General features: G+C 72.1%; 45 protein-coding genes (2 of these 45 running past the window's edge). 26 read left to right on the top strand and 19 right to left on the bottom strand.

Features of this window, described 5'->3' with window-relative positions:
- Positions 1-117: the end of an MDR family MFS transporter gene (locus AC5R91_RS18680; RefSeq protein WP_495392638.1), read on the top strand. It extends 1,674 nt beyond the left edge of the window; the window shows 117 of its 1,791 coding nt (coding positions 1,675-1,791); its start codon lies off the left edge, out of view; its stop codon occupies positions 115-117.
- Between the two features lie 24 nt (positions 118-141).
- On the opposite strand, the gene AC5R91_RS18675 is transcribed toward AC5R91_RS18680, so the two are convergent.
- The 3 genes from AC5R91_RS18675 to AC5R91_RS18665 form a co-directional block, all read right to left on the bottom strand.
- Entirely contained in the window at positions 142-1,281 is a 1,140-nt protein-coding gene (locus AC5R91_RS18675; protein ID WP_495392637.1) for a lysylphosphatidylglycerol synthase transmembrane domain-containing protein, read from the bottom strand.
- A complete protein-coding gene (locus AC5R91_RS18670) occupies positions 1,281-2,744 on the bottom strand; it encodes a glycosyltransferase family 4 protein (protein ID WP_495392636.1) in 1,464 nt (487 codons plus the stop codon). The genes AC5R91_RS18675 and AC5R91_RS18670 overlap by 1 nt, the downstream gene beginning before the upstream one ends.
- Positions 2,745-2,957: 213 nt before the next feature.
- Entirely contained in the window at positions 2,958-3,773 is an 816-nt protein-coding gene (locus AC5R91_RS18665) for a mycofactocin-coupled SDR family oxidoreductase (protein WP_495392635.1), read from the bottom strand.
- A 235-nt stretch (positions 3,774-4,008) separates the two neighbouring features.
- Between AC5R91_RS18665 and AC5R91_RS18660 the strand changes: the two genes are divergently transcribed.
- Positions 4,009-4,644 carry a TetR/AcrR family transcriptional regulator gene (locus tag AC5R91_RS18660; RefSeq protein ID WP_495392634.1) on the top strand — a complete coding sequence of 212 codons (636 nt, stop codon included), beginning with the start codon at positions 4,009-4,011 and terminating at the stop codon, positions 4,642-4,644.
- 1 nt (position 4,645) lies between these two features.
- On the opposite strand, the gene AC5R91_RS18655 is transcribed toward AC5R91_RS18660, so the two are convergent.
- Positions 4,646-5,956, bottom strand: a complete 1,311-nt coding sequence (locus AC5R91_RS18655; protein ID WP_495392633.1) for an NtaA/DmoA family FMN-dependent monooxygenase — start codon at positions 5,954-5,956, stop codon at positions 4,646-4,648.
- A 381-nt stretch (positions 5,957-6,337) separates the two neighbouring features.
- Between AC5R91_RS18655 and AC5R91_RS18650 the strand changes: the two genes are divergently transcribed.
- Positions 6,338-7,051, top strand: coding sequence for a TIGR03086 family metal-binding protein (locus tag AC5R91_RS18650; protein WP_495392632.1), 714 nt, complete (start codon positions 6,338-6,340; stop codon positions 7,049-7,051).
- Here AC5R91_RS18650 and AC5R91_RS18645 read toward each other — a convergent pair.
- Positions 7,036-7,455 (bottom strand): hypothetical protein, encoded by a 420-nt coding sequence (locus tag AC5R91_RS18645; protein WP_495392631.1) that lies wholly within the window; start codon positions 7,453-7,455, stop codon positions 7,036-7,038. The two genes, AC5R91_RS18650 and AC5R91_RS18645, sit on opposite strands and share 16 nt — an antisense overlap.
- A 293-nt stretch (positions 7,456-7,748) precedes the next feature.
- Here AC5R91_RS18645 and AC5R91_RS18640 point away from each other — a divergent pair, with 293 nt between their 5' ends.
- Positions 7,749-7,958 (top strand): DUF4236 domain-containing protein, encoded by a 210-nt coding sequence (locus tag AC5R91_RS18640; RefSeq protein WP_495392630.1) that lies wholly within the window; start codon positions 7,749-7,751, stop codon positions 7,956-7,958.
- A gap of 17 nt (positions 7,959-7,975) precedes the next feature.
- Here AC5R91_RS18640 and AC5R91_RS18635 read toward each other — a convergent pair whose 3' ends face one another.
- Together AC5R91_RS18635 and AC5R91_RS18630 are read right to left on the bottom strand one after the other, a co-directional pair.
- Positions 7,976-9,139 carry a PP2C family protein-serine/threonine phosphatase gene (locus tag AC5R91_RS18635; protein ID WP_495392629.1) on the bottom strand — a complete coding sequence of 388 codons (1,164 nt, stop codon included), beginning with the start codon at positions 9,137-9,139 and terminating at the stop codon, positions 7,976-7,978.
- 83 nt (positions 9,140-9,222) lie between these two features.
- Complete coding sequence (locus AC5R91_RS18630) at positions 9,223-10,707, bottom strand: amidase (protein ID WP_495392628.1); 1,485 nt, start codon at positions 10,705-10,707, stop codon at positions 9,223-9,225.
- A 593-nt stretch (positions 10,708-11,300) separates the two neighbouring features.
- Here AC5R91_RS18630 and AC5R91_RS18625 point away from each other — a divergent pair.
- On the top strand, positions 11,301-12,032 hold the full coding sequence (locus AC5R91_RS18625) for a hypothetical protein (protein WP_495392627.1): 732 nt from the start codon (positions 11,301-11,303) through the stop codon (positions 12,030-12,032).
- A gap of 149 nt (positions 12,033-12,181) precedes the next feature.
- Complete coding sequence (locus tag AC5R91_RS18620; protein ID WP_495392626.1) at positions 12,182-12,490, top strand: GlsB/YeaQ/YmgE family stress response membrane protein; 309 nt, start codon at positions 12,182-12,184, stop codon at positions 12,488-12,490.
- Between the two features lie 296 nt (positions 12,491-12,786).
- Here the strand turns inward: AC5R91_RS18620 and AC5R91_RS18615 are convergent, their stop codons facing one another.
- Together AC5R91_RS18615 and AC5R91_RS18610 are read right to left on the bottom strand one after the other, a co-directional pair.
- Complete coding sequence (locus AC5R91_RS18615) at positions 12,787-13,416, bottom strand: methyltransferase domain-containing protein (protein WP_495398003.1); 630 nt, start codon at positions 13,414-13,416, stop codon at positions 12,787-12,789.
- A gap of 505 nt (positions 13,417-13,921) precedes the next feature.
- Positions 13,922-15,568: a mechanosensitive ion channel family protein gene (locus AC5R91_RS18610; RefSeq protein WP_495392625.1), complete on the bottom strand. Its 1,647-nt coding sequence runs from the start codon at positions 15,566-15,568 to the stop codon at positions 13,922-13,924.
- A gap of 320 nt (positions 15,569-15,888) precedes the next feature.
- On the opposite strand from AC5R91_RS18610, the gene AC5R91_RS18605 reads away from it, so the two are divergent.
- The 7 genes from AC5R91_RS18605 to AC5R91_RS18575 all read left to right on the top strand — a co-directional run bounded on the left by AC5R91_RS18605 (position 15,889) and on the right by AC5R91_RS18575 (position 23,588).
- Complete coding sequence (locus tag AC5R91_RS18605; RefSeq protein WP_495392624.1) at positions 15,889-16,452, top strand: GNAT family N-acetyltransferase; 564 nt, start codon at positions 15,889-15,891, stop codon at positions 16,450-16,452.
- Positions 16,453-16,816: 364 nt separating this feature from the next.
- Entirely contained in the window at positions 16,817-17,659 is an 843-nt protein-coding gene (locus tag AC5R91_RS18600) for an SCO2525 family SAM-dependent methyltransferase (RefSeq protein ID WP_495392623.1), read from the top strand.
- Positions 17,660-17,694: 35 nt separating this feature from the next.
- Complete coding sequence (locus AC5R91_RS18595; RefSeq protein ID WP_495392622.1) at positions 17,695-19,542, top strand: SCO2524 family protein; 1,848 nt, start codon at positions 17,695-17,697, stop codon at positions 19,540-19,542.
- Positions 19,539-20,459 (top strand): SCO2523 family variant P-loop protein, encoded by a 921-nt coding sequence (locus AC5R91_RS18590; RefSeq protein ID WP_495392621.1) that lies wholly within the window; start codon positions 19,539-19,541, stop codon positions 20,457-20,459. Before AC5R91_RS18595 ends, AC5R91_RS18590 begins: the two co-directional genes overlap by 4 nt.
- 22 nt (positions 20,460-20,481) lie before the next feature.
- Entirely contained in the window at positions 20,482-21,498 is a 1,017-nt protein-coding gene (locus AC5R91_RS18585; protein ID WP_495392620.1) for an SCO2522 family protein, read from the top strand.
- Between the two features lie 25 nt (positions 21,499-21,523).
- On the top strand, positions 21,524-22,594 hold the full coding sequence (locus tag AC5R91_RS18580) for an SCO2521 family protein (protein WP_495392619.1): 1,071 nt from the start codon (positions 21,524-21,526) through the stop codon (positions 22,592-22,594).
- Between the two features lie 13 nt (positions 22,595-22,607).
- Positions 22,608-23,588 (top strand): hypothetical protein, encoded by a 981-nt coding sequence (locus AC5R91_RS18575; protein ID WP_495392618.1) that lies wholly within the window; start codon positions 22,608-22,610, stop codon positions 23,586-23,588.
- Between the two features lie 28 nt (positions 23,589-23,616).
- On the opposite strand, the gene AC5R91_RS18570 is transcribed toward AC5R91_RS18575, so the two are convergent.
- Entirely contained in the window at positions 23,617-24,249 is a 633-nt protein-coding gene (locus AC5R91_RS18570) for a GNAT family N-acetyltransferase (protein WP_495392617.1), read from the bottom strand.
- Between the two features lie 179 nt (positions 24,250-24,428).
- Between AC5R91_RS18570 and AC5R91_RS18565 the strand changes: the two genes are divergently transcribed.
- The 3 genes from AC5R91_RS18565 (at position 24,429) to AC5R91_RS18555 (ending at position 27,937) form a co-directional block, all read left to right on the top strand.
- Complete coding sequence (locus AC5R91_RS18565) at positions 24,429-25,136, top strand: GntR family transcriptional regulator (RefSeq protein ID WP_011601632.1); 708 nt, start codon at positions 24,429-24,431, stop codon at positions 25,134-25,136.
- Positions 25,137-25,402: 266 nt separating this feature from the next.
- A complete protein-coding gene (locus tag AC5R91_RS18560) occupies positions 25,403-26,998 on the top strand; it encodes an NCS1 family nucleobase:cation symporter-1 (protein ID WP_495392616.1) in 1,596 nt (531 codons plus the stop codon).
- A 210-nt stretch (positions 26,999-27,208) separates the two neighbouring features.
- Positions 27,209-27,937 carry an aspartate/glutamate racemase family protein gene (locus AC5R91_RS18555; protein WP_495392615.1) on the top strand — a complete coding sequence of 243 codons (729 nt, stop codon included), beginning with the start codon at positions 27,209-27,211 and terminating at the stop codon, positions 27,935-27,937.
- A gap of 78 nt (positions 27,938-28,015) precedes the next feature.
- Here AC5R91_RS18555 and AC5R91_RS18550 read toward each other — a convergent pair whose 3' ends face one another.
- Positions 28,016-29,218: an acyl-CoA dehydrogenase family protein gene (locus AC5R91_RS18550; protein ID WP_495392614.1), complete on the bottom strand. Its 1,203-nt coding sequence runs from the start codon at positions 29,216-29,218 to the stop codon at positions 28,016-28,018.
- A gap of 138 nt (positions 29,219-29,356) precedes the next feature.
- Positions 29,357-30,571, bottom strand: a complete 1,215-nt coding sequence (locus tag AC5R91_RS18545) for an acyl-CoA dehydrogenase family protein (RefSeq protein WP_495392613.1) — start codon at positions 30,569-30,571, stop codon at positions 29,357-29,359.
- Positions 30,572-31,075: 504 nt separating this feature from the next.
- Here AC5R91_RS18545 and fxsA (AC5R91_RS18540) point away from each other — a divergent pair.
- Positions 31,076-31,264 carry an FxSxx-COOH cyclophane-containing RiPP peptide gene (gene fxsA / locus AC5R91_RS18540; RefSeq protein WP_495392612.1) on the top strand — a complete coding sequence of 63 codons (189 nt, stop codon included), beginning with the start codon at positions 31,076-31,078 and terminating at the stop codon, positions 31,262-31,264.
- A gap of 15 nt (positions 31,265-31,279) precedes the next feature.
- Here fxsA (AC5R91_RS18540) and fxsT (AC5R91_RS18535) read toward each other — a convergent pair whose 3' ends face one another.
- Together fxsT (AC5R91_RS18535) and AC5R91_RS18530 are read right to left on the bottom strand one after the other, a co-directional pair.
- Positions 31,280-35,212 carry an FxSxx-COOH system tetratricopeptide repeat protein gene (fxsT, locus tag AC5R91_RS18535; protein WP_495392611.1) on the bottom strand — a complete coding sequence of 1,311 codons (3,933 nt, stop codon included), beginning with the start codon at positions 35,210-35,212 and terminating at the stop codon, positions 31,280-31,282.
- An 8-nt stretch (positions 35,213-35,220) separates the two neighbouring features.
- Positions 35,221-36,747, bottom strand: a complete 1,527-nt coding sequence (locus AC5R91_RS18530; protein WP_495392610.1) for a TIR-like protein FxsC — start codon at positions 36,745-36,747, stop codon at positions 35,221-35,223.
- 469 nt (positions 36,748-37,216) lie between these two features.
- On the opposite strand from AC5R91_RS18530, the gene fxsA (AC5R91_RS18525) reads away from it, so the two are divergent.
- Genes fxsA (AC5R91_RS18525) through AC5R91_RS18515 form a run of 3 tightly spaced genes read left to right on the top strand, consistent with a single transcriptional unit; the run spans position 37,217 to position 40,517 of the window.
- On the top strand, positions 37,217-37,414 hold the full coding sequence (gene fxsA, locus AC5R91_RS18525) for an FxSxx-COOH cyclophane-containing RiPP peptide (RefSeq protein ID WP_495392609.1): 198 nt from the start codon (positions 37,217-37,219) through the stop codon (positions 37,412-37,414).
- 50 nt (positions 37,415-37,464) lie between these two features.
- Positions 37,465-38,667 (top strand): FxsB family cyclophane-forming radical SAM/SPASM peptide maturase, encoded by a 1,203-nt coding sequence (locus AC5R91_RS18520; protein WP_495392608.1) that lies wholly within the window; start codon positions 37,465-37,467, stop codon positions 38,665-38,667.
- 47 nt (positions 38,668-38,714) lie between these two features.
- Positions 38,715-40,517 carry an HEXXH motif domain-containing protein gene (locus tag AC5R91_RS18515; protein WP_495392607.1) on the top strand — a complete coding sequence of 601 codons (1,803 nt, stop codon included), beginning with the start codon at positions 38,715-38,717 and terminating at the stop codon, positions 40,515-40,517.
- On the opposite strand, the gene fxsT (AC5R91_RS18510) is transcribed toward AC5R91_RS18515, so the two are convergent.
- The gene (gene fxsT / locus AC5R91_RS18510) at positions 40,512-43,058 is read right to left on the bottom strand and encodes an FxSxx-COOH system tetratricopeptide repeat protein (RefSeq protein WP_495392606.1); all 2,547 of its coding nucleotides are present in this window, start codon (positions 43,056-43,058) and stop codon (positions 40,512-40,514) included. The genes AC5R91_RS18515 and fxsT (AC5R91_RS18510) overlap by 6 nt on opposite strands.
- Before the next feature lie 980 nt (positions 43,059-44,038).
- Between fxsT (AC5R91_RS18510) and AC5R91_RS18505 the strand changes: the two genes are divergently transcribed.
- Together AC5R91_RS18505 and gad are read left to right on the top strand one after the other, a co-directional pair.
- Entirely contained in the window at positions 44,039-46,144 is a 2,106-nt protein-coding gene (locus AC5R91_RS18505) for an nSTAND1 domain-containing NTPase (RefSeq protein ID WP_495392605.1), read from the top strand.
- Positions 46,145-46,248: 104 nt separating this feature from the next.
- Positions 46,249-47,655 (top strand): glutamate decarboxylase, encoded by a 1,407-nt coding sequence (gene gad / locus AC5R91_RS18500; protein ID WP_495392604.1) that lies wholly within the window; start codon positions 46,249-46,251, stop codon positions 47,653-47,655.
- 96 nt (positions 47,656-47,751) lie between these two features.
- On the opposite strand, the gene AC5R91_RS18495 is transcribed toward gad, so the two are convergent.
- A complete protein-coding gene (locus AC5R91_RS18495; protein ID WP_495392603.1) occupies positions 47,752-49,635 on the bottom strand; it encodes an AMP-binding protein in 1,884 nt (627 codons plus the stop codon).
- 191 nt (positions 49,636-49,826) lie between these two features.
- On the opposite strand from AC5R91_RS18495, the gene AC5R91_RS18490 reads away from it, so the two are divergent.
- Together AC5R91_RS18490 and AC5R91_RS18485 are read left to right on the top strand one after the other, a co-directional pair.
- On the top strand, positions 49,827-51,029 hold the full coding sequence (locus tag AC5R91_RS18490; protein WP_495392602.1) for a CaiB/BaiF CoA transferase family protein: 1,203 nt from the start codon (positions 49,827-49,829) through the stop codon (positions 51,027-51,029).
- Between the two features lie 300 nt (positions 51,030-51,329).
- On the top strand, positions 51,330-52,121 hold the full coding sequence (locus AC5R91_RS18485; RefSeq protein ID WP_495392601.1) for a VOC family protein: 792 nt from the start codon (positions 51,330-51,332) through the stop codon (positions 52,119-52,121).
- Positions 52,122-52,132: 11 nt separating this feature from the next.
- Here AC5R91_RS18485 and AC5R91_RS18480 read toward each other — a convergent pair whose 3' ends face one another.
- Together AC5R91_RS18480 and AC5R91_RS18475 are read right to left on the bottom strand one after the other, a co-directional pair.
- A complete protein-coding gene (locus AC5R91_RS18480) occupies positions 52,133-53,293 on the bottom strand; it encodes a GntG family PLP-dependent aldolase (RefSeq protein WP_495392600.1) in 1,161 nt (386 codons plus the stop codon).
- A 324-nt stretch (positions 53,294-53,617) separates the two neighbouring features.
- Complete coding sequence (locus tag AC5R91_RS18475) at positions 53,618-54,568, bottom strand: TIGR03620 family F420-dependent LLM class oxidoreductase (protein ID WP_495398002.1); 951 nt, start codon at positions 54,566-54,568, stop codon at positions 53,618-53,620.
- Positions 54,569-54,739: 171 nt separating this feature from the next.
- Between AC5R91_RS18475 and AC5R91_RS18470 the strand changes: the two genes are divergently transcribed.
- A complete protein-coding gene (locus tag AC5R91_RS18470; protein ID WP_495392599.1) occupies positions 54,740-55,381 on the top strand; it encodes a TetR/AcrR family transcriptional regulator in 642 nt (213 codons plus the stop codon).
- Between the two features lie 248 nt (positions 55,382-55,629).
- Positions 55,630-57,177: an MFS transporter gene (locus tag AC5R91_RS18465; protein WP_495392598.1), complete on the top strand. Its 1,548-nt coding sequence runs from the start codon at positions 55,630-55,632 to the stop codon at positions 57,175-57,177.
- Here AC5R91_RS18465 and AC5R91_RS18460 read toward each other — a convergent pair.
- A protein-coding gene (locus AC5R91_RS18460) for an ABC transporter substrate-binding protein (protein ID WP_495392597.1) crosses the window boundary here: on the bottom strand, positions 57,091-57,671 show its 3' portion. The gene runs 505 nt beyond the window's last position; only the last 581 of its 1,086 coding nucleotides appear in the window; its start codon lies beyond the right edge, outside the window — the gene reads right to left on this strand; the stop codon is at positions 57,091-57,093. The genes AC5R91_RS18465 and AC5R91_RS18460 overlap by 87 nt on opposite strands.

Genomic DNA, 57,671 nt, shown 5'->3' with positions numbered 1-57,671 from the left:
TTCGCCGACCAGCCGGCCGCGCCGGACGGGGCCGGGTCCCCGGGCCCGAGCGGCACCGAACCCGATGCCGCGGCGGCCGGTCCCGCGCGGTCCGACGGTCCGCGCGTCGGCGGCTAGCGTCCCGCCCGCCTCGCCGCTCCGCTACAGGTGGCCGCGGCGGACCATCAGCGCGAGCACGCAGGCCGAGGGCGCCATCGGCAGCCACACCGTGACCAGCCGGTAGCCCAGGACCGCGGCGAGCGCGACGGCGGGGGACTGCCCGGCGGCGATGATCGCCGCGGTCAGGGCCGCGTCGAGCGAGCCGAAGCCGCCCGGCGAGGGCACCAGAGCCGAGGCGGCGCTGGCGGCGAAGTACAGCGCGAAGACCGCCCCGACGCCGAGCGGCAGGTGCAGCGCACGCATGATCGCCCACAGGGTCGCGGCGTGCAGCAGGGGGATGGCTGCCGAGCCGCCCCACAACATCGCCGCTCGGCTGGGTGAGCGGATCGTGGAGCGCATCGACCGTAGATGGTCGACGACCCGTGCCCACACCCCGTGCGCCACCCGCCGGGCCGCCGGCACCAGCCAGCCCAGCAGCGCGGCGACGGCGACGGCCGCCGCGGCCACCGCAATGCCCAGGGCCACCGGGCCGCTGTCCGGCAGCCGGGCGGAGTCCACCGGCAGGAATCCCCCGGCCAGCAGGACGGCCAGCACGGCGAGATGGGTGGTGACCCCGGCGGTGGCGTCGAGGCCGACCGCCGTCAGGGACTCCCGCAGGGAGAAGCCGTGCCGGTGCAGGAAACGCAGCTTCACCGCGCCGACCCCGAACCCGGCGGGCAGCACGTGGTTGGCCACGCTGCCCGCCACCTGGGCGGCGAGCAGCCGGCGGACCGGCAGCGACCGCGGCACCGTCCCCTGCTGGCAGGCCGCGCCGGCGACCCAGGTGAGCTGGGCGACGGCGACCGCGCCCACCAGCCAGAACGGATGGGCGCTGGCCAGCGCGTCGATGCCGGTCCGCACCGTCGACCACGACCGCACCAGCCACACCACCGCCACCAGCGGCGCCGCGCAGGCCAGCAGCGGACGAACCAGCCAGAACCGGCCGCGACGGGGCGCGACGGCCACGGCCGCACCCGCGCTCGGACCGGCGAGGACGAGGTCCCCGCCCGGCAGCGTGGGTGCGGCCGAGCCGGTCCGGGCGATGACCACTGCCGGGGCGGCGCTGAGGGCCGGGGCGGCGCTGAGGGCCGGCGCGGGCAACGCCCCGCCGCCCGCCGCCGACGCCTCCGGTATCTGGCGCATCACGGTCCTCCCGTCCTGGCGTCCGCGTGGCCCTGGGCCACGTCGACCCGGTCCATCCCGATGCCGTCCGTGCCGATGCCGTCTGTCCCGATGCCGTCTGTCCCGATGCCGTCCGGGATGATGCCATCCGGAGTGATGGTCCCCGACACGTCCTCGCCCAGAGTTCCGCGACGCGTCCGTGACGGTTCACCAGAGTGTCGCGTGACCGGATCGAGATCGGCACCCGAGCCGCCCGCGAGCAGCCCGGCGAGGCGTCCGGCGAGCCCGCCCCAGCTCCATGCCTCGCGCATCCATTCCCGCCCGGCCAGGCCCATCCGGGCGGCCCGGTCGGGGTCGTCGAGCAGCTCCACGACGGCCCGGGCCACGGCGGTGGTGTTGCGGCCGTCGACGACCTCGCCCGTGCGGCCGGGCAGGACGACGTCGGGCGCGCCGCCCTGGGCGCCGGTGATGACGGGCAGCCCGCTGGCCGCCCCCTCCAGGGAGGACAGGCCGAGCCCCTCCAGGTCCAGGCCGAGCCAGCGGGTGCGCGACGGCATGGCGAACACGTCGGCGGCGTCGAGGTAGGCGGGCAGCTCCTCCTCACCGACCGCGCCGGCGAAGTGCACCTCGTCGGCCACCCCCACCTGCCCGGCGAGGCGGCGCAGCCGGCCCTCGGCCGGCCCCTGCCCGACGAGCAGCAGCCGGGCCCCCGGGTGGCGGCGCCGCACGGTGGTCCAGCCGCGGATGAGGGTGTCCTGCCCCTTGCGCGGCACCATCCGGGCCACGCAGATCACGACCGGGCGGTCCGACCAGCCCAGGGCTCGGCGGATGTCGGCCCCGCCGGCGCCCGGCCGGAAGCGGCGGGTGTCGACGCCGCCGGTCAGCCGCGCGAGGGTGGTGCCCCGCGGGGAGACGGCGACCAGCCGGCGCCGGGTGAACGCGGTGAGGTACGTCAGCACGTCGGCGCGGGCGGCGACGGTGCGCACGAGCGACCAGCCCACCGGCAGCCGGGACCAGGCGACCTCGTGCCCGTGGCTGGACGCCACCACCCTGGTGACCCCCGCCTCGCGCAGCGTCGGGCCGAGCATCCCGTACGGCGCGGCGGTGGGGAACCAGGCGGCGTCGCAGCCCTCGCTGCGCACCAGCGAGCGCAGCAGGCGCCGGGACCGCGGCGAGGTGAGGATCCGCTCACCGGCCCGGACCACCGGGAAGGGCAGCGTGCGGTCGAACTCCTCGGCGCCGGGCGCCGCGGGCGCGACGACGACGACCCGGTCGGCGGGCAGACCGGCGGTGAGGTGGCAGGCGAAAGTCTGGATGCCGCCGAGGACCGGGGGGAACTTGTCCGCCACCACCAGCGTCCGCGGCAGGTCGACGGCACCCGCGGGGCGGGCCGGCCGGGACCCGGGCGGCGCCGCCGGTGCGGGCACGGCGCCCGCCGGCGGCACGGACTCGTCCGGCCCCGCCGAGCGGGGAGTCCGCCTCACGCGGCGTCCGGCCGGCGCGGGGGTGCGGCGTGCGGCGGTGGGAGGCAGGCGTCGTCCCGTTCGACGGGCAACGACGGCAGTCGGCGACCATCCATGAGGGGAGATGATTGCAGGCGGCCGGTGTGAGCTGGATGAGTGCCGCGAATGGGATGCCCCCCGCGGCGGCGGGCTGGCGGGCCGTGGCCGGTCAGCCGGCCGCGGGGACGGGTTCGCTCAGCGCACCGCGAAGCCGGCGTCGATCGGCAGCGCGACGCCGGTGATGTACTTCGCGGCGTCCGAGACCAGCCAGGCGACCGCATCGGAGATGTCCTCGGGCTGGAGGATCTCGATGGGCAGCGCGTTCTGCATCGCGGCGGTGGCGTTGTCCGACTCGGCGAGCAGCTTCGCCATCGACTCGTTCATCGTCATTCCGGTGGCGACGCCGGTGGGGTGGATCGTGTTCACCCGGATCCAGTGCTTGGCCAGGTCGTTCGCGAGTACCTGCATGAGCCCGACCAGGCCGCGCTTGGCCGCCGTGTACGCCTGCGGGCCCGCGGCCGGGCTGCCCGTTCCTCTCAGGCCCGCGCTGGAACTGGTCAGGACGATCGCCCCACCGCGCCCGCCCTCGATCAGCGCCGGTAAGGCGGCCCGCACCGTCTTGAAGACGCCCGTGAGGTTCGTGTCGATGACGTCCTGCCACTCGGTGAACGGGTCCTCCTCCGGCGACAGCCGGATGATGCCGGCGTTCGCGATGACGATGTCCACCCGGCCGAACTCGGCGAACCCCTCCTGGAAGGCGGCGGAGAGCCCGGGGAAGTCCCGCACGTCCGCCTGGCGGGCGACGATTCGCCCGCCCAGCTTCTCGACGAGCTCCACGGTTTCGGCGAGATCGGCCGGCGAGGCGTTCGGATAGTCCATCGACGCGATGTCGGCGCAGATGTCCACGCCGATGATGTCGGCCCCCTCGCGGGCCAGCCGCACCGCGTGCGCCCGCCCCTGCCCGCGGGCGACTCCGGTGATGAAGGCGGTCCTGCCGTCGAGCGTGCCCATCCGACACTCCTTCCGGAAAGCAATTCCTGACTTCGGTGTAGCGCAGGTCACAAACGTTATTGCGGACACGGAGCGTCCGCAAGGGTCGCCGCCGGCCGCCGCGCGATGATGGACCGCAGACGGCGGGCGACACCGCTGGCGGCAGGCGGTACCGCGGACGGCGGGCGACACCGCTGGCGGCAGGCGACACGCTGGCGGCGGGCGGCACGCAGGCGGACGGGGGACGAGGAGACCGATGGTGCAGACGACGACGGGGCAGGCCGTGCGCGGGCGGCCCCGGGACCCCGACCTGCAGGCGCGGGTCCTCGACGCGGCGTTGGCCGAGTACGCCCGATCCGGCTGGGCGGGCTTCACCATGCACGCCGTCGCCGGGCGCGCCGGGGTCGGCAAGTCGTCGATGTACCTGCGGTGGCCGACCAAGGAACAGCTCCTGGTCGACGCGATCGACGCCTACACCCGCCCGCTCGTCGTCGACCACGACACCGGCTCGCTGCCCGGGGACGTGCTCGCCCTGGCGTCGAGCCTGCTGGCCCACTTCCTCGACCCGATGGGCTGGGTGACGGTGCGCATCGCCGTGGACGCCGCCGTCGAGTCCCTCGACCTGGGCGGCTTCCACGAACGGATCGTCACGAAGCACACCGACGCGGCCCAGCGCATCGTCGACCGGGCGATCGGTCGCGGCGAGCTGCCGGCGGGGGTCGACGGCCGGCCGCTGCTCGAGGGCCTGTTCGGCGGCGTGCTCATGCACGCGCTGGCGATGCCGCCCCACGAGCGCGCCGCCGCCCGGGCCGCTCTCGCCGCGCACGTCACGCCGCTGGTCGACCTGCTGCTGCGCGGAGTCGGCCCGGCCGCGACCCCCGCGGGCGGCTGACTCAGAACTCGAGCAGGTTGTCCCGGAACAGCTCGTGCGGGTAGGAGGTCCGCATGAGGCCGCGGCGCTGCAACGCGGGCACCAGGCCGTCGGCGATCTCGGCGACCACGCGGCGGTGCACCGGCGTGGCGATCAGGAACCCGTCCCCGCCGACCTCCGCCATCACCTCGCCCATCTGCGCGGCGACGGTGTCCGGCGAGCCGACGAGCTCGACCGACTCGACGGTGTCGTGGTCCATCACCGTCTCGCGCAGCGTCCGGCCGGCGGCGGCGTTCGCGAATCGGGTCATCGAGCTCTGGTGGCCGTTGACCCGGCCGGTCAGGTCGGGGAAGGGGCCGTCCAGATCGAACTGCGCGAAGTCGATTCCGCTGAAGTACGACATCTGGGCGAGGACCGTCTCCATCACCTCCGGGCTGCGCTGGCGGGCCCGCCGGTGAGCCAGCAGCTCGCGTGCCTGGTCGTCGGTCTCCCCGATGACCGGGTTGACGAGGTACAGCACCTTGCAGTCGGCCGGTTTGCGGCCGTGGCGGATCATCCGGGCCGAGACGTCCTCCCGGTACGCCTTCATCCCCTCGATGCCGTGCGGCACCGCGATGATCGTGTCCGAGTGCTTGGCGGCGAACTCCCGGCCGGCCGGGGAGCCACCGGCCTGGCAGATGACCGGGCGTCCCTGCGGGCCGGCGGGGGCGTTCAACGGCCCTCGGCTGCGGTGGAACCGGCCGGCGAAGTTCACCGTGTGCACCTTGCGGAAGTCGGCGAAGATGCCGGCCTGCTGGTCCGCGACCACGGCCTGCGGTTCCCACGACGCGCACAGCCGGTCGACGAGCTCCATCCATTCGTCGGCCATCTCGTAGCGCAGGTCGTGCTCGAAGTGCTCGTCGAAGCCGAAGTTCTGGGCCGAGCGGTGACTGCTCGAGGTGACGAGGTTCGCCCCGACCCGCCCGGCGGAAAGATGATCGAGGGAGACCAGCATGCGGGCCGCCATGAACGGCGGGTAGAACGACGTCGACAGGGTGGCCACGAGGCCGATCCGCGAGGTCGCCTGGCTCATCACCGCGACCGCCGCCATCGGGTCCAGTCGGGGCGACTCCCAGGCGTACTTCAGGTCGACCTCCATCGATCCCCGATACGCGTCGGTGATCATCAGGCCGTCCTCGAGGATGAGATAGTCGAAACAGGCTCGTTCGAGGGATCGGGCCAGCTCGGCGTAGAAATCGCCCCGCGTCCATTCGGCGCCGTGCGTTCCCGACCACTGGCTGTTCCAGGCCTGCGGGCCGAATCCGCCCCCGACGAACCACCCCAGGTGGAACATGTGATCTCCCGTCGTCGACTTGCTGGGGCAGTGTGCGGGGCCGCCGTTTCCGTCCATTGATCCCTCCGGTTACCGCGCGATTGCGCCGCACCGACCGGCTCGCGCACCGCCGCACACCGCGGCCACGGCCGCGAATGCGCCGCCCCGACCGCGCCGCCTGACGTCACCCCCGGCGGGACCACCCGACCCGACCCGGACCTCCCGACCCGGACCTCCCGACCCGGACCTCCCGACCCGGACCTCCCGACCCGGACCGGGCGGCGCCGGTTGCGCGGCCACGCCGTCCGGGTAGGCACAGGGACAGAGCAGGGACGGGGCCAGCCGCGGCCCGGCGCATCGGCTCGAGGGCTGTCGGCCATGCGGCGCGGAAGGAGCACGACGATGGTGGGCACGCTTACCGTCACGGAACGTCGCAGGTGGCTCGACTGGGCGCTGGACATCTTCGACACGCAGGTGCGGGCCGTGCCACCCGGGTCCTGGGCGGCGCCGACACCGTGCGGACAGTGGGACGTGCGGGCGCTGGTCAACCACCTCACCGTCGAACACCTGTGGGTTCCGCCGTTGCTGGCCGGTCTCACCCGGGAGGACATCGGAACCCGGTTCGACGGGGACCAGCTCGGGGACGATCCGGGCGCGCGCTGGACGGTGACGGCGCGCCGCAGCCGGGACGCCTGGGACCGGCCGGAGGCCTGGGCGTCGATCCCGATGTTGTCGTTCGGACCCACCCCGGCGAACGAATACGCCTTCCAGCTCACCGCCGACCTGCTCATTCACGCCTGGGACCTGGCCCGGGCGATCGACACCTCGGGCCGGCTGCCCGGCGACACCACGTCGGCGCGGACCGTCGGCAACAACCGCGAGCTTGTGCACTGGGTCCACGACAGCCTGCGCCGCCAGATCGACGCCTGGCGAGTCGTCGGCATCTTCGCCACACCGGTCTCGGTGCCGGACGACGCCGACGAGTGGACCCGGCTGATCGCCCTTACCGGCCGCTCACCGCACTGGCAGCCCCGCCTCGACGGGGGCCGGCATCTCGACGCCGGGCAGCACCTCGACGCCGGGCAGCACCTCGACGGTGGTCAGCACAGGGGGTAGATGAGGATCGGAGCCCCCGGCCCGCCGGCCGCGGCGGTGGGCGGAGCCGAACAGCTACGCAGCGGGGCCGGGGTCGTCGGCGCGGGGGAGCCGTCGGCGTCGGGCACCGGGTGTTTGACGGCCCCGGACGGTGCCGTCGGCGCCTGTTCCGGCGACGCCGCGAGGTCCGAGGACGGCCGCGTCGCCACCCCCGCGCCGTCGTCCGCGCCGAGGCGGCCGATGGCCGCGGACAACGCCCCCGCCGACCCGGCCGAGTCGTCGCCGCCGCGCCCCCGGCTCACCTGCACACCGGACACCGAGATCAGGCCACCGACCGCGAACGCGGCCACCGCGCTCAGCACGACGACCAGCACGACGAGCAGCCGCACGGTGCCGCGGTCCGGGGAGCCCGCCGCAGCGCTCATCCGCGCCCCCGGCGCCCCGGCGCGCGGGCGGCCCGCGTCACCGGTCCCGCGCCGGCGGGAATGCGCCGGCATCGGATGGCGATCTCGGCGTCCCTGCGCATGGGCCGACCGTAGCGGATCGGGCCGGTTCCGGTGGGACGGTGCCGCGCAGGCTACGGATGTCGGCCGAGAGACGATCCGTCGGATGGGTGCCGATTGATGGTTAGTCTGCGGAATTTCGGGAGACAAAGCCGATATCAGCGCCGCTCGTTCCTCGTCCGCTCCCTGCGACTGCCCCTTTCCGGAGGTATCTGATGGGACTGCGTTACACCCGCCGACCGCGGTACGGACCGTTTCACCTCAACGTCAGCGAGCGGGGGGTGTCCTCGGTCACGCTGAAGATCGGGCGCGTCTCCTGGCGGGTCTGGTCGCGCAACCGCCGCGGCGGCCTGTCCAGCGTCGACCTGCCGGGGCCGTTCTCCTACCGGCGGGAGGGCCGCAGCCGTCGGCAGGCCGAGGGCTGATCCCGGCGGGCGCACCCTCAGTCGGCGGCCCGCGCGGCCCGCGCGGCCCGCGCGGTCGGGGCGGTCGGGGCGGTCGGCGCGGTCGGCGCGGTCGGCGCGACGATCGGGAGGGGTTGCCGTTCGGCCAGCAGGATCGCGAGGTCGTCGTGCAGGGCCCCGCCGGCATGGGTCCCGACGGCGGCGATGAGCCGGTCCAGAGCCTCCTCCTGGCCGCCGCCCCGCAGCAGGTCCAGGCGATCGTCCAGCGGGAAGAAGCGCCCCTGGGCGTCCCTGGCCTCGATCAGCCCGTCGGTGAACAGCAGCAGCCGGTCACCGACCTCCCAGTGTGCCGTCGTGACCGTGAACCGCTCGGCCAGCCCGAGCGGAGGGCTGGGCGAGCGTAGTTCCAGCGTCGCCGACCCGTCCGGCGAGACGAGCCGCGGCGGGTGATGGCCCGCCGAGCACATACCCAGCCGCCCGTCGGGATGGATGTCCAGGACGAGAGCGGTGACGAAATCCTCGGGCCCGGCTTCGCGCCCCACCGCGCGGGCGCACGCCGCCGCCACCTGTTCGGGGTCCAGCCAGGTCACCGCGGCCTCGCGGAAGGCGCCAAGCACCACCGAGGCCAGCCGGACCGCCGGCAGCCCCTTGCCCCGGACATCTCCGATGATCATCCGGATGCCGTTCGCGGTCGGCACGACCTCGTAGAGATCCCCGCCGACGGACGCCTCCTGCGCCGCCGACAGGTAGCGGGCGGCGAAGCCGGCCCCGTCGAGCTGGCCCGGGACCGCCGGCAGCAGCGCCCGCTGCGCGACCTCGGCGACGGCCTGGACGCGGTGTAGCTTCGAGCGCTGCCGGTCCCGGTACACGCAGATGTAGACCGCGATCGCGGACTGGACCAGGACCAGGATGATCGCGGCGATGTGCGGCTGCGTGCCGAAGCGGTGGTCCCAGAGCCCGGAGATGATCGCCACGATCACGGTCAGGCCGCCGATGCCGGCGGTGATCAGCGGCGGGCAGGCGGCGGCGAGGATCAGCGGCCCCAGGCCGAAGTAACCGGTCAGCGCGACGCCGGGGCCCAGATCGACGACGAGCGCCAACGTGAGCACGGCCGCCCCGGCGACGATCAGGCGTACGTTCTCCGGCCCGCCCACCGCATCGGCTCCTGCGGGCGCGGCAGGGTTCGTCCGGGCAGTTCGCATGGCTCATTCTCCCGAGCAGACCAGGCGTTCGACCACACACCCTCGCAACCAGGCCCTCGGGTGACGGAAACCTGTCCAGGAGGTCAGGCCGCGTGGGCGGCGCGTTCGCCCGGGTGATGCAGGTGCCAGCGTTCGCTGTCCTCGAGCTGCGCGGCCAGGGAGATCAGCAGAGCCTCGCTGCTCGCGGGCCCCATGAGCTGGGCGCCGACCGGCAGACCGGCGGTAGTGCGGCCGGCTGGCACGTTGACGGCCGGCCAGCCCAGCACGTTCCACGGCCAGGCGAACGGGCAGGCCGCCACGATCGCCTGGTCGGTGGCCCAGTTGGTCTCCCGGTTGAGCTCGCCTATGTGCGGCGGGGGGGTCGCCGTCGTCGGCGCCAGCACCACGTCGATCCGGCGGAAGATCCGGCCGATGTTGAGCCGGGCCAGCGGCTCGGCCGCGCGGGTCAGCGGCAGGAACGGGCGCAGCGCCCGGCCGGTCCGCGCGTTGGCCACGGTCCGCGGGTCGAGCTGGGACGGGTCCGGGACCCGTCCGGCCCAGTCGCGGATGCCGTCCATGGACCGCGGCAGGAAGATCGTCCCGAGCAGGCCGTAGGGCGGCTCCACCGGGACGACATCGTGCCCGAGCCGGGCGAGCACCTCGGCCATCCGTTCCACCGCGGCGCGCACCGCCGGATCGAGGCTCGCCGGCATCCCGCTGTAGGGGCGGTGCAGCGACAGCCCGATCCGCAGCCGGGGCGGGGGATGCCCGGCCGCGGACAGGAACGGCTCGACCGGCGCCGGCGCGGAGTCCCGGTCGACGGGCAGGCTGCCGGCCAGGGCGTCGAGCAGCAGGGCGCCGTCGGCGACGGTCCTGGTCAGCGGGCCGTAGACGGTGAGGCCGTTGAACTGCTCGCGTACGGGCGCGCTGGAGATGCGACCGCGCTGCGGCTTGATCCCGACGAGATGCGTCCAGGCGGCCGGGATGCGCACCGATCCGGCGCCGTCCGAACCGATCGCGCCGGGCACCAGGCCCGCGGCCACCGCCGCCGCCGCGCCGCCGGAGGAGCCGCCGGGCGAGTGGTCCAGATCCCACGGGTTGCGGGTCACCCCGAACGCCGGGCCCTCGGTGAACGGCCACTGGCCGAACTCGGGCGTGTTCGTCTTGCCGACGACGACGGCCCCGGCGGCCTTCAACCGCCGCACCATCTCGCTGTCCCGGGCTGCCGGGGGGAACTCGCCCGCAGCGCCGAACGCCGTCGGCAGGCCGGCGATGTCCGTGTCGTCCTTGATTGCGATCGGCACGCCGAGCAGGGGGCGGTGCCGGTCGGCCGCCGGTCCGCCGGGGCCGCGGGCTGCCCTGGCCGCGAGCTCCTCGTCGGCCGCCGCCGCCTCCGCGAGCGCCTCGCGCACCCGCACCCGGCGGAAGGCGTTGAGAGTGGACTGGGTCGCCTCGATCCGGTCCAGCGCGGCCTCGACGAGCTCGTGGGAGGTCACCTCGCCCCGCGCGAGGCGGGTGGCGAGGGCGGCGACGCCGTCCAGCGGGCCGTCTCGCTCCGGATCGACGAGCGTCCCAGGCGCGTCCGACATCAGCCACCCCCCTGCCGCATCGGGCCTTGCTGCCCGCACCGTAACCGACCGCGGACCGCTCGCCCCGCCCCTCGCGCTATACCTCCCATTGTCCGTCGCCGTTACCGGTTTGGCAGAGGCATGTGGAAGAGAACGGTTTGGCGCACGTCACCATGAGATCGGGTCATATCGCGCGTTGTCGGACACGTGATCGGAGGGACGCCGTATCACGCACCCCACATCGTGTTATCAACATCGGAGACGGGGTACCGCCGTCGGGAGAATGGATCGTGAACATCTCGCGGCGGTACCGCGGGCATCCCGGCGGCCACCACCGGGGTACCCCCCGCAGCCGCCGCGACTCGCCGCCGGCCTGACCGGCCTGACCGGCCTGACCGGCCTGACCGGCCGGCGACCGCAGGTTGGCCGGACCCGACCCCGGGCCGGCAGGGCCGGCTCGTCCCTGGCGGGGCCGGCCGGGGCGCGCGGGCGGCGGCGCCGGTGCGTCGACGCGGCAGATCGCCGCGCCGAGACCGCCAGGGCCGCCGGATCCGCAGACCGTCGAGATCGGAAGACCTCGAGACGAAGTAAGACGATGAGGGAGGAACCACCCGATGTCAGTGGACCCGAACGCGGCCCTGCCGGACCCCGCGCCGATCACGCCGCCGGCCGGCGCGGCGCCGTCACCCCCCCGCGGGGCCCGGCCGCCCTCGCCCGAGCCGGAAGAGCCGACCAGCACGCCCGCGCTGAACGGTCACAGCCCCGCCGCCGCGCCTTCCTCGCCTTCCTCGCCTTCCTCGGCTACCTCTGCCACCTCTGCCCCCTCGGCGGCCTCCGCTCCGGAGCCCTCCCAGCCCCTTCCGCCCTCGGCCGCGGCGGGCGAGGGAGCGTCCGGCGGGGAGGGGGAATCCGGGTCGGGGGAGGCGTCGAGTGCCCGGGAGCGGGTGGCGGTGGGCGCGGCCGAGGTGCGCGAGCGCGTCAGCGGCGCGGCCGCGACCCTCGCCCCGCATGTCGCCGCGGCAACCGAGCGGACCCGCGGCGCGGCGGAGAAGGCCGCCGGGACCGTGCGGGAGAAGGTCGCCGAGAGCCCCCGGGTGGCCGCCGCGACCGAGCGGACGATCGGCGCTCGCGACCGGGCCGTCGGAACCGTGCGGGAGCGGCTCGCCCAGCACCCGCAGGTGAACGCCACGGCCGAGAAGACCCTCGCCACCAGCGGCAAGGCGGCCCGTTCCGCCGGGCAGCGGGCCCGGAACAACCCGCGGGCCACCGGTGGCGTGCTGGCCGGCACCGCGCTGGTGCTGCTGGTCCGGCGAGCCCGCCGGCGCCGCCGCCGCAGCGCCGACTGAGCACGGCCTGCCCGAGGTAGGTGGGTACCCCCGTCCTGCCCTCTTCCTCCGGCCTGTTCCCTCCGGTCCGGAAAAGAGTGCGCATACCGGTGTTTATGCCGATCGGGTGCGGGGACAGATGACTCAACCACCTCGGCAGGGAGAATAAAATGGTCACATTCATCGTCGTCATGATTCTGCTCGGTCTGGTCGCCGGCGCCGTCGCTCGTGTGGTGCTGCCCGGACCTGATCCGATCGGCATTCTCGGCACCATTGTCGTGGGCATCATCGGTTCTTTCGTCGGCGGTTTCCTCGGTTACGTCCTGTTCAACAAGGACGTTGGTGAGGGCGCGCTCCAGCCGTCCGGGATCGTCGGCTCGATCATCGGTGCCATCCTGGTGCTGCTGATCTGGCGCAACGTCGGTGGCCACAGCAACAGCCGGTCGCGTGGTCGCAGCCGCCGCTACGCCCGCCGGTGACCGAACCGACCGTCGGTCACGGCGACACCCATCGGTGATCTCCGGGACTGCCGAGAAGCCGACGCCGCGAGGTCGGCCGGCGCGGGCCCAGCCCGCCCCGCGCCGACCTCGCTGGCCGGCCCCACCCCCGACGTCCCTCCCGCGCCAGTGCACAGCCGCCCTCCCGACTTCGCCGCCGGCCCCTCGGTCCCGGCGGCTTTTTGCTGTTCCGGGGTCGGTCGGTGTGGGTGACCCGACGCGCGCCTGGGCGCGTCACAGGTGGACCGGGCGGGATCATCTCGGGTTGGCCGGCGGTTTCACGTGCCCGGCAGGGCGAAGATCGCCGCAAGGTGAACCGGCTCCACGAACCTGCCGCCCGGGGAGCATGTGCGCAGCGCCTCGGTGATCTCCTTCTCGAAGGAAGCTCGCCGGTCTCCCAGGAGCCGCCTGATGGGGAAGGACGTCGAGTACGGATAGCCGACGATCTGGTCGGCCGTCCACTCTCGCTCGAACTCGTAGACGATCCGTTCCGCACGCCGGAACGGAGATCGGCCCAGGACGATCTCGTGAGACTCCGCGGGTGGCGCGAAGACGCCGCTGCCAGCGCGGCGCACGGTTCCGAGGAACCGCGCCTGGATCTCCTCGATCGCCCGCTGCCAGTCGGTGGCAGGCCGGACGAGGCAGTTGTCGTTGACGATGACGAGGCCGCCGGCCGGAGTGACCATGTCGGCGAGCGTTGCCAGGACACGGTCCCGGTCCATCCAATCGACGCCGACGGCTTCTTTGAACTGGTCGGCCAAAGCGAGGGTAAGAGTGCCGGGCCCGCAACCGAGATCAAGGAGTCGGCCTGTCCCGGAGAGGGAGAAACGCCGCGCGACCTCTGTCAGGAATGCCTGCGGGTAGCCAGGTCGGTGGCGAGCGTAGTACGTAGCGGTTCCCGTGAACAGCTCGCCGATCCTGCCGCCAACCTAGCGGCCGTTCGCAGTTACGTCTTTCCCTTCCGCGAGGTTCCGCAGAACCGCGCCACGCTGTCCGGGGCAGCCCGGCGTGACCTTTGGCGATCTTGGTGTTCCGCGGAACCGCGTCCCGGTCCCCGCGCTTGCGCGGCTGTTCGCCGGAGCCTGGGCCGAGCCCCGGACCGCATAGTTACTGACGGTGACGGTCGAGGGGGGTGGGAGCGGGGGTGTGCGGGGGGCCGGCGTCCTGTGGTTCTTTGCCATGGACAGACCGGACGCCAAACCGGCTACAGGGACCACGGTGGTCGCTTCCTCCCACGCATCCACCCCGAACATCTACCTGTCGCCGCCACGCTCCGCGATCGCCGCCGCCAGGAGCACGTGACACGGTCATGCAGATTCCGCGGAAACCGCGCCACCGGCTCCGTGCCCGGGTTCGCGGTCGCCGGCGGCGGTGGTGGCGGCGCTGTCGGTGGCAGCGGCTTCCGTGAAACGATCACCGATCGGCTGCGTCCCTCCCGGGGCTCGGGTCGTCGCGGGCGTCCTCGTCGCGGGCGTCCTCGTCGCGGGCGTCCTCGTCGTGGTGGTCCTCGTCGTGGTGGTCCGGGTCGGGCGTGTGGTCGGTGGTCTCGCTGAAGTCGCGGGCCCGCTGGGCGGCGTCCGGGCTCGCGCCGGAGAACAGCCGCGCGTCGTCGGCGGCGTCGGCGTGCGGGGGCTGCGGCTCGTCCGGGGCCTCGCCGGTGCGGCCCGGGCCGGCCGGGTCGTCGGGAGTGCGGGGCGTCGGTGGGAGGCGGCTGCCGTCGCCGTCCCGGGTGGACAGGGTGATCGTGGTGATCGGCTCCCAGCCGCGGCGGGCGCCGTCGCGCTTGCGGAGCCGGTCGCTTGGCGTCCCGCCGCGGTCCTCCCGCTCGCGCACCAGGGTGCCGATGGCGCCCCCGTCGCGGTCGCCGGCTCCGTTCTGGCGGCTGTTGGCACCGTAAGCGCCGGCACCATTGTGCTGCTCTTCGCTGTACCGACTTTCGTCGCGGCGGTCGTCGGCGAGGTGGCGGTCGTCGGCGGGGCGGGCGGGGCCGGCGAGGTGGGCGGTGGCGTCAAACTCGATGCGGGTTCGCGGCAGTGCCCGGTGATGGTTGCGCTGCAGCCACAGCACGAGTGCCTCCCGCATGTGGCAGCGCAGGTCGAAGGTGGTCGGGCCGTCCTTGCCGCTGACCAGCACCCGGATCCGGATGTGGTCGCCGACGGCGTCGGTCACCTGCAGCACGCAGACCCGCTGGTCCCACAGGTCGGTGGCCTCCAGGACCCGGTGCATCTCGGCGCGCATCTCCTCGAGCGGAACTTCCCAGTCGAGGTCCAGCTCGACCGCGCCGAGCACCGCGGACTCCTTGCGGGTCCAGTTCTGGAACGGCGTCGTGGTGAAGTACGTCGACGGCAGGATCATCCGCCGGTCGTCCCAGATGTGGACGACGACGTAGGTCAGCGTGATCTCCTCGATCCGGCCCCACTCCTCCTCGACGACGACCACGTCGTCGACCCGGATGGCGTCGGTGAACGCGAGCTGCAGGCCCGCGAAGACGTTGGCCAGCGAGGTCTGGGCCGCCAGGCCCGCGACGATGCCGACGACGCCGGCGCTGGCGAAGATGCTGGCCCCGGCGACGCGCACGCCCGGGATCGTCATGAGCATCGACGCGCCGGCGATGATCGAGATGATGGCGACGGTGATCCGCCGCATCAACGTGACCTGGGTGCGCACCCGCCGGGCGTGCCGGTTGTCGACGACGTCGACCCGGTAGCGGGCGAGCGCGAGCTCCTCGAAGACGAACGCGAGAACGGCGACGCACCAGCCGATCCCGGCGATCAGCAGGATGTCACAGACGTGGATCGCCGGCTGCGTCCAATCCTGTTCATGGGTGGCATTGAGGCCGATGAGCAGCGCGAGCAGGATCAGGGTCAACCGGACGGGCCGCCGGCCGCGGTGCGCGAGATCGGCGACGATCCGGGAATGCCGGCCGATGCGCAGCGCGACCCGGTGTAGCAGTATGGCGGCGGCCACGGCGACGACGACCGCGCCGACAAGGACCGTCAGCACGGCAATCGTCGACTGCATGTTGGAGAAAGACAGATCGGGCGCGGCGCTTGCACGCACAGGCGGGCTCCTCGTCCCTGGGGGGCATGGCTCCCCGGGTGCTCTGCCCCTGATCCGGCGGCTCATGAAGTGATCCGCGTCATAGTCCTGTGGAGGTGTTAACCGCCCGAGGGCATTCGCGTCGGTCCGGGCATACAGGCAGACCACTTCGGGGTAGCGGAGTTGCGGATCGTGTGCGGCTGTGTGCGCTACGGACGATGATGGGGGCGGAGCGCACGGATCACACGGATCGTGGTCGCGACGGAGTCGGACCGGCGACCGCGCGGCGGACGGCGGACGGCGGACGGCGACACGTCGCGGCACGCTCACCGGAGGCGGGCATGGGTTCCTTCCCGACCATCATCAGGCAGGTCCAGGAAAAGGATCTGGCGGCCCTGGCCGCGCTGGATGAGCTGATCTTCGGCCATCTTGCCTATCCCTACTTCGTCCTGAGACAGATCTTCGATGTACACCGCGGCGAGCTGCTCGTGCTGGAACAGGCGGGCGGGATGCGCGGCTACTCGATCGCGGTCCGCTCGACGACCCGCGGCCTGGCCTGGTTCCTCGGACTGGGGGTCGAGCCGGACAGCCGGGGCCGGGGGTTTGGCCGGCGGCTCGCCGGCGCCTCCCTCGACCGCCTGCGCGCCCAGGGTCTTGACCGCGTCAGGCTCACCGTCGACGGCGAGAACGCCGCCGCGGTGCGGCTCTACCGCCGGCTGGGCTTCGTGCGGCTCGGCGAGATCGCCGACTATCTCGGCCCCGACGAACCCCGCCAGCTCCTGGAACTGGCGCTCAACCCCGTGGACCGGGACAGGCACACGGCAACCGCGGCGGGAGGTCAACGCGACCCACTCGGTTCGCGAGCCGAGAAGTTCCGGAACAATGCAGGACCGATAGCCGAGTAAGCCGCCCGACAGATCGCTACCGATAGTCGCGCGGATCGCGCCCGCCGCCCGCCGTGAGCAGCACGGCATAGGTGTGGGGTTGACCGGAGGTGGGGGTGGACGCGGTTGTCGCCCCCGCAATCGGGAAAAATGTCCTCCTGATCGGATCCGGGCATCGTGGCCGACCTCGCGCGCTGGTGTGTCGGTCGCCGTCGCGTCCGTTCGGAGTGGGACCGTCCGACCGAGGGATGTGACGGGGAGCAGATATGTCCACCACCGGTGCGAACTGGGTGGGTAGCCGCCCCTGTCAACCTTCGGACCTTTTCGGCCGTGCTCGTTCGGCCGTGCTCGGTATTTGATAGCTTGAATCCAAGAGGTGTATACCATGTCGGAGCCGCAGATGGCCCAGGTCGATTCCCGTCACCGGTTCGGTACTCGGCAGACCGGTCGCGGCCCCGGTGGGGAGGCGCTTGAGCGGCTGCCCTCCTCCGTCGGCGCGCCGCGTAACGCCGACTTCCCCTGGGACGAGTTCGACACGGCCTCCTACCTGCGCCACAACTATCGCAGCCTCCGTTCGGACGATCGGCAGATCCTCGAACTGGTCCGGGACTTCTTTGCGGACTCGCTGCCGGCCGGCGGGGCCCGCGGGCTCGACGTGGGATCCGGGCCGAACCTGTACCCGGCGCTGGCCATGCTGCCGTTGTGTCGCACGATCACGCTGTTTGAGCCGTCCACCAGCAACGTGGCCTGGTTGCAGGACGAGATCGGCGACTACGGGCGCTCGTGGGATCCGTTCTGGGAGTTGCTGTGTGAACGGTCGCGCTACCAGCAGGCGGGTGATCCGCGCCAGGCGCTCGCCGACCGCGTGTCGGTGCAGCAGGGCAGCGTGTTCAAGCTGCCCAGGCGCGGGTGGGACGTCGGCACCATGTTCTTCGTCGCCGAGTCCATCTCGGAGCGACCGGAGGAGTTCGAGGACGCGGTGCGGCGGTTCGTCGGGGCGTTGCGCGAGGGCGCCCCGTTCGCTGCGGCATTCATGGAGAACTCGGACGGATACGACGTCGGCGGGCACCGCTTTCCAGCCGTCGCCGTCGAGGAGGGCTACATCCGGAGAATTCTCGAGACGGCGGCCACCGACCTGCGACTGGAGCGGATCGGCATCGGCAGCGACGTCCTGCGGGCCGGGTACACCGGGATGATCGTGGCCTGCGGCCGGGTGCGTGCCGCATGAGCCGGGGCCGATGGTCCCGGGACCGGAGGTGAAAGGTGCGCATCCGACCTCGGCAGTCGCTTCTCGAGCTGTGGCGGGCGACTGTCGACTACTCCTACCGCGACGGCGTGTGGACGCCCGCCGGGCGGGCCGAGCCGAATTCGACCAGCGATGCCGAGCAACTGCTGTGCCTGATGTATCCGGCCTCCCAGATCGCCGCCTTCAAACTTGACCGGCCGGACGAGACGGCCCGGGACCTGCGTGAGGCACTCGCCCAGCTCGGGGACGCGGTGGAGATTCCGCGTCGGCTGATCACGGCGATGCGCGCCTACATGGAGCGTTACACGGCTGGCGCCAACACGCCGGTCTTCGCGGGCGGCAGCTACCTGGAGCCGCGGGTGGAAGGCGAACTGCTCACCCCGGAGCAGCGGCGGCTGGATGTCGTCGACTCCTTCTCGATGTCCATCACCCTTTCGCTGGCCACGCTGGGCTTTCTCAACGTGTTCGAGAAGGTCGTGCGGCGACCGGCGCTGCTGGCCCAGATCGCCGAGCTGGAGGAGATGGCCAGCCGCCGGCTCACGGCGGCGATGGTCGGCCTGCTGCGCAGCTTCACGGTGCACTCGTTCGCGCCGGACTCGCCCGCGGGCCGCGTGCTGTGCCAGACGGTCAACCAGCGCGGCCTGCCACCCAAGAAGATCGTCGCCGAGCTGCACGAGGCGCTCGCCCAGGTCCGTGCGGGCCTCGCCGAGGTCACCCTCGGTTCCGGCGGTGCCGAGGAGCTCGACAACGAGGAGCATCTGTTCGAGTGCGGCTGGTCCTGGGGGATCATCAAGGACGCGCCGGAGGTGCCCACCGCGGAGCCGCTGGACCAGCCGGTCGGTGTCGCCGTCCGGCGACCGTTCCTGTACTTCACGGTCGTCGCGCTCGACGGCATCCTCGATCTGTTCTCCGAACGGACCCGCATCCTCGACCTGCTGACCGAGGAGCAGCAGGGGTTCATGCGTGCCCTGCAGATCCGCTGGGACCTGACCCAGCAGTACTGGTCCATCCTCGCCGGGTTCGGCGGGGAGCGCTGGCCGCTGGAGGACATCCCCTGGCGGACGACCGACGGACGCGAGTCCGACTACTACAGCCTGCTCGTCACCTCCGTCACGGTCGAGGCGCTCGTCCAGCGCCGGGCCGTCGACCTCGACCTGGCCCGGGTGGGCCGGGTGCTCGAGGAGCTGTCAGCCCGGGGCCGCGTCACGCGGCGGGCCCTCGAGGAGGACTCGGCGGTCGAGATGCACGTCCCGGGGGTGCGGCTGAACCTCTACGGTGCCGAGGACCTCCCCTCCGGGGAACGGGGCCCCGAGGTCGTCTGGCCGGTGGCCGACTTCGCCACCGCGCTGCTGAAGCGGACCATCCGCGTCGCCTCGCTCGCGGGCGGGACGGAGCTGCGGGACCGGCTGCTGCGCCTGACGGACGATGTCTGGGACCATCTCCATCTGCGCCGGCTGACCACCGGCCCCGCGGCCGGGCTCTGGGACGACGCGAGCGCCGCCTTCCCGCAGCTCAAACCGGACGACCAGGCACCCTCGTGGTACCTCACCGAGCGGGTGATGGAGTGCCTCGTGGTCGCGGCCACCATGACCAACGAGGCGCCGCTGCGCAACGACCGACTGATGGTCATGGCCCAGGACCTCGCCATTGAGGCCGATCACCTCTACAGCCAGGAGCTGCTGCGCGGCGCCACGGACGCGGGCCCCGTGGGCCGGCGGCTCGACCACCTGGGCCGGCGGCTCGAACGGGCCCGCGCCGTCGCCGACAGCAGGCCCGGGACGGCGATCGCGATCCTGTTCGAGGTGCTCGGAGAGCTCGACGAGCTCGTCGCGGCGCGCCGATCCAGGCAGGGTGATCCCGAATGATCCTCTTCGCGACCTCCGACAAGGGCGGTACCGGTCGATCGGTGACAAGCTGCAACGTGGCGCTGCGCTGCGCGTTGCAGGGTAGCGACGTCTGCTATCTCGACTTCGACTTCGGCTCGCCGACCGCGGGTGCGATCCTGCACGTGGACTCGGCCACCCGCGGCATCAACGGCGGCCGCGGCCTGCACAGCTACCTGGAGGGCTCGGTCGCCGCACCGGCCGAGCTCGATCTGTGGCGGCACATCGAACGGGCCGAGCTACGGCCCCGGCCCGCGGGCGCGGGACGGCTGGTGCTGCTGCCCGGAGACGAGGGCGGCGGCGAGTTCCCGATCGACGACGAGATGACGGACCGGTGCCAGCGGCTGCTGCGGCGCCTGGCGGAGGAGTTCGAACTCGTCATCGTCGATCTCAGCGCCGGGCGTTCCTACGCGCTGCAGCTCGTCCTCGAGGTCACCGCGCGGCCCGCCCTGCAGGCGGTCGTCACCCGCTGGCTGGTGTTCCACCGGTGGACCCGGCAGCACATCGTCGCGGCCGCGGGCCTCGCCTACGGCGAGCACGGCATCGTGGACACCGGTGCGGCCAAGGGGCATCACCGCGACCGGCTGCACGACTCCGTCCGGTTCGTCCGTACCGCCGTTCCCGATCCGGACTCGTCCCAGTTCGCCGGCCTGCTGCCGACCCAGGCGGCATGGTTGCAGGAGACCGACGCGGAGCTGCAGAAGCTCGCCGCGCGACGACGGATCGGGCGCAGCGTCCTGCTCGGCTCGGTCCCGCTGGATCCCGTCCTGCAGTGGCGTGAACAGCTCATCCTCGACAGTGATGTCTGGACGCTGCGGATCGCGAACCCGGAGACCAACACAGCCCTCGACGACCTCGCCAAGAACGTCCTGGACGACGAGTCCTGGGAAGGACTGTGACGGGGCGTGAGGGCGTGAGGGCGTGACGGGGCGTGAGGGCGTGACGGGCGTGGAGGTCGTCGTCGGGGAGACGAGCGCCACCGATCGGACGGTGGAGATACCCCTGTCCCACCTGTCCGTCGAACTCGGACACCTGTACATGGAGGAACTGGTCGACGGCAGCGTCGACCTGCCCGCCTACTTCGGCCGGATAGCGACGTGGACCGGCCCAGACCAGTTGGCGGACCTCGCCCGCGTCCCGCGGTCCCGGCTGCGGGCGAGCACCTGCGTCCTCGTCGACGACTACGCCGCCGCGCCGCTCGGGCCCGACGTCGTGGTGCCCCAGCTGATCGCGGCCGCCCGCTGCGCGGGCCTGACCATCGACTACATCGCGCGTGAATCGGGTTGCGCCGCGCCGATGGACGGTGCCGCCGCGCTGGCGGGGCCCCGGCCGGCCGCCTCCCTCGCCGATCTGGTCGAGGGCCTGATCGTGGCTGACCCGGCGGCGGGCTTCAACGGCAACCGGCCGCCCGCGCACGAGAACGGCTGGCTGTGCAACGGCGTCCGATCGCCCGCCGGGGGCGCCCGGCAGGCCATGCGGGCACCCGTGGCCTGGCAGCCGCCGGTGGAGAACCGGGCGCACCGGCATTCGATCTTCCTCGATGTGGAGATCTGGCGGGAGCAGGGGTCCGGCCGGCGCTGGTCGTGCCCGTTCCTCGCCACCGTGTGGCAGCTTCTCCGGCTCGGCCAGCTACGCGTCCTCGGTCAGCCCGCCGCGACCCCGGTCGGCATCGACCCGGACGACCTGCCGGCCGCCTGGGCGCAGTTTCCGACGATCGCCCGGTTACCGGGCCGCACGGCCCCGTTTGCCGCGTACCGCTCCCTGTCCGTGCTCGACGGCCGGTTCCTCCCCGTCGAGCACGCGGTCCGGATGACCCTCGGCCAGATCGCCGTCGACCCGATCGTGGCCGAACAGACCCTGCGCCGGGCCGAGCGGGAGAACGTGCCGCTGCCGGCGGAGCTGCCCGACCGGGTCGGCCATGTCTTCCTCGGCGGATGAGATGGCAGATCGGACGGGGGATGAGATGGCGGATGGGACCATCCCGCCTGCCGGCGTCGCCCGCGACGGGTCGCGTGTTCTCGTGGGCGAGGTGCGCACCGGCCTGCTCGCCCAGTCCCGGGCGCTCACGGAGCCGGAGGCCACGGCGGTCGTGGCGCTACGGCCCGGGGCTCAGGTGCGGGTCTCGGCGCGCCCCGTGCCCCACTGCGTCTCACCCGATGTGACCCTCGGGGTGCACTGCCCCGTCCCCAGCGCCTCCGGGGCCCGCCGCGACGGCCTCGGCACGGTGCTCAGTCGAGCCGCGGTGACCAGCGGCCGGCTGGTGCAGGCCAGCACCCACGTCCGGATCGTCCTGGGCGGTGCGCGGCCGGCCGGGCGCCGCCGGCCCTGGGCTCACCATCTCGCCCACCCCGGGACGATCGAGGTGGGTGGCCGGCTGTCCGCCGACGACCTGGTCGACGGCTTCCTGCTGGCCGAGACCGGCGACGGGCCCGGAACCACCCTCGATCTGGGGGCGGTCTGCGGCCGGCTGCTCGACCAGGTGCAGGAAAGCCCAATTCTCGACCAGAAGCCTCCTTTGCGGGCGCGGCGGACGCGGTTCAGGTTCGCGCTCCTCCCGTGCGCCCATCCCGCGGCCGGCGAACCGGTCTCTCGTTCAGGATCCGCCGCCGCCCACACCACTTCTGGTCGTCCGCCGAGGCCGGGTCATGTCTGCCGCGTTGGTTTCGTCGTCGCGGACGAAACCGTACGCACACTGCGTATTCATGGATCCGGGCTGGACCTTGTGAGCGTCGTCGGACTATGCGAGGATCTCGCTCTCCACGATTGGCTTCTCACCACAGTCCAGCATGTCGTCGCGGGCAGCCGGGTTCGGGCAGGCGGAGGAGGTCGGTTGCCATCACAGTTGAAGCCGGTAATAGATCATCTGCTGCATGTGTGGATGCCAGGCGCGCGGATCGGCGAGGAGCTGCTTCCGGTCTGGACGGGTCTCGAACAGCGGCTCGGCTTCTCTCGCCAGTGGGAAAGTCTGGTCGGCTGGATCCGCGATCAGCTTGCTCTCTCGCTCCTCGCCAGCCTGGGCGATGGAGCCCGTTAGGTTCGGGGGAACCGTGAACGATCAGATCCGGGCCGGTACGACATCCGAGGTGTTGCGGAAGTCGACGATCAGCATCCTCATCGGCGGTCTCACCTGGGTGATCGCCAATCTGACGGGGCAGCAGAAGGAATGGGCGCTGCTGTTCTCCGCCTTCGTCGGGTCCGTCGTCCTCATCGTGCAGTTCCTCGTCGACTTCGAGCGGCGCATCAAGTTGGTCGAAGCCTCGATCGCGGCACATCATTCAAGTATAGAATCCATCGTGCAGCGCCGATTCGCCGAGATCAGCGAGATTGCGGAGTTGTTCAGCCTGGTAGAGACCTCGGCGATGCGCACCGATGTCGTCGTCCAGTTCCTGCGTAACGCGGTCGCGATCGGGGAGTCGCCGCGGTTGCGCTACGAATTCGCCCATGCGGAGATCCATCGAATGTCCGAGTTCCTGCGGGAACTGAAGAGCGGGACAGCGACCTACTTCGGCGAGGACCGGGACTGGCTGCTCGGGCTGACCCGGGAGGCCAGCAACTCCATCGACGCCATCAGCCTGCCCTCGGTCGACGGCGGCGTGCACGGCTTCGCCGACGGTTTCTGGGAGAGCGACCTCGGTCATCGCTACCTGGAATGCCAGCGCGAGGCGGCCGAACGGCGAGGCGTCCGGATCCGGCGCATCCTCGTGCTGGAGCGGGAGAACGTGCTGGCCGAGGAGAACCTGCACAGCCTGTGCTCCCGCCATTCCAACCACGGCATCGAGGTGCGCACCCTGCACCCGGAGTCGATCCCGCTGGGCGCCAGCCGCGCCCTGCTCGACTTCATCGTCTTCGACGACGTCATCGGGTACGAGGTCACGCCCGGAGCCCATGCGGGCACCGCCATGCCGCCGACGATCGTCAACACCCGACTCGTTCTGCGGGCGGACGTCGTGCAGGCCCACCGGCTCCATTTCGACGAGCTGTGGAAGGTGGCCGAACCGTTCGACCCGTCCGCCCCGCGGGCCGCCTGAGATGGCCTGAGCCGGCGTCGCGACGGCGTCAGCGCTCGCGCGGCGGCAGGAAGCGGTACATGACGTAGAGGTCGACGTTGCCGAGCCAGGGGTGGCGGTACGCGGCGGGCAGCGTGCCGACCTGGCGGAACGCCAGCGACCGCCACAGCGAGACCAGCTTCGGGTTGGCGGCGACGACGTGGACCTGCATCGCCTGGTAGCCCAGGTCCGTGGCGTAGTCGATCATCTCCTCGGCGGCCTGGCGGCTGACACTCTCCCAGTGACCGCCGGCACGCCCACGGGTGGGGGACACCGGGCCACCGTAGGGCCCGTGATCCTCGTACGGACCGGCGCCGGCGCGAGGCCCCCCCTGGTCGACCCGCTTCGGATCGACCAGCAGCATCGCCTGCGCCACGTGGTTGCCGAGGCCCGGCAGGCTAGGCGTCAGCAGCGCGGTCGCGACGACGGCCGCCGCGCCCGGGAGCCCGTCCGCCGCCTCGTCCGCCTCGACCTCCTCCTCCATGACCAGCACCTGGGCCGGCGGCGGGAGCATCCAGACGGCGCGGGCGGTCTCCTCGCCGGTGTCGGGTTCCCAGGGGCAGGTTTCACCCTCGATCACGACGGCCCGCCAGACCGGCCAGATCCTGTCCCAGTCCTCCTCGGACGCCCGCCGTATGCGCACCTGTCCGATCCTGCCCGTTCGCCGCATCGTGCGGGTAACGGTGATGCGACACCGGCGCCCGCGGTCCGGTGTGAGCGCGGCGAGATCTGCCCGTGGACGGGACGAAACAGACCGGGATTACAGTCCCCGCATTCGTGCCGGGACCGCGTCTGCCGGCCGGCACCGTACTGGAGGGTGCGATGCGAGTTCCCCGGCCTCCCACCGCCTGGGTCGCGACCCTGTCCACGAGCTGGAGCGGCTCCGCCCGCGAGGCGATTCTGCGCGAGCTGAAGCGGGTGATCCTCGACGGCGCGGCGGCGCCGGGCCTGCCCATCCCCGTCGACGAGGTGGCCGCGCGCTACCAGGTGAGCCGGATTCCGGTCCGGGAGGCGCTGATGAGCCTGGTCGGGGAGGGCCTGGTGGAGCACCGTTCCCGGGCGGGCTACACCGTCGCGACGCTCACCCCGGGCGAGCTGCGCGAGTTCTACCTGGTTCGGGAGGCGCTGGAGGCGGCGGCCCTCGGCGCCGCGGTGCGCCGGGCGACCGCCGCGGACGACGCCCTGGTCTCCCAGGCGCATGCCGCCACGTCGGAGGCGATCCGGGCGGGCGACTCCCGCGGCCACCACCGGGAGAGCCGGCGGTTCCACCTCGCGCTCGTCAACGCGGGCGGCATGCCGCGCCTGGCGCGCATGTTCGAGTCCGCCTGGAACATGACCGAACCCGCCCGGCCGATGGACTACGCCTCACGGGATGCCGTGGACCTGCTCAACGACGACCACGAACGGATGCTGCACGCTTTTCGGGCCCGCGATGCGGCCGCGCTGCTGGAGGTCTCGCGCCTGCACCACGGCCGACTGCAGAACTTCGTGCTGGCGCTACCGGAGTCCGGCGAGCTCGGCCAGGGCTGAGCGCGGCCCGGCGCGGACGGGGCGGCTCGGTGGCTCGGTGGCTCGGCGGCGATCCGGGCTGGCCCGGATATATCTGTCGCGTCATTCGACAGAAACATCGCCGCCCTACGCTTTCTCGACAGCAGCCGGACACCGGAATCATCTCGCTCGGCCAGGGCGGTCCGGTGCCGATGCCGGCCGTGATGCCGGCGACCGTCGGTGCTTTCGGTATGTCGGCCGACGCCCGATCAACCATCCGGGGCGCGCAGCCAATCGAGGGAGAAACAATGACCGAGTCCGTGACCTCCGCGGCGCGATCCCCGAGCCCGGAAACGGCTCCCGGTGGTCTCGTCGAGACCGCCGGACTGGCCGGGGTTGCTGTCGTGGAAGAGAGTTACGATCCCCGGCTCTACAATGCGGACCTGGCACCGCTGAAGGAACAGAGCTGGTCCGCATACAACATCTTCGCCTTCTGGATGTCGGACGTGCACAGCGTCGGCGGATATGTGACCGCCGGCAGCCTGTTCGCGCTCGGGCTGACAAGCTGGCAGGTCCTGGTCGCGCTGCTGGTGGGCATCACCATCGTCTATTTCTTCTGTAACCTCGTCGCTCGGCCGAGTCAGCAGGGCGCAGTGCCCTACCCGGTGATCTGTCGGGCGCCGTTCGGCGTCCTCGGGGCGAACGTCCCGGCCGTGATCCGTGGTCTGATCGCCGTCGCCTGGTACGGCATCCAGACGTACCTGGCCTCGGCCGCGCTCGACGTCGTGCTGCTGAAGCTCTTCTCCGGGCTCACCCCGTACGCCGACGTCCACAGGTACGGCTTCCTGGGTCTTCCGCTGCTCGGCTGGTGCAGCTTCGCGGTGCTCTGGGTCCTCCAGGCGGCCGTGTTCTGGACCGGGATGGAGACGATCCGCCGGTTCATCGACTTCTGCGGGCCGGCCGTCTACGTCGTCATGTTCGCGCTCACCGGCTACCTCATCTACAGGGCCGGCTGGGGCGCGATGAGCCTCAACATCGGCAGCGGGGACCACCATGGCTCGACCATCTCCCTGATGCTCGGGGCGATCGCGCTGGTCGTCTCCTACTTCTCCGGCCCGATGCTGAACTTCGGCGACTTCGCCCGGTACGGGAAGTCGTTCGGCGCGGTGCGAAAGGGCAACCTGCTCGGTCTGCCGGTGAACTTCCTCGTCTTCTCCCTGCTGGTGGTGCTCACCTCGTCGCTGACGATTCCGGTGTTCGGTGAACTCATCACCGACCCGGTGCAGACGGTCGCCCGCATCGACAGCACCTTCGCCATCGTCCTCGGCGCGCTGACCTTCACGACGGCCACCATCGGCATCAACATCGTCGCGAACTTCATCTCGCCGGCCTTCGACTTCTCGAACGTCAGCCCGCAGCGGATCAGTTGGCGCGCCGGTGGCATGATCGCCGCGGTCGGATCGGTGCTCATCACCCCGTGGAACCTGTACAACAACCCGGACGTCATCCGCTACACGCTGGAGACACTCGGCGCCTTCATCGGCCCCTTGTTCGGGGTGCTGATCTGTGACTTCTATGTGATCCGCCGCCGGGTCGTGGTGGTCGACGACCTGTTCACGATGTCCGAGCAGGGCACCTACTGGTACCGCCGGGGCGTCAACCCGCCGGCGGTCATCGCCACCGCGGTCGGCGCGGTCGTCGCGATGCTCACCGTGGTGGTGCCGTCCTCGGCGATCTCCTGGATCGGCACCGCGGGCCAGTACAGCTGGTTCATCGGAATGGGCCTCGGCCTGGCCGTCTACTACGTGCTCGCCCGGCGTTCACCGATCACGGCGACGTCGCTGCGGCCCGCCGTGCCGGCGCCGCGGGTGCCCCAGGCCAGCCAGGCGCCGGCCGTCCGCTAACCGCCGCCCGGCACGGGCTCGGGCGACCGACCGGCGGGGACGCAGCCACCTCCCCGCCGGCCGGCACCGCCCGTCCCCGTCCCCGTTCCCGTCTGACGTCCCCGTTCCCGTCCGACGTCCCGATTGCCGTCCCACGTCTCGGTCCCATCCGGGCCGGCACGTCGGCCCCGGCCCCTGCCCGTGCACGATCGACCTGGACGGCCCGCGCACATGCTCATCAGGGTCATCAATCCGAACACCACCGTCGCCATGACCAAGCTGATCGATGAGTCCGCCCAGCTCGCGGCCCGTTCGGGCGTCGTCGTCGAGGCGGTCAACCCGGCGATGGGCCCGGCGTCGATCGAGAGCCACTACGACGAGGCCCTCAGCGTCCCGGGCATCCTCGCCGAGATCGCCACCGGCGAAGAGGACGGCGCCGCCGGATACGTCATCGCCTGTTTCGGTGACCCGGGGGTCGACGCGGCCCGCGAGCTCGCGGCCGGGCCGGTGCTCGGCATCGCCGAGGCGGCGATGCGGGCGGCGAGCTGCCTCGGCCGGGCCTTCAGCGTTGTCACGACCCTGGACCGCACCCGCGGACGGGCCGCCGAACTCGTCGACCGTTACGGGATGCGTCCGGTCTGCCGCAGCGTGCGGGCCTGCGACCTACCGGTCCTCGACCTCGACAGCGACCCGGGCGCCCCGGCGCGGGTGCTCGCCGAATGCCGGGCGGCACGCGACACCGACGGCGCCGACGTCATCGTGCTGGGCTGCGCCGGGATGGCCGACCTGTGCACCGCGTTGTCCGCCGACCTCGGCATCCCGGTGATCGACGGCGTGTCCGTCGCCACGGCGGCGGTCGCCGGCCTCGCCGGCCTTGGGCTGCGCAGCAGCGACCGGGGCGAGTACGCTGCGCCGCCCCGCAAGCCGTACACCGGGCTGCTGCGCGGCTTCGGCTCCTGACGCCCCGGTCAGTCGTGACGGCTCGGTCAGTCGTGACGGCTCGGGCCGGTACGGCTCGGGTCGGCCGTGGCGGCTCGGTCAGCCGCGGGGGACGTCCCGCCAGGGCTTTCCGGTGTCGACGCGGACGTCGCCGGGCAGCCGGAGCACCCGCTCGCCCAGCACGTTGCGCAGGATCTGCGATGTCCCGCCCTCGATCGTGTTGGCCCGGGCCCGTAGGAACCGGCGCTGCAGGCTGTCGGCGGGGTCGTCGTAGGAGTCGTAGAGGGTGCCCTCCGGGCCGAGCATGTCCATGCAGAAGTCGTAGATCTTCTGGTTGAGTTCGGCGCCGACGAGCTTGCCGATGGACGCCTCCGGTCCGGGCGGCCCGGCGGTGCGGGCGACCCGGGCACGCTCCCCGGTGAGCCGGTAGGCCTCCGCCTGCGTCCACAGGTCGGCCAGCCGCAGCCGCAGCGCCGGGCTGTGCAGGTCGGGCCGGTCCCGCCACAGCTCCAGCGCGTCGGCGATCGTGCCGGAGCCGCGGCCGAGGGCGGAGTCGCCGATCGCGGAGCGCTCGTTCATCAGCGTGGTCATCGCGACGTTCCAGCCCTGGCCGACGTCGCCCAGGCGGTGGGCGTCCGGGACGCGCACGCCGGTCAGGTAGACCTCGTTGAACTCGGCCTGGCCGGTGGCCTGCCGCAGCGGCCGGACCTCAACGCCGGGGGCGTGCATGTCGACGATGAAGTACGTCAGCCCGCGGTGCTTGGGCAGGTCCGGGTCGGTCCGGGCCAGCAGCAGCGCCCAGCTCGCCAGGTGCGCGAGGCTCGTCCACACCTTCTGCCCGTCGACGATCCAGTCCTCGCCGTCGCGCACCGCGCGGGTCGACAGTCCGGCGAGGTCGGAGCCCGCGCCCGGCTCGCTGAACAACTGGGCCCACATCTGCTCGCCGGTGTACAGCGGGCGCAGCAGCCTCGCCCGGAGCTCCTCGCCGGCGTGGCCGTGCAGGGTCGGGCCGGCCATGCCGACGCCGATCGGGTTGTTCAGGAACGGGTCGGGCCGCCCGCCGGCGGCCAGGATCGCGTCGGCGACCGCCTGCAGACCGGCGGGCAGGCCGAGGCCGCCGAAGCCGACGGGGAAGTGCACCCAGGCCAGGCCCGCGTCGTAGCAGGCGCCGAGGAACTCCGCCGTCGTCGCGGTGGCCGGGTCGATGCCGGCGACCACCCCGTGGGCGGCCCGTTCGACGCGCGCCCGGTCGTCCTGCGAAGCCCCCGCCGCAGTTGGGGCGTCGGCCGTGTCGGCGCTCATCGCCGTCTCCCGCCTGTCGTCGTCACGTCGTGTGCCGTAGGTCGCTGGTGCCTGCGTGGGTCGCTGATGCCTGCGTGGGTCGGTGATGTTGGTGTGGGTCGGTGATGTCCGTGTTGGGTCGTGGGCTGCGCCGGCGGGCTAGCGGCCGTCGGCGTCGTCGAGGACGAGCTGGGCCAGCCGCTCCTGGTGCGCGTCGGCGCCGCCGAACAGGGCCGCGTCGGTGTAGGCGCGCTTGAGGTACAGGTGCGCGGGATGCTCCCAGGTGAAGCCGATCCCGCCGTGCACCTGCACGGCCATCGCCGCGACCTGCGTGAACGCCGTCGAACACACCGACTGGGCGAGGCTCGCCGCGATCCGCGGGTCGTCGGTGCCCTCGTCGAGCGCCCACGCCCCGTGGTAGGCCACCGAACGGGCCTGCTCGACCAGCACCAGCATGTCGGCGCACAGGTGCTTGACCGCCTGGAACGACCCGATCGGCCGGCCGAACTGCAGCCGGGTCCTGGCGTACTCGACGGAGAGATCGAGCAGGTACTGGGCGGCGCCGACCTGCTCGGCGGCCAGCAGCACGGCGGCGGTCTCCGCGGTGGTGGCGAGGACGGCCGCGGCCTCCGGCGCCGCGGCGAGCAGCCGGGCCGGGACGTCGTTGAAGCTGACGACGGCCTGCCGGCGGGTGAGGTCCATCGTGGGCGTGGACTGCCGGACCAGTCCGGCCGCGTCGGAGCTCACCGCGAACAGCCCTACGGTGTCCCCGTCCCCGTCCCCGTCCCCGTCCGCGCCGCCGATCGCCGCGGCGACCAGCAACAGATCCGCCGCGGCGCCGTCCAGCACGTGCGCGACGGATCCACGCAGCGTGTGCCCGGCGGTCGCGGTGCCGCCCGGCGAGGGGGTTCCGTCCGGTGCAGCGGCGCTGTGGCGGGCGGTGGCGGTCACGGTGACGGCGGTCGGGTCGAACCCGCCCCGGTGCAGCGGCGCCGCCAGCGCGGCGGAGGTGCGGCCCGCGACGAGCCCCGGCAGCAGCTCCGCACGTGCCGTCTTGTCGCTCAGGCCCCCCAGCGCCGTGGCGCCGAGGATGATCGAACCGAGCAGCGGCCCGCACACGAGCGCCCGGCCCAGCTCCTCGATCACCACCGCCTGGGAGACCAGCCCGTCGCCGACGCCGTCGTATTCCTCGTCCGTGGCGAGGCCGAGCACACCGAGTTCCTCGCCGAGCCGGGACCAGACGGCGGGATCGTGGCCGAGCGGCGACGCCATCAGCCGCCGGACCTCCTCCTGTGGACTGACCTCCGCGGCGAACGCACGTACCGTCCGGCGCAGCTCGACCTGCTCAGCGGACCAGGCGAACTCCGAGCTCATGGGCCACTCCCCGCATGGACGACAGGACACCTCGGATGCCGATGCGACCCCGCCACCGATCCTGCGATCGCCTCCGCGCCCACCCGTGCACCCGACCGGCCCCCGACCCTTCGGCGGGGCCCGGAGCCGACGGACGGCCGGGCACCAGGATGACGTGCGGAGTGTGAGCTATGCCGCATCTCGCCATCCGACCTAAACAGGTCTTCCAGACCGCAGTCAACAAGTGCGCGGCATCACAGGGACGGGCCTGGTCACCTGTGGATTGATCCTCGGTTGAGGAGCGGTGTCGCCTCGCGGCCGCCCGCCGTCCCGGCAATCACTGAATTAACACGAGCAATTACGCCTTGCTGTCGACGGTCGCGGCTGCGGGCCTGGATCGATGGCGGCGTGACGACCGCCTCGGCTGTTCCTCGCCGTCATTGTCGGTGGGCTGACCGCCGGCCCGTACGCTGCAGTCTGACGTCGGCGTGTGGGTCGCCGAACCGGGACAGGAGCGAGCAGCGCATGATCGACGGGGACGAGGCGTTCGAGTCGGTTCTGCCCGATCTGTCCGAAATCGATCTCGCCGATCTCGCCGACCGCTCCCATCCGCGGCTGCGCGACGCCCTGGCCAGGCTCCGGCAGGAAGCCGTGCGCCCCGCCGACGCCATGTCCGGGTTCACCTCGAGCATTCGGCCCGGCGGCGGTCACTGACCGTACGGGCCCATCTCACGGCGGGGGCGGATCGATCTCAAGGTCCACCCGCTCGCCGTCACGTGCTCGAACGCTGACCGGGTGGTCGGCACCGAGTCCCGCCTCAAGATCCTCGAGAATGTTCGCCTGCATATTTCGAGTCAAGGTCGCGGGATCGGTTCTCGCCAGGCTGGTGGCATGGTTGATGGAGACGATCATTGTGATGGGATGGCTGTCGCCGAGCTTTGCCCGCAGGCTGGCCTCGACCTCCTGATCGAGTCGTTGGGCGGGGATGAGCCGGTTCGTGTCGTAGTAGCAGTTGGCGAGATTGGCCGTGCAGTAGAAGATGAACGGATGATCCTGGGGCAGTGACCTCCGCAGCATTTCGACGGTCTGTTCCGCGAGTTGGGTGGCGGCGGCCGTGCTCCCTTCCGAACGGAGGGCTGTGATCAACGCATTTGCGGCGGCAAGAGTGTAGAGACTGTCGGGTCCGAGCTGACCACGCGCGCGCCGGAATGTATCCTCCGCCAGGCTGCGGGCGGCTGAGGTCTCCCGGGCGAGGCACAGGTCGGAAACCAGGCTGACGGCCGTCGCCAGAGTCTCCGGATGGTCCTTTCCTGCCAGGGCGCCAAACCTGCCGAGCGTGTATGCCGAATCTTGGCGGGCGCGGTCGCTCTGGCCGCACCACCGCAAGGAGATCGCGCGGTTCCGTAATGATCTGAGGGTGTCGGCATGACCCTCACCCAGGGCCTCGCGGCAGCGTTCCACGGTTGCCTCCAGGAGCGTGAGTGACTCCTGGTAGTGCCCGCACTCACGGAGATCGCGGGCATGGCTGTCCGCCAACTGCAGGGCGTAGACGGGGTTCTCGCTGTTCAGCCTACGCACCCGTTCATAGATCTCTCGACTCATGTCGAGGGCGGTGGCAAAATCACCGACGAAGCGCAGGGAAACCGCGAGATCGTTGGCGCTCAGGATCCCGTCGGGGCGATCGAGCCAACCGCGAATCCGGAACCGCTCGTAGGTCTCCTCGTCGAGCGTGCGGGCATCCTGGTACCTGCGCATCCCGCGGAGGTCGCCGCCCAGCGCCATCGCCGCCCGCAGCGTGAGGGGAGCATCCGGCCCGAGAACGCGTTGTAGCCGTTCCCGGGCCGACTGGTCCAGCCGGCGGGCCCTTTCCGGCTCGCCCAGAACGCGCAGGCTGTCGGCAAGATTCAGGGTGAGTTCCAAGGTCTGCTGATCGTTCTCGCCCAGGCTGTCCTGCCAGATGCTCAAGGTGTCGTCGGCGAGGTCCCGGCAGTCGCTGTAGTGGCGTTGCATGTACAGGCTGCGAATGATGTTGAGGACCAGTTCGGCGACACCCCGCGAGGTGGAACGGGCGGCTCCCGCCGGCCCGATATGGGGGCGGAGCAACGCGTAACGGGGCCAGTTGCGAGGCTCGTCGGGCTCGCCGGGATCCGCAGCCGCCAGCAACGCCTGCACCCGTTGACGAATGCCCGCCTGCCGATCCGGGGAGAAGTCGTCGCGGATCGCCGCCTGCACGAGCCGGTGCATCTCCAGGCTCTGATCTCTCTCGTCGACCCGGGCCAGCGCGTGCTCGGTCATGTTCCGGACGGCGGTGGCCAGCGTGAGTGGATCTCGGAACTCCTGGTCCCGACGGTCCTCGACATCTCGCAGTCCCTCGCCGGTGAAGAGCCGCAGACCGATCGGCTCCGGGCCGAAGAAGGCACACAGCTCGGCGAGCCGCGCGGCGAGGGGAGCCTGCTTTCGCAGCCGATCGACGGACAGCAGCCAGGTCCGGGCGATGGTGCCCGGATAGCTCGGAACCTCGCCCTCCAGTAGCAGCGGGCCGGGGCTGCTGTCGAGTAGCTGCAGGTAGCTCTCGGCGCTCATCCCGGTCTCGGCATGCCAGGCCGCCGCATGCTCGAGGGCCAGCGGCAGGTTGCCCAGCGCGTCGGCGAGCCTGGTCGCGACCTCCGCCGCCAGCGCCGGAGCTCGGCGGCGCAGCAGGGCGACGCTTTCTCCCTGACTGAAAACCCCGATCTCCATCCGCTCCTGGCGGCCCTGCCAGCGCTGGTTGCGGGAGGTGATGAGCACATGCCCCGGACCGTGGGGAATCAGCGGGGTGATGTCGTCCGGGCTGTCGGCGTTGTCGAAGACGAGCAACCATCGCCGGTACGGATCGCCGCGGCGCAGGGCGTTCAACACGTCGTCGACCGGCTCGTGCCTCGGGTGCGCCGGCAACCTGAATCTCCGGGCGAGGGCCGCCAGTCCACTGCGCAGCAGCGCGGGCTGATCACAGCCGATCCAGCAGACCAGATCGTACGAAGCGGCGAAACGGTAGACATACTCCGCGGCGAGCTGGGTCTTGCCCACGCCGCCGAGGCCCTGCAACACCTGGATGTGGGCCGGGGCGGTGCCGACGCCGACGAAACGGTCCCGAAGCTCGGTGAGGAGCGCCTCCCGACCCACGAACGCGAGGTTGCGGGCGGGCACTCCCGCCCAGATCTGCGGTGGGGCGCCGGGGAACCGGATCGTGGCGTCCGCGCCGGTCCTCGTGAGTGTGGGTGCGGTACGGCGGTCGGGCCGTCCCACCGCGGCGAGCAGCGCCCGCCGGGCAGGCGTCTCGGTCAGGCCGGCGAGGTCGGTGTAGTCCTGCTCGCCGAACTGGGCGGGGAGCGGAAAATCCTCGACGCGTACGGGTAGGAAGAGGCGGGCGAGCCCGTTCGGATCGCGGGCGGTCGCCTGACGCCATCTCTCCTGCCCGGAGGAGCGGAGGTATGCCCGGGACAGGACGGCGACCGTCCGGAACCCCCCGCCGGGCGCGATTGCGGCGGGGCCATCGCCGGTCCAACCTGGTGGCACGCCGGTGGCCGACTCCAGCGTCACGGCGAAGCCGACCGCCGCCAGTTCCCCGGCGATCCAGTCGGCCCAGGTGCGATCCTCGGCGGCATGATTGATGAGGATGTCCGTCGGGATGGGGATCTGCGTGCGTTCGAACATCGCGAGAATGCGTCGGCGCTCCCGCTCGTCCTGCGGGGCAAGAGTGTTGACCTCGCCACCGGTGAGACAGGACGCGAGCCGCTCGTATGCGGCCAGCAGCGTTCCCTCCTGCTGGGGGCGGTCACCGAAGACGGCCAGGATCTCCTCGTACGCGTAGTAGGGCTTGTACGGTATCTCGACATCACCCCAATACCGTTCTCGCTCGCGGCCGTCCATACCGTGCAGGAAGGCGTCGAAGGTCGCTCGGGCGAGGTCGCGGCCCACCTCCAGCTTCTTCTGCTCGCCGTCCTCGACTCGCATCGGAACTGGGAGTATACGGATTTTACGTGCATCGTCCTGGCTGTCGATCGATCGGGCGGCGGCGGCGGCCCCCTCGATGCTCTGTGTGCTGAGAGTGAAGCAGTTGACAACGATGTCGGGTAGCTGGACGGTGCAGATCCCCGCGGTGTCGCTCAGCCCGGTCCGGCTGTCGACGAGTATCCACTCATAGGACGCGCGCATGTTCTTGGCAACGGCGTCGATGAAATCTGCGCCGCCGTGCGCGTCGTAGAAGGTGCTCCAGTCGAAGGTGCTCAGGCGCTGGGAATATGCTGGGTCGTGGCGGCCGGAACAGACGAAGTCAATTGTGCCGTCGTCCGGGAAAGTCGTGTTCAGTGATTCCGCGTAGGGCGTGATCGCGGTGGCGCGCTCAAACCAGTCCTCCTCGCCGGGAACCGGTGGGGACATCACCGCCGCGGTGAAATCCCAGATCATGTCCATCACGCCGCGGGTCGAGCGTAGTTCGGGGTCGTGGAGAAACGGGTGAAAGTATCGCTGCAGACCGGGCGCCTCCAGATCCCAGTCCACGACGAGGACGCGTCGGCCGTTGCTGGCGAGCAGCCAGGCGATGTTGGCCAGCGCCATCGAGCGGCCCGTTCCGCCCTTGTACGAGTAGAACGTGACGATGGTGCCCGGCGGTGCTCCTGCCACCGTATCTCCTACGGGCTCTGGAGGAACGGCCGGCGGCGGGGCTGGGCGTCACGGGTACGCAACGATGAATGAGAGGAGAAGATGCGAGCCTGCAGGTCGGCGAGCACCTGGATGAGGGTCCTCCCGAACTCGTCGTGTGAGCCGACGTCCATGCGAAGGAGGTTGTCCTGCCGAACCACGTTGTTGCGTAGTGTCTGGGTCAGGCTGGCCCTCAGCTCGGCGGCGTTCTCGATCGTCTCGGCGTCGTGCGGATTCCACGGTACCAGGACACCCGTGGTGGGCTCGTTTCGTCCGTCGTACTCGATGAGTGCGGTATGAAATGGCTCCAGCATCGCGGTCCACACATCGATGATGAAGATGACGACCTCGTTGCGTTCCTTTGAGGTCTCGAGTAACGCGCCTATGCCGGTGTGCAGCTTGACGATGGTCGAGACCATGTCCTGGCTCGCGGCGACGGACTGCGCCAGGACGCAGACCCGCTGGCGGAAGTGCGGGTGAAACGGCGTCCACTCATCGTACTGACCACCGTAGTAGTCCAGCCGCCGACGCAGCGCCGCAAGCTCGTTCGCCGAGGTCACGGCGAGGACGAAGGTAACTCGTTTGGGACCGCCACCGGGATCCGTACCGGCCCCGCGGGCCGCCGGCGCGGACATCCGGCGGGTGGCGCCGGGATCATGGAAATCCCAGGCGTTGCCGGCTGATTCGTCGGCGGCGGATGCCGGTGCGGTGGCCTCCTGCGCGTGCGGCGAGTCCGGCTCCCGCGGCGAGACCGGCTCGGCGCCGCGCGCCAGGCCTGGTGACGGCTCAGATCCTGGCGGCGGCTCGGCTCGACGTGCCGTCGGCGGCGCAGGACTCGTCATCTCGCGGCCGTTCCAGGTGACCACACCGTTGTCTTCCGCGGGCCGGGCCGCGGGCGCGGACGGGTGGGCGACGATCTCCGCCGGCCCGAAAGCATTGCGAACCGCATGGAAGTCGGGGGCGGTTGCCATGGGCGGGAGTGGGGAGTCCTCGGCCAGAAATATGATCCGCTTGGCCAGCGCCACCAGGAACTCCTGGTACTCGTCATGGTTCCGCTTCAGTTGCAGGAGATATCGCAGGCCGTGCGTGGCGTAGCCGTCCCCGAGATCCCTGTGACTATACTGCAACCCGGAGAGGATTGCGGGGGTTGGCCGCAACGGCGTCCAGATCACGGGGAGTAGCGCTGGCGGGCGGGTCGCCCCGTTGGCCGTCTGGTCCCGGAGCCGGTCGTCGAAAACCTGCCACTCCCGGCCGCAGTACTCGCTGGCGAAGAGGCTGGGTGAGCAGATTGCCACGAAGGTCCGGCATCGCCTGAGGGCGTCGCTCAGCTCCTCCGACCAGGCCTCACCCGGGCGGATGCTCGAGGTGTCGAGAAATCCGACGTCATCGAGACTGGGATAGCCGCAGCGGGCCCGAACCTCCCGCCGAAGATCCAGAAAGAAAGTGCTGAGAAACGGGCCGTCGGTGATGTCAAGCCGCGCATAACTGAGGAAGAAGTACAACGGAAGCGCAGTCATCGGGCCGGGAGGCGTCCGGAGAGGCGGGCGCCGGCGTGGGCCTGGGCTGCCCGATGGATTCGGGCCGCGATGCGGCTCGGTGAGGGTGGGCGTTCTCGGCCGGCTATCTGGCACCGTGTCGACTGACTGACCCATGACCCGCGGACGATCTCCCCCGGTTCCACTGGTCCCCTCGTTTCCTACCCGGTCGGCACCGCACCCGCTGGTCCAGCCGGTGCCGGGTATCGATGAGTGAGAAGAGAGTCTACGTCGTGGGAGGTGGAAGGAGGCATGGCGCCGGTGCGTCGGAAACCAGGTAAGTACGGTTTCCGATGGGCCCGGCAGAGGTATACGTCCCGCCGGCCGTACGCCGTCGGCTTGTCCCGGTGACGCCGGCTCCCGCCGGACGAAGCTTTCTGTGTTGCTTTACGGGCGCCGGGTCGCGGGCCAGGCTAGATTGGAAGATCGGGGCCCCTTGAGGAGGTCGCGGATGGATCGGTCGTTGGCAGGTTTCGAGTCGTGGCTACCCGACATGACCGAGGTGGCGCTTGACGCGATCGGGGTGGTGGACAGCCCTGGGCTCCGGCGGGCGTTGGCGCGCCTGGATCGCGAGGCTGCGCAGGTCTCCTCGCCGCCGACCGGCTTCAACTCGAGTGTGGCTTTCACCTCCGCCCTGTCGGCGCTTTAGACAGGGGCAGGGTGCAGATCTCTGACGCCGACGCGAGGCGACTCCGGCGGATGGAGTGGCCCTATGGCTCGCTTCCCGACAAAAAGCTGGACGGCTCGGGTTGGCGACCTGAGCCCTTCTCGCAGTTCGTTCTCAAGGTGCACAGTCGCTGCAACCTGTCGTGCACCTACTGTTACGTCTACCATCAGGCCGATCAGAGCTGGCGCGGTCAGCCCGCGGCGATGAGCCACCGGACGGTCGCCGCGACGGCAGGGCGAGTGGCGCGGCATGCGCGGCGGCACGGTCTGACCGCCGTCCACGTCGTTCTGCACGGCGGCGAGCCGCTCCTGGCCGGGGCCGACCTGCTCGACTACGTGGTCACGGCTTTCCGGGACGCGGCGCCGGCCGGAACGCGCGTCGCGTTCAGCCTCCAGACGAACGCCGTGCTGCTGACCGAGCGCATGCTCGAACTCTGCCTGGGCCACGGCATCCGCGTGGGCGTCAGCGTCGACGGCGGCGTCGACCACCACAATCGACGGCGGGTCCGACGGGACGGGTCGGAGAGCCTGGCGGACACACATACCGGACTCGCCCGGCTGACCGCGGAGCGGTTCCGCGACATCTTCGGCGGTCTGCTCTGCGTCATAGACCTGGAAAGTGATCCGCTCGAGGTGTACGAAAGCCTGCTTGCCTGGAACCCGCCGGCGGTCGACTTTCTGCTGCCCCACGGAAACTGGCTGGTCCGACCGCCTGGGCGGGGGGTGGACGAGCGGGACACGCCGTACGCGGACTGGCTCGGGAGGTTGTTCGACCGCTGGTATTCCGCCTCGGACCACGAGACGGACCTCCGCCTTTTCGACGAGATCATCGCTCTGCTGCTCGGCGGGCGAAGCCGGGTCGAGACCGTGGGACTGACCCCGTCGACGGTGGTCGTGGTCGAGACCGACGGCTCGATCGAGCAGGTTGACGCGCTGAAGTCCGCCTATCAGGGAGCCGCGTCGACCGGGTTGCACGTCGACCGGGACGACTTCGACGCCGCTCTGCGGCACCCGGGCATCGTCGCCAGGCAGATCGGTGCCGCGGCGCTCGGCGAGGAATGCACCCGATGCCCCATCCATCGGGTCTGCGGTGGTGGGTACTACCCGCATCGATACCGGCCGGGTACCGGTTTCCGGAACCGCTCGGTGTACTGTCCGGATCTGTTCCACCTGATCTCGCATATCGGAACCCGGATCCGCGCGGATCTCGAGCGCGCCCGACGCCGCACAGGGTGAGCGTGAAATTTCATCGGCTGGCCGCCGCTGATTTCGATGAGCTGGCGGTGGGGGGAGCCGGGGCGGAGGTTGTCCACCGTCTCCGGGCGACGCAGCTCAGCAAGCGGCTGTTGACTCTGCGCGCGGTCATGGATGATGCCGACCGTCTGGCGCCGGGAGCCGGCGACGGTCTCGCACGCAGCTTCGACGTGCTTGTCGCCGCGCAGCGCGCCGCGCCGGACTCGGTGGAGGAGCTGTTGGTCTCGCCGGGGTTCGGGCTGTGGGCGATGCACTGCCTGCGGCGGATGCGTGGCGCCGTGTCCTCCCCGATTCCGCTCGAGGACGATCTGGCCGGGCTCGGTGCGCTGGCCGTCGTGGCGGCCCTGCGTGCCGGGCTGGACGCGGAGGTCCCCGTGCTGATCAGAGAGGACGAGCTGGTTCTGCCCACCCTTGGCCGCTACCGTGGTGTGTCGTCCGGCTGGGTTCAGGCACGGACCGCCGGTGGCGCACTGACGTTGCGTACGGCCGGTTCACCGCAGGAGCGCCAGGTTCTGATCGCCCGGGCAGCGCGGGCGGCCGAGCAGGACCTGATCCGCGACGCCGGTTCCGGCTGGGAGCCGGTGCCCACTCTCGACGCGCAGGCGGCGGGTGAGCGGATCGAGCTGCGCCTGGACTACCTCGATCCCGGCCGCCACCTGCTCGACCTGCCCATGACGTCCGAGGTCGCCCCGGAGGCGCTCGACCTGTGGCGCCAGCGGCTTGCCGACGGCTGGCGGATCCTGTGCCGGTGCGATCCACGCGCGGCGCGGGCGATCGCCGCCGGGCTCACGACGGTCTTCCCGTTGCGGGCGACGAGCGGCGCGACCGAGCTCAGCGCCTCCGCCGGCGAGGCGTTCGGGGCGGTCGCGATGACGCTGCCGAAGGACGGCCTGTCGTGCGCGGCCGCCCTCGTCCACGAGTTCCAGCACAACAAGCTGTCCGCGCTGCTCGATCTCGTCACCCTGTTCGAGCACGTCGAGGGACGGCTGCTTTACGCGCCCTGGCGCGCCGATCCTCGCCCCCTGCCCGGGCTGCTCCAGGGCGCCTACGCCTACCTCGGACTCACCGGATTCTGGGACTTCCAGCGGCGGGTGCTCCCCGAGCCGGGCTACGCGCACTTCGAGTTCGCCCGGTGGCGGGAGGAGGTGTGGCGGGTCCTCGTCGCGATCCGGCTGTCCGGTGCGCTGACCCCGCTGGGACTCCGCTTCCTCGACGGCATGCGGACGGTGGTCTGGCGCCACCGGCAGGCCGCGGTGCCGGCTGAGCCGCGGATGCTGGCCCGGCGGATCAGCGCGGACACCTGGACGACCTGGCGGCTGCGCAACGCCGAGCCCGCCGCGGACCGGGTGGCGGCTCTCGTCCGGGCGTGGGCCGCCGGCCGCCCGGCGCCGGCCGGGATGCGGGTGCCCACGGGTATCCGGGCCGGCAACCGCGGGCTGGTCCACAGCGCCCGGCTCAGCCTGGTGCACCTCCGGTTGAATGAGCCGAAGGTCTTCGCGGCCGTGCGCGAAGGCGTTCCCGGTGTGCTCGAGGAGGACTTCTCGCCGGCCGATCGGGCGTATGCCTGCGGCGACTTCCCGGCGGCCGCGGCCGCCTACAAGCGGGAGATCGCCGAGGATCCGGACCACCTCGGGGCATGGGCCGGTCTCGCGCTGTGCCGCCGGGAGACCGGCCCACACGGCAGCCGGGTCCTCATCGCCCACCCCGAGCTCGTGCGCGCGGTGCACCGGGGGGTCGAGGAGCTGAGCGGGGACCGCGTCGACCCGGATGATCTTGCGGCCTGGCTGCCCGAGCCGGCCCCCGACGGGACCGCCGGGGGAACGGGGCTATAGCGGCGGCGGCTCGAAGTCGAAGTCCAGCCGCTCACCACGCAGGCCGGCCAGCACGTCCGGATGGTCCTCGCCGAGAACCCGCCGGTAGCGGCGCACCGTGTCCTGGGTGAGGGCTTGGCTCTCCTCCGCCCGGCCGACGGCGGCGAGGTCCAGCGCGACGTTGGTCGCGCAGACCAGCGTGTGCGGATGATCATAGCCGAGGAGGTCCCGGAACCGGGGGAGCGCGGCCTCCCCCATCTTCACCGCCTCGTCGGTCCGCCCCAGCGCGGATCGTGCCGTCGCCAGGTTTGCCACACAGGTCAGGGTGAAGTGGTGGTCGGCGCCCAGCCTGGCCTCCAGGCCGGCGAGCGACTCGGTCAGCAGGCTCTCGGCCTCCTCGACCCGACCGAGCTGCCGGTGGACGAGGGCGAGGTTCAGGCCGCAGCCGTAGGTGTAGGGATGGTCGGGGCCGAGCACGTCGCGGTAGCGGCGGACAGTCTTCTCGATCCGGACGGTCGCCTCGTCCGGATCGCCCGCCACCCGCTGCGCGTTGCCGAGGTTGATCCCGGCGGCGAGGGTGTCCGGGTGCTCGGAGCCGTACTGCGGGCTGTTGGTGTACCGGCCGTGTACCTCCCGTGCCAACTCCAGCGCGGCGGCGAAGTCACCGGCCTTGCGGCGCGCCACCGAGAGCTCCTTGGCATGCTGGACGACGTGCCAGTGCCCGGCCGGCAGGATCCGCCGTTGCACCAGGTCGCGGTAGATCAGGTACGCCTGCTCGGCCAGCTCCCGGGCCTCCAGGTACTGCCCGGCCTGGCGGAGATCGCGGGCGAGGGCGGCCATGGAGAACACCACCCACACCGCGTCATCGCGGGTGTATGCGGCGCGCCGATCGGCGAGGTTGCGCTGGTCTGCTTCGAGAGCGCGGGCATACGAGCTGGTGAGGCTGTAGTCGACGGCGAGGTTGTTGGCGGCGTTGAGGGTGGCCTGGTGCTCCTCGCCGAAGACCGCCCGATGGCGGGCGAGGGAGTCCTCGTCGAGTTCGCGGGCCGCCTGGAACTCGCCGAGGGAACGCAGGTCCGCACCGTGACCGTTCAGGACGAGCAGCGTCTCCTCGTGGTCCGTCCCGAGCACTTCCGTGATCGCCTCGAGAGTGGGGCGCCGCAGGTCGTAGGCCTCGCGATACCGGCCCAGCGCCCAGAGAATGTCCGCCTTGATCCCCTGCAGGACGAGGACGTCGGGATCGCGGTGGCCGGAGTCCGCGATCCACCGGGTCAGCGCCCGATCCGCCTCGACGAGGCCGGTGGTGAAGTCGCCGGTCTGGTAGAGGTACCGGACTACATGCTCGATGAGCTGGCGCGCCGGCGGCTCCTGGGCCCGGTAGACCTCGGAGGGCACGATGTGCGGCAGCAGCCGGCCGAACAGCGGCCAGTTGTCCTCCTCCGCCTCGCCCGGGTCCGCCCCGACGAGCAGTTGGTGCACCTCGTCGCGCACCCGCCGCTGGTCCTCGGCCGGCAGGTCGTCGCGGATGAGCTTCTGGACGAGCCGGTGGACCTGCAGCGTCTTGTTGGTGGTGTCGATGCGGGCCAGGGCGTAGCGGCCGAGCTCCCGGACGGCGCGGCTGACGACCAGCCGGTCCTGCATGGCGGCGCCGAAATCGGACTTCAGGATGTACTTGCCGCGGTCGAGCATCTCCATCGAGATCGGTTCCGGGCTGAAGAACGCGCAACGGCGCAGCAGCTCCAGGGCGAACGGCGCCTGTTCCTGCAACCGGCTCACCGACAGGCTCCAGGCCGCCGCGACCGGCCGGGAATAGTCGGCGGGCGTGTTCTCGGCGAGCAACCGGCCGCCGGCCTCGCGCAGCAACTCCAGGTACTCCTGGGCGCCCATGCCCGTCTCGGCCTGCAGAGCGCCCGCCTGCTCCAGAGCGAGCGGCAGGTCCCCGAGAGCGTCGGCCAGCTCGTCGGCATCGGTTCCCGAGATTCCCTGAACCCGGCGACGGAGGAACTCCAGGCTTTCCGTGCGGTCGAAGACGTTTACCTCGATCGTGTCGACGTGGCTCAGCCAGCTCCGGTTGCGCGAGGTCACGATGACGTGTCCGGGACCGTGCGGGATGCTGGGACGGATGAGTTCCGGCTGCTCGGCGTTGTCGAAGATCAGTAGCCAGCGACGGTAGGGGTCTCCCCGGCGCAGCGCGTCCAGTACCAGGGCGACGGCGTCGTCGACCCGCAGTGGGGCGGCGTCCGCCAGCCCCAACCGGGGCGCGAGGGTGGCGAGGGTGGACCTGACCAGCGAGGGCTGGTCGGCGGGCACCCACCACACGAGGTCGTAGTCGGTCTGGAAACGGTGGGCGTACTCGATCGCCAGATGGGTCTTGCCCACCCCGCCGAGCCCCTGCAGCGCGTGCGGCAGGACCGCGGTGACGTCACGCGTGTCCGAGGTGATTCGGGCGCGCAGATCGGCGAGCAGGCCTTCCCGACCGGTGAAGTTCTTGTTCCGTTGTGGCACGTTGCCCCACACGGTTGGTACCCGCCGACCGGTGTCCTGCGCCGGAACCGACTTCACCACCGAATCCACCATTCCCCCGCGTTGTTCGACGCGAGGTGGTTCGTTTGTCGACGTCATATCTCGCCCAACGTCATACCTCGCCCAACGTCATGCCTTGCCCATGCAGAAAATCTCCAGCTCACCGAGCGCCTGGATCTTACCTCTGGAAGGGGTTGGGAAGGCACCCCTAACCGGGCTGCGTGTCGCCCCGCGTACTCCCAGAATTTTTCTACCATATAGTGATGAAAGGGATGGTTGTCCGGTTCTTGCCAGGTGACATCCGGACGACTCGGGAAAGCCCAGGTCAAGGGGCGGCTTCCGGTGCGCGTCGCGGCGAAAACCGCCCCTCCGACGCTGGCCGCGCTGTCTGACCGATGTCCAGGGTGTGCGTCCAGGGTGTGCGTCCGGGTGGGCGGATACGGAGCCCCTGGGTGTTGCGGAGCCCCAGGTGTTGCGGAGCCCTGGGTGTGACTGTCGTGGCGGCGGCCGTGGTCGCCTCGGTGTCAGCCCGGCCGCATCCCAGGCCGCCGCAGTGCGGGTGCCCGTGCCGGTCTCGGCCGGGAGCTCCGACCTGTTCGCACCCCACCCGGCGCGGCTGGCGCGGCTGGTGGGGTGCCATCCGGCCATCCGGCGGTGGGGCCACCGGGAGCCGAGCCGTGCGCCGGAGGGCCCCATTCCCGGCAGGCCGGCGAATACGGCCGGTGTGGTCCACCGGGCCGTTGTCCACCGCCAGCGATCCGGGGTCGGATAGTATTCACCGAGGTCACGGGGCTGGCAGCGAGGGGCTCTACCACATTGGGTACTGAAGCGGCCGCGGCGGGCGGCGTGAATGCGATTTTCGCGGGCGAGCTCGTCGCGGGGACGGTTCGCCCATCGCCGGGCGGAGCTGCCAGCGGCGGGTGGAGTTCGTGGATGCCGGCCGAATCTTCTGCGCTCGGAGCGTCGTCCCGGCCGAACGGGGCGCGCCGCTCCCGGCACTGTAGCGGACGAGACGCGCGATGACGGTTGTTCCGGGCGCCTCGCCGTTTCCCGGTCTGCGGCCTTTCACGGAGATCGACTCCGCCCGGTTCTTCGGGCGCACCGCGACCGCTCACACCCTGTTGGCGAAATGGCTCGAGAACCGCCTGGTGGTCGTGTACGGACCAACCGGAGCGGGAAAGAGCTCGCTGTTGCGGGCGGGAGTGCTTCCACACCTTTCTCCCGAGGTGGCTCACGTGCTGCCGGTGGGTCGGATCTCCCCGGGACCGGGCGCGGCCGGCGCCGGTGCCGGTGCTCCGACGCCCGACCGGGCGGCCAACCCGTTCGCCGAGTCGGTGCTGCGCACCTGGTCCGGCGCGGGCGACACGTCAACGTTGCCACCGGCCCTGCGTGACCGCCTGAACGGGCGGGGACCCGGCCCTGACGGCCGTCGGCGGCCCGCCGACCCGAACCGGCCGATCCTCGCCGCGGTGGACCAGTTCGAGGATTTCTTCGCCCCGGGCACGTCCTACCTCGATCCGTTGCGGGAACAGTTCATCACGCTGCTCGGCGAGGCGGTCGCGGCGCTGCCCAACCTGCGCCTGCTCCTGGTGATCCGGCAGAACGTCCGGGCCCGCCTCGCCCCCTACGAGGCGACGCTCGCCGGTGGCGAGGGCGTCGCCCGGGTCCGGGTCGGTGCGCTGGACCGGCGCTCCGCGATCGCCGCGTATGCCGAGCCGATGCGGCGGGCCGGCCGGCCGCTGCCGCCCGAATCCGCTGCGGCCTGCATCGACGAGCTCCTGCGCAGCCGGGTGGTGGACGCAGCCGGAACCGTGTCGGTCCTGACCGCGGACGCCGTCCCGCCGGCATACCTCCAGCTCGTGGCCGCGGCGCGGTGGCGAGACACGGCCGATCGCGCCGCCTCGCTCGGGCCGGACTCCGTGGAAGCCGCCGCTCGGGTCGACGCGGTCCTGGGGGCCCACCTCACGCAGGTCATCGTGACGGAGGCGGGGCGGCACCACCTCGACGCCGGAGACGTGCGCCGGTGGCTGATCCGTACCTTCGTCACGGAACGCGGGCGTCGGGCGACGGTCGACGAGGGTCTCGTCACGACCGCCGGGATGCCCAACGCGCTGTTGGTGGCGCTGGCCGAGCGGTACGTCCTCGTCAGCGAGTGGCGTTCGGGCTCCCGCCGGTTCGAGCTCTTCGACGACCGGCTCATCCCCCCGCTGCAGGCCGCGGTGCCGGACTGGCCGGCGGCCGACGCGGCGGCGGCGGAGATCGGTGCGATCGACTACCTTCAGGCGGCCCTGATCAGCCTCGCGGACGGTGACCTCGCGGCCGCCCGGATCCACGCCGACGAGGTGCTGCGGCGCGACGCCGAGGATCCGCGCACCCTTGCCCAGGCAGTGATGCTGCGCGCCGATCTCGACGACGCCCAGGGGCGGATCGAGCAGGCCGAGCGCGGCTACCGGCAGGCCGCGCAGCTTTACGAGTCGCTGCCGGACGCCGAGTCGTCGGGCCGGGCGCTGGCCGCGGCCGGGCGGCTGCTGCTGCGGGCCGGGCGGCTCGGCTCCGCGGTCGAGGACCTTCAGTCGGCGTCGGCCCGGCTGCCGGCCGAACTCGACGTGCAGACCGATCTCGCTCGGGCCCTGTGGTACTCGGGCCAGCGATGGGCCGCCGCCGCGATCTTCTCGACGGTGCTGACCATCGCGCCACTGACGCCGGCGGCCCTGGCCGGGCGCGGTCAGCTACGGGTCGAACTGGGGGACGACGCCGCGGCCCTGGACGACCTCGACCGAGCGGTCCGACTGGGCCCGAGCGGCCCGGACACCGCCGACACCGCCGACCCTGGCGGCCCCGCCGGTCCTGGGGACACCACCGAGACCCGGGCCGCTCGGGCTCTTGCGCTGGCCCGGCTCGGACGGTCGGCCACCGCGGCCGCGGAGACGTCGGCGGTGCTCGACGACGCTCCGGACAGCGGGCCGGTCCTCTGGCGTGCGGCGGGTGTGCTCCAGACGATCGGTGACGACTCGCGGGCGGCCGACCTCCTCGAGCGGGCTCTGCAGGCGCGCGCGCCGGCGTTGCTCGCCCACCAGCGGGAGCAGGTTCACCGGATGCTGCGCCGCCCGGGAGCCATGGCCTGACCGATCGGCTTCCCGAGCGGTCGGGCGGTGGGTGGTGGGGTGCTTACCGGGAGCGGGTGGACGTGAGACGTCGGCGTTGCAGGTGACTGGGAGGTGGGACCTGGATGGCGCTGCACGGCAAGGCGAGTGGGTCGCAGGCGGAGCAGACGGTCGACGTGCGGCCCCAGCTTGTCCGGCCGGGGGAGGACGTCGCCGTCCCGCGGTTCCGGCTCCCGCGGGAGTCGATCTCGCCCGAGACGGCCTACCAGATCGTCCATGACGAGCTGATGCTCGACGGCAACGCGCGGCTGAACCTGGCGACGTTCGTGACCACCTGGATGGACCCCCAGGCCGATCGGCTGATGGCCGAGTGCGCGCCGAAGAACATGATCGACAAGGATGAGTACCCGCAGACGGCGGAGCTGGAAAAGCGCTGCGTCAACATCCTCGCGGACCTGTGGCACGCCCCCGACTCGGAGCATGCGGTCGGCTGCTCGACCACCGGCTCCTCCGAGGCGGGTATGCTTGCCGGCCTGGCGCTGCTGCGCCGCTGGCGGGCCCGGCGGCGAGCGGCGGGCGCTCCGGCCGACCGGCCCAACCTCGTCATGGGCGTCAACGTCCAGGTGTGCTGGGACAAGTTCGCCCGCTACTGGGACGTGGAGCCGCGGCTGGTGCCGATGGCGCCGGGCCGCACGCATCTGACCGCCGACGAGGCCGCCGCGCGCTGCGACGAGAACACGATCGGCGTCGTGGCGATCCTCGGCTCGACGTTCGACGGCAGCTACGAGCCGGTCGCCGAGATCGCCGCCGCGCTCGACCGTCTGGCCGCCGGGGGCGGCCCGGACGTGCCGGTGCACGTCGACGGCGCGTCCGGCGGGTTCGTCGCCCCGTTCTGCGATCCCGAGCTGGTCTGGGACTTCCAGCTCGACCGGGTCGTGTCGATCAACGCGTCGGGGCACAAGTACGGGCTGGTCTACCCGGGGGTCGGCTGGGTGCTGTGGCGCGACCGCGCCCACCTGCCGGACGAGCTCGTGTTCGAGGTGGACTACCTCGGCGGGAAGATGCCGACGTTCTCGCTGAACTTCTCCCGCCCCGGGGCTCAGGTCGTCGCCCAGTACTACACGCTGCTCCAGTTGGGCTTCGCCGGCTACCGCCGGGTGGCCCAGGCGTGCCGGGACAATGCCCGGTGGCTCGCCGACGAGGTGGCCCGGATGGGTCCCTTCGAACTCGTCTCGGACGGCAGCGGGATCCCCGCGTTCGCGTTCCGGCTGCGCGACGAGATCACCGACTACACCGTCTTCGACGTCTCCGAGCTGCTGCGCACCCGCGGCTGGTTGGTGCCCGCCTACCGGTTCCCGCCGGACCTGACCGACCTCGCCGTGCTGCGGATCGTGGTGCGGCACGAGTTCAGCCGCGATCTCGCCGGGCTGCTCGTCGCCGACCTGCGCCGGGTCGTGGACAGGCTGTCCGGCGCCGCGCGGCGCCTCCCGCCGCCCCCGCCGGACGGCGAGGCGGCGTCCTTCCACCACTGACCCCGCCCGGCTCGCCGGACCGGCTGCCCACCTTGCCCTTCCAGAGGGTTCCACGTCCGATTCGTCCCTCTGGATCTGCAAGGAAGTCGGCTCGGGTCAGGGGGAGGCGGTGAGGACGGGGCGCAGGGCGTCGAGGACGGTGGCGTCCTCGATGGTCGGCGGGACGGCGGGGGAGCGGCCGTCGGCGATCTCGCGCATGGTCCGGCGAAGGATCTTGCCGGACCGGGTCTTGGGCAGGGCCGCCACCACGTCGACCCGCTGGAACGCCGCCACCGGCCCGATCTCCGCGCGGACGCGGGCGACCAGTTCCGCGGCGAGCGTGTCCCGCTCGATCTCGACCCCGGTCTTCAGTACCACCAGCCCGCGCGGCACCTGGCCCTTCAGCGCGTCCGCGACGCCGACGACGGCGCACTCGGCCACGGCCGGGTGCGCGGCGAGCACGGCCTCCATCGACCCGGTGGACAGCCGGTGCCCGGCCACGTTGATCACGTCGTCGGTGCGGCCCAGCACGAACAGGTACCCGTCGGCGTCGAGGTAGCCGCCGTCGCCGGTCAGGTAGTACCCGTCGAAGGCGGACAGGTAGGACGCGACGTACCGGTCATCGTCCTCCCACAGGGTTGGCAGGGTGCCGGGCGGCAGCGGCAGGCGCAGGCAGATCGCGCCCTCCGTGCCGGCGGGGACGGGCTGGCCCGCCGGGTCCAGCACCCGCACGTCGTAGCCCGGCATCGGCACGGTGGGGGAGCCGGCGCGGGCGGGCAGCGCCTCGATGCCGATCGGGTTGGCGCAGATGGGCCAGCCCGTTTCCGTCTGCCAGTAGTTGTCGACCACCGGGATGCCCAGGGTGGCGACGGCCCAGTCGTAGGTGGCCGGATCGAGGCGTTCGCCGGCCAGGAACAGCGCACGCAGCGACGAGCGGTCGTACCCGCGCACCAGGGTGCCCGCCGGGTCCTCCTTCTTGATCGCCCGGATCGCCGTCGGCGCGGTGAACAGCACGTTCACCCCGTGCTCGGCGACCACCCGCCAGAAGGCGCCGGCGTCGGGCGTCCCTACCGGCTTGCCCTCGTAGAGCACGGTCGCCGCGCCGGCGAGCAGCGGGGCGTAGACCGCGTACGAGTGCCCGACCGCCCAGCCCACGTCGGAGGCCGCCCACATGACGTCCCCCGCCCGGATTCCGTAGATGTTGCCCATCGACCACGTCAGGGCGACGGCGTGGCCGCCGTTGTCGCGCACGATCCCCTTCGGCCGGCCGGTGGTGCCCGACGTGTAGAGGATGTAGAGCGGGTCGGTGGCGGCGACCGGCACCGGCGGCTGCGGCGCGGCCGCGGCCAGCGCCGCGTCCCAGTCATGGTCCCGGCCGGGGACCATCGAGCAGCGCTGCCGGTCACGCTGGACGATGAGGGTCGCGGCGGGAGCGTGAGTGGCCAGCGCGATCGCCTCGTCGAGGATCGGCTTGTACGGGACCAGCCGCGTCGGCTCGATGCCGCAGGAGGCGCTGACGACGACCTTCGCCCGGGCGTCGTCCATCCGGGCGGCGAGTTCGGCCGCGGCGAACCCGCCGAAGACCACGGAGTGCACCGCGCCGAGGCGAGCGCAGGCGAGCATGCTCACCACCGCCGCGGGGATCATCGGCAGGTAGATGATGACCCGGTCGCCGCGGCCGACCCCGAGCGCGGCCAGCGCCCCGGCGGCGCGCGCCACCTCGTCGGTCAGCTCGGCGAAGGTGAAGCGGCGGACCGTGTCGGTGACCGGTGAGTCGTAGATCAGCGCGAGCGCGTCGCCCCGGCCCGCGGCGACATGCCGATCGAGGGCGTTGGCGCAGGTGTTGAGCTCGGCGTCGGGGAACCAGCGGGTGAACGGCGCCCTGGCGGCGTCGAGTATCCGCCGCGGCGGCCGGGTCCAGTCGAGTGCCTGCGCGGCGGCCGCCCAGAATTCCTCGGGATCGTGTGCGGCCCGTTCGTACTCCCGCTGGTATGCGCCCATGGCCGCCATCCTCCCGCGCCCGGCGACCGCTGGAGCGAATTCCCGACCCCCGGCCGCCCCGATGGCGGTCGCCTCGCGCGGCACCGCCGGGCGTGTCACCCCGCCCTCCCCGGCCGCCGCTGACCACGACGTCGGCCCAGGTGATGGTGTTACGTTCCGCGCAAAGGCGCATCGAGACAGGGAGAGCAGCCATGACCAGACCGCTGGAGGGCGTCCGGGTCCTCGACTTCTCCGAGCACGGCTTCGTACCGTCGGCCGCCGCGGCGCTCGGTGACTTCGGCGCCGACGTGGTCAAGATCGAGCGGCTGGCCGGCGACGCCATGCGCCGGATCATCGCCAGCGGCATGGTGGCCACGAAGGACGGTTACGACTTTCAGTTCGAGCTGTTCAACCGCAACAAGCGCGGCATCGCCTTAGACGTCGAGCAGCCCGCGGGCCGCGAGATCTTCGAGAAACTTGTGCGCTGGGCCGAGGTGTACATCACCAACCAGCTTCCCCGCGTCCGGCGCAAGCTGCGCACGGAACCGGCCGACGTCTTCGCGCTCAACCCGACCATCGTGTACGCGCGTGGCCACGGCCAGGGGCAGCGCGGACCCGACGCCGAGGCCGGCGGTTTCGACGGGGTCTCGTACTGGGCGCGCGGCGGCGTGGCCCACGTCCTGACCGACGCGGACGCGACGCGTCCGACGAAGCAGCGCCCGGCCCTCGGCGACGGCCCCAGCGGGATGTTCCTGGCCGGCGGGATCTGTGCCGGGCTCGTCCACGTGGGGCGGACCGGCAAGGGCATCGTGGTCGACACCTCCCTGCTCGGCTCGGCGGCGTGGACGCTCGGGCCCGACCTGGCCTACACCACCCTGGCCGGCGAGCAGATGCCGATGGCGGCCGACGAGCAGATATCGCCGCTCGTGCGCCAGTACCGGACCGCCGACGGCCGGTGGGTGTCCCTGATGATGATCGACGAGGCTCGCTACTGGGAGCAGGCCTGCCGGGCGCTCGGCCTGGACGATCTCGTCGCCCGTTACCCCGACCCGGCCGCGCGCCGGGCCGGCTGGCCGGTGATCCACGAGCGGATCAACGCGGTGATCACCACGCTCGACCACGCCGAGCTGGAGGCGAAGCTGCGCGCCCAGGGCTGCATCTTCTCGTTCTTCGCGACCCCGATGGAGGTCGTCGCCGATCCGGCGGTGGTCGAGAACGGTTACCTCATGCGGCATCCCGAGCATCCCGACGTCCGGCTCGCGGCCGCTCCGGTGCAGTTCGACGACGAGCTGCCGTCGGCCCGGCGCCCGGGACCGACCCTGGGCCAGCACTCCCGCGAGGTCCTCACCGAACTCGGCTACGGCGAGACGGAGATCCTCCGCCTGCTCGACGACAAGGTCATCGCCGAGCCCTGAGCGTCGGGCCCGCAGGCCGAATCCTGAGCGCCGGGTCCTGAGCGCCGGGTCCTGAGCGACGGCCGCCACCGGTGACCGGCGCCGCGTGGCCCATGCCGGGATGCGCCGATCCGGGCGTGGGTACGTCCTGGTCACGGGTGTTCCGTGCCACCGGCGCCGCCCGGGTCGGCAATCCCGCCGCAGGTCCGAACCGTGTTCTCGTCGTGGCCTCAGGGCGGCGTCCTGCCAGGCGACGAGGAAAGACTGTCGGTGGTGGGGTCCAGGGTGGTGGCACGGTTCGCAGCACTCGAAGGAGTCACGATGCCCACGCGAGACAACATCCCGGCCGGCGCCCCCTGTTGGGTCGACCTGATGACCTCCGACGCCGTCGGCGCCAAGGCGTTCTACGGCGAGCTGTTCGGCTGGGGGGCCGAGGAGCCCGCCCCCGAGTTCGGCGGCTACACCAACCTCACCAAGGACGGCGTCCGCATCGGCGGTCTGATGCCCAAGCAGCCGGGGATGGACGCACCCGACGGCTGGTCGGTCTACCTGTCCACGCCCGACGCGGAGAAGACCGTCGCCGCCGCGACCGAGCACGGGGGTGGAGTTGTCGTCGGGCCGATGGCCGTGGCCGACCTCGGTGTCATGGCCGTGGTGACCGACCCGGGCGGCGCGGCCATCGGCATGTGGCAGCCCGGCTCGCACAGCGGCTTCGGGGTCACCGCCGAGCCGGGCGCGCCGGGCTGGTTCGAGCTGCTCACCCGGGACTACAACGCCGCGGTCCCCTTCTACCGTGATGTCTTCGGCTGGGATGTCCACGTCGCCGCCGACACCCCGGAGTTCCGCTACTCGACCTATGGGCCCGGCGACGCCGCGCACGCCGGGATCATGGATGCGAGTGGTTTCCTGCCGGACGGCGTGCCGGCGCACTGGTCGGTGTACTTCGCCACGGCGGACACGGACGCGACCCTGGAGCGGGTCGCCGCGCTCGGCGGCTCGGTCGTCCTGCCGGCCGAGGACACCCCGTACGGCCGCCTCGCCGCGGCCGCCGACCCCACCGGCGCCGTGTTCAAGCTGCTCGGGCCGAACGTGTCCACGCCTGCCGCGAGCTGAGCCTGCCGCGTCTAGGCGGAGGCCGGCTCGGCGCGCAGCAGGCCGGCGAGGACCGATCCGGCGTGGCGGATGCCCGCGTCGTCGACGTCGAGGTGGGTGACGATCCGCAGGGTGGTCGGGCTGGTCGCGCCGATCAGGACGCCCTGCTCCGCGGCGCGGCGGGAGAACCGCCCGGCGTCGGCGACCTCGACGAGGACCATGTTGGTCTCGACCTGCTTGGGGTCCACGTGGCCGGGCGCGGCGTCCGCGAGCAGCGCGGCGAGCTCGCCCGCCCGCTGGTGGTCCTCGGCGAGGCGTTCGATGTGGTGGTGCAGCGCGTGCAGGCCCGCCGCGGCCAGCACGCCGGCCTGGCGCATCGCCCCGCCGAGCCGCCGGCGCCAGTTCCGGACCTCGTCGACCCGGCCGGCGTCGCAGATCACCAGCGATCCGACCGGGGCACCGAGCCCCTTGGACAGGCAGACCGACAGGGTCGTGAACGGCGCCGCGAGCCGGCGTGGTTCGACGGCGCCGGCCACGGCCGCGTTCCACAGCCGGGCGCCGTCGCAGTGCAGGGCGATGCCGGCGGCGGTGGCGAGGTCGCGGAACCGGTCCAGCCGGGCCGGCGCCCAGACCCGCCCGCCGGCTCTGGCGGCGGTGTTCTCCACGGCCAGCACGCTCGTGCGGATCATGTTGTAGTTGCCGCCGACGCTGTGCGAGCGGATCGCCGCGGCGACGTCCGCCAGGTCCGCGGTGTCGACGAGGCCGGGCAGCGTGCGTGTCTGGATTCCGCCGAGCGCGGCCAGGCCACCCATCTCGTAGGTCACGATGTGAGCCTCGGTGTCGGCGATGATCTCGGTGCCGACCTGGGCGCTGGCGCGCAGGGCGACGAAGTTGGCCATGGTCCCGCTCGGCATGAACACGGCCGCGTCGTGGCCGAGCAGGTCCGCGGCGTACTCCTCCAGGGCCCGCACCGACGGGTCCTCGCCGTAGTGGTCGTCGCCGACCTCGGCCTGCGCCATCGCCTGGCGCATCGCCGCGGTCGGCCGGGTCACCGTGTCGCTGCGCAGATCGACCGGCCCGACCGGCCTGGCCGCCGGTCGACCCGCCGACCGCGAGGCCGCCGCGGCGATCTGATCGCCCCTGCCCGCCGCGTCGTCCGTGGGGATGCCGTCACGGGAAGCGTCGATGGTCACGGTTGGCGATGCTAATGGCCCCTGCCCATGCCGCCGCCCGCGCGTTGCGTAGTGGCCGGCGGCTCGGCGCGGGCGGGGCCGGGGCACGTGCGTCGGCGGCGGATGCGTGGGAGAGCGCCTCCATGGCTCTTCCACAGGGTTCGGCGCCCGATTTATCCCTGTGGAGGAGACAGGCGGTGCCGCTCCCCTGCACACCGCCTGGCGGGGTGGGCCCAGACGGGGGAAGGAAGCTCGGCGCGCAGGGTGGGGGAAGCCCGGCAGGAGCACGACGGGCGCGGAGAGTACGACGCAGGCCGGGAGTACGACGCAGGCCGGGCGTTGACCTCAGTTGCCGGTCAGTAGCGGGGCCAGCCGTTCGAGCTGGTCGACGGCCGCCGGAAGGTCGGCGGCGAACGGGTGGACGAGCACGTGGTCGGCGCCGGCGGTCAGGTGGGCGCCCAGCCGAGCCGCCACGGCGGCCTCGTCTCCCCAGGCGAGGATGTCGTCGACCAGCCGGTCGCTGCGTGCGCCGGACAGGTCCGCGTCGCCGTAGCCGAGGCGCCGGTAGTTGCTGGTGTACGGGGACTCCGCGGCTCCCGCCCCGGCGTTGAAGACGGCGCGCAGCCGTCCCCGAGCGGTCGCCGGGTCGGCCTCGAGCGTCACGGCCTGATGCGGGATGACCAGCCGGTGCGGGCCGACGGCGGCGCGGGCCGCGGCGGTGTGCGCCACCGGCTGCAGGAAGGGGTGCACCCCGTCGGCGTGGTCGCGGGCGAGCCGGTGGGCGCGCGGTCCCAGGGCGGCGAGCACCCGCGGGTAGCGCGGCGCGGGCAGGAGCCAGGCCGCGACGTCGTCCACCGCCCGCAGGTAGTCGCCAAGCGCGGTCAGCGGGCGTGACCCCTGCTGCCCGCCGAGCCCGAGCACGAACCGGTCCGGATACGCCTCGGCGAGGGTGGCGGCCCCGGTGTGCATGGTGGCCGGCTCGCGGACGGTCACATTGGCGATGCCGGTGCCGACGACGATCCGCTCGGTCGCGGCCAGCATCAGCGCGTGCTGGGTGAACGCCTCCCGGCCACCGGTCGGCGCGCCGGCCGGTGGTTCGGCGCCCCACAGCGAGCCGTAACCCAGGCGCTCGATGCGGTCGAACTGGCGGCGCTGGACCGCCACCGGCGTGGCCAGCAGGGTGGCCGCCGCCAGCCACACTCCGTACCGGCCGAGCCGCCGGCGCGTCTCGGCGACCACCCGCGCCGTGCTCACCGCCCCGACCGTCGCCGCCTGCGTGCCCGCGGTCGTCGCCATCCCCACGTCCACCGTCGTCATGGTCGCTCCCTCGCCTGCTGATGAGCTAACCGGAGGCTGCCTCCGATCCGTGGCTCCCCACCATAGTGGAGGTAGGCTCCGGTTGACCACGTTGTGGAGGCACCGGACAGCCGGGGGTGGAGTGTGGGCGGCGCGACCGAGATGCGTACCATGCGCGCCGACGCCCGCCGCAACTACGAGAGGCTGCTGGCCGAGGCCCGCGTGGCCTTCGCCGAGCACGGCACCGGCGCCTCCCTGGAGGACATCGCCCGCCGCGCCGGTGTGGGGACGGGCACCCTCTACCGGCACTTCCCGGCCCGGGACGCGTTGCTGGAGGCCGTGCTGCGCGAGGAGTTCCAGCGCCTGACCGCCTCCGCCGTCGAGGTGGCGGCCGCCCGGCCTGCCGGCCCGGCGCTGCTCGCCTGGCTGCGCGAACTCGTCGCGTTCAACGGCACCTACCGCGGGCTCACGGCGGCTCTCATGCAGACCCTGCTCGACCCCGCCAGCGAGCTGCACGCCGCCTGCGAGGCGATGCGCACCGCCGGCGGCGATCTGCTCCGCGCCGCCCAGCAGGCCGGGCAGATCCGGCCCGATGTCACCGTCCTCGAGCTGTTCACCCTGGTCAGCGGGCTGTCCTGGGCGCACGAGCAGACCTCGGCAGCCCGGCCCGGCAGCCTCGCCCCCGACCGCCTGCTGCACCTGACCGTCGAGGGCCTGGCTCCCCGCCCCACGCAGGCCGGCGCCGTGCAGTCCGGCGCCCTGCAGGCCGGCGCCGTGCGGTCCGGCGCCATGCAGGCCGACGCCGGGCGGTAGGCGCCCGAGGCCCCACGGCCTCGTCATCCCTGTTTCGCCGCCGGACTCGAGTGGTGACGCCCGGCGGGGCGGCATTACCTCGCGCGTAATCGACGGGATCTGCGGGCGACCGGAGGATCGGGCGCGGCGGGGAGGTTCCCTCGCCGCCACCGATCCGATCCGTTCACGGCACCCCAGCGGCCGGCCGCTCGCGCGGGCGGCGCCGCCGTGGGGATGCCGGCTGCTCTGGGAGATCCGTGACATCGTCTATGACTGCTCCGCCGCGGACCGATGGTGCGCGGACGGCCGGCTGGCTGCCGCTGGTCGTGGTGCTCGCCGGCACGTTCGTCACCTTTCTCGACTTCTTCGTCGTCAACGTCGCGCTGCCGTCGATCGAGACGGACCTGGCCGCCGGGTCGGCGACGCTGTCGCTCGTCGTCGCCGGCTACGGGCTCACCTTCGCGGTCGGAATGATCATCGGGGGGCGGTTGGGTGACCTCTACGGCCGGCGCCGGATGTTCCTGGTGGGGCTCGCGCTGTTCACCCTCACGTCGGCGGCCTGCGGCCTCGCTCCGAACGCCGAAGTGCTCGTGGTCGCCCGGTTCCTGCAGGGCGCCGCCGGCGCGCTGCTCACCCCGCAGGTGCTGGCCATCCTCGGCACCCTCTACGCCGGGCGGCGCCGAGGGACCGCGTTCGCCGCCTACGGGCTCGCGATGGGGATCGCCGGGGTCCTCGGCCAGCTCATCGGCGGCGCTCTCATCGAGGCGGACCTCGCCGGCTCGGGCTGGCGGGCCGTGTTCCTCATCAACGTGCCGGTCGGCCTGCTCGCCCTGCCCGCCGCCCGGCGCGTCCTGCCGGAGTCGCGCGGCCCCCGGGCACGGCTGGACCTGGCCGGCGCCGCGCTCGTGACCGCGGCCGCGACCCTGCTCGTCCTGCCGCTGGTGGAGGGGCGGGAGCACGGCTGGCCGGAGTGGGTGTGGTGCTGCCTGGCCGCCGCGCCGGCCGTGGCCGCCGGGTTCGTCGCCCGACAGCGCCGGCTTGCCGCTCGCGGCGGGGCGCCGCTGATCGACCTCGGCCTGTTCCGGCATCGCGCCTTCGCGGTCGGCACGTGCGTCGCGCTGGGGTTCGCCCTGATCCCGAGCTCGTTCTTCTTCGTCCTCGCGCTCGACCTCCAGCAGGGACGCGGCTACGGCGCGCTGTTCTCCGGGACCGTCTTCGCCGCCGTCGGCGCCGGCTACTTTCTGGCGATGTTCCTGGCCGGGCCGCTCGGCGACCGGCTTGGTCACCGGGTTCTCGCGGTGGGCGCACTCGGTGTCGCCGCGGGCTGCGCGCTGCTCGTGGCCACCGCGTCGGCGGCGAGCGCCCTCGCCCTGGTCCCCGGACTCGCGGTGACCGGGCTCGGCATCGGCCTGGTGCTCGTCCCGGTGTCCTCGACGGTGCTGGCGGGCATCGACCCGCGCCACGCGGGCACCGCGGCGGGGGTCCTGTCCATGGCGCAGCAGATCGGCGGCGCGCTGGGAGTCGCCGTGATCGGCATGGTGTTCTTCGGCGCGGGGTCGGCCGAGGGTGCGTTCACGGCGAGCCTGTGGGTGCTGGTCGGGGTCGCCGTCGCCGTGGCCGGTCTCACCCGGCTGCTGCGTCCGAGCGCAGCAGCCGGGTGGAGCGCCCGGGTGGGGGCGCCGGGGGCGGGGTCGAGCCCGGCTCCGACCGGACGGATGACGGGTCCGGGATCAGCCGCCGAACAGACTGGCCGAGTCCACGGTCCGGTAGTCGGTCGCCCTGGTGCCCTTGACCGTGGCGACGACCGAGCCCGTTGAGCACAGCGCCTTCAGGCTCGGGATGGCGGTGCCGTCGCAGGTGAACGTCAGCCCGTCGCCGGCCGGTAGGACGATGTCCCTGGCGGACTTGAGCGTGCTGGTCACGGAGGCGGGGGTGACGTCCCCGGTGAGGCCCTTCAGCGCGCGGACGAGGCCCAGCAGGTTCTGGTAGCCGGTCACCGCGTAACCGTCGAGGGCCGTCTTCGGCGCGTACCTGCCCATCACCGTCCGGTAGAGCCGGGACTCGGCGTTGTCGCTGTCGGTGTCGCCAGGGGTGAACAGCGTCGCGCCGTCCAGCGCGCCGGGGGCGGCGTCCTCGACGGTCTTCGACAGGCACGGCTGGATGACGAACTTCGGCTGGGTGGCGTTGACCGCGACCAGGCCCTTGAGCACGGTGCTGCAGAAGGTCCCCTCCCCGACGAGGATCACCGCGCCGGGCTTCTTGCCGATCGCCGCGGTGACCTGGGAGGTGGCATCTGGCGTGCCGACCGGGA

This window comes from Frankia sp. BMG5.60 (assembly GCF_059428125.1).
The sequence above is the reverse complement of the archived record's forward strand: the minus strand, read 5'-3'. Positions and strand labels throughout refer to the sequence as shown.

Bases quoted from the DNA above. Each gene is read 5' to 3' on its own strand.
- AC5R91_RS18675 (WP_495392637.1), bottom strand. From the start codon at position 1,281: ATGCGCCAGATACCGGAGGCGTCGGCGGCGGGCGGCGGGGCGTTGCCC.
- AC5R91_RS18665 (WP_495392635.1), bottom strand. From the start codon at position 3,773: ATGGGCACGCTCGACGGCAGGACCGCCTTCATCACCGGAGTCGCCCGC.
- AC5R91_RS18660 (WP_495392634.1), top strand. From the start codon at position 4,009: ATGGTGCAGACGACGACGGGGCAGGCCGTGCGCGGGCGGCCCCGGGAC.
- AC5R91_RS18655 (WP_495392633.1), bottom strand. From the start codon at position 5,956: ATGTTCCACCTGGGGTGGTTCGTCGGGGGCGGATTCGGCCCGCAGGCC.
- AC5R91_RS18650 (WP_495392632.1), top strand. From the start codon at position 6,338: ATGGTGGGCACGCTTACCGTCACGGAACGTCGCAGGTGGCTCGACTGG.
- AC5R91_RS18645 (WP_495392631.1), bottom strand. From the start codon at position 7,455: ATGAGCGCTGCGGCGGGCTCCCCGGACCGCGGCACCGTGCGGCTGCTC.
- AC5R91_RS18640 (WP_495392630.1), top strand. From the start codon at position 7,749: ATGGGACTGCGTTACACCCGCCGACCGCGGTACGGACCGTTTCACCTC.
- AC5R91_RS18635 (WP_495392629.1), bottom strand. From the start codon at position 9,139: ATGCGAACTGCCCGGACGAACCCTGCCGCGCCCGCAGGAGCCGATGCG.
- AC5R91_RS18630 (WP_495392628.1), bottom strand. From the start codon at position 10,707: ATGTCGGACGCGCCTGGGACGCTCGTCGATCCGGAGCGAGACGGCCCG.
- AC5R91_RS18625 (WP_495392627.1), top strand. From the start codon at position 11,301: ATGTCAGTGGACCCGAACGCGGCCCTGCCGGACCCCGCGCCGATCACG.
- AC5R91_RS18620 (WP_495392626.1), top strand. From the start codon at position 12,182: ATGGTCACATTCATCGTCGTCATGATTCTGCTCGGTCTGGTCGCCGGC.
- AC5R91_RS18605 (WP_495392624.1), top strand. From the start codon at position 15,889: ATGGGTTCCTTCCCGACCATCATCAGGCAGGTCCAGGAAAAGGATCTG.
- AC5R91_RS18600 (WP_495392623.1), top strand. From the start codon at position 16,817: ATGTCGGAGCCGCAGATGGCCCAGGTCGATTCCCGTCACCGGTTCGGT.
- AC5R91_RS18590 (WP_495392621.1), top strand. From the start codon at position 19,539: ATGATCCTCTTCGCGACCTCCGACAAGGGCGGTACCGGTCGATCGGTG.
- AC5R91_RS18580 (WP_495392619.1), top strand. From the start codon at position 21,524: ATGGCGGATGGGACCATCCCGCCTGCCGGCGTCGCCCGCGACGGGTCG.
- AC5R91_RS18565 (WP_011601632.1), top strand. From the start codon at position 24,429: ATGCGAGTTCCCCGGCCTCCCACCGCCTGGGTCGCGACCCTGTCCACG.
- AC5R91_RS18560 (WP_495392616.1), top strand. From the start codon at position 25,403: ATGACCGAGTCCGTGACCTCCGCGGCGCGATCCCCGAGCCCGGAAACG.
- AC5R91_RS18555 (WP_495392615.1), top strand. From the start codon at position 27,209: ATGCTCATCAGGGTCATCAATCCGAACACCACCGTCGCCATGACCAAG.
- AC5R91_RS18550 (WP_495392614.1), bottom strand. From the start codon at position 29,218: ATGAGCGCCGACACGGCCGACGCCCCAACTGCGGCGGGGGCTTCGCAG.
- AC5R91_RS18545 (WP_495392613.1), bottom strand. From the start codon at position 30,571: ATGAGCTCGGAGTTCGCCTGGTCCGCTGAGCAGGTCGAGCTGCGCCGG.
- fxsA (WP_495392612.1), top strand. From the start codon at position 31,076: ATGATCGACGGGGACGAGGCGTTCGAGTCGGTTCTGCCCGATCTGTCC.
- AC5R91_RS18530 (WP_495392610.1), bottom strand. From the start codon at position 36,747: ATGACTGCGCTTCCGTTGTACTTCTTCCTCAGTTATGCGCGGCTTGAC.
- fxsA (WP_495392609.1), top strand. From the start codon at position 37,217: ATGGATCGGTCGTTGGCAGGTTTCGAGTCGTGGCTACCCGACATGACC.
- AC5R91_RS18520 (WP_495392608.1), top strand. From the start codon at position 37,465: ATGGAGTGGCCCTATGGCTCGCTTCCCGACAAAAAGCTGGACGGCTCG.
- AC5R91_RS18505 (WP_495392605.1), top strand. From the start codon at position 44,039: ATGACGGTTGTTCCGGGCGCCTCGCCGTTTCCCGGTCTGCGGCCTTTC.
- gad (WP_495392604.1), top strand. From the start codon at position 46,249: ATGGCGCTGCACGGCAAGGCGAGTGGGTCGCAGGCGGAGCAGACGGTC.
- AC5R91_RS18495 (WP_495392603.1), bottom strand. From the start codon at position 49,635: ATGGGCGCATACCAGCGGGAGTACGAACGGGCCGCACACGATCCCGAG.
- AC5R91_RS18490 (WP_495392602.1), top strand. From the start codon at position 49,827: ATGACCAGACCGCTGGAGGGCGTCCGGGTCCTCGACTTCTCCGAGCAC.
- AC5R91_RS18485 (WP_495392601.1), top strand. From the start codon at position 51,330: ATGCCCACGCGAGACAACATCCCGGCCGGCGCCCCCTGTTGGGTCGAC.
- AC5R91_RS18475 (WP_495398002.1), bottom strand. From the start codon at position 54,568: ATGGCGACGACCGCGGGCACGCAGGCGGCGACGGTCGGGGCGGTGAGC.
- AC5R91_RS18470 (WP_495392599.1), top strand. From the start codon at position 54,740: ATGCGCGCCGACGCCCGCCGCAACTACGAGAGGCTGCTGGCCGAGGCC.
- AC5R91_RS18465 (WP_495392598.1), top strand. From the start codon at position 55,630: ATGACTGCTCCGCCGCGGACCGATGGTGCGCGGACGGCCGGCTGGCTG.